The organism is Phocaeicola coprophilus DSM 18228 = JCM 13818 (assembly GCF_000157915.1).
Lineage (GTDB): Bacteria > Bacteroidota > Bacteroidia > Bacteroidales > Bacteroidaceae > Phocaeicola > Phocaeicola coprophilus.
In genome coordinates this window covers 208587-258108 of the sequence record NZ_EQ973631.1, presented here as the reverse complement: position 1 = coordinate 258108, position 49522 = coordinate 208587, and the positions used below count along the sequence as shown (strand labels likewise).

Annotated in this window: 49 protein-coding genes, 2 tRNA genes and 3 pseudogenes; 1 reads left to right on the top strand and 53 read right to left on the bottom strand. The window is 43.5% G+C overall.

Translation table 11 applies throughout. The annotated features are described in order from the left end of the window. Positions 1-176: 176 nt before the first annotated feature. From rplQ to BACCOPRO_RS01355, 42 genes and pseudogenes are all read right to left on the bottom strand, one after another. A complete protein-coding gene (gene rplQ, locus BACCOPRO_RS01555; protein WP_008140257.1) occupies positions 177-665 on the bottom strand; it encodes a 50S ribosomal protein L17 in 489 nt (162 codons plus the stop codon). A 3-nt stretch (positions 666-668) separates the two neighbouring features. Then, on the bottom strand, positions 669-1661 hold the full coding sequence (locus tag BACCOPRO_RS01550) for a DNA-directed RNA polymerase subunit alpha (protein WP_008140256.1): 993 nt from the start codon (positions 1659-1661) through the stop codon (positions 669-671). A gap of 11 nt (positions 1662-1672) precedes the next feature. Beyond that, positions 1673-2278: a 30S ribosomal protein S4 gene (rpsD, locus tag BACCOPRO_RS01545; protein WP_008140255.1), complete on the bottom strand. Its 606-nt coding sequence runs from the start codon at positions 2276-2278 to the stop codon at positions 1673-1675. 115 nt (positions 2279-2393) lie between these two features. After that, positions 2394-2783, bottom strand: coding sequence for a 30S ribosomal protein S11 (gene rpsK / locus BACCOPRO_RS01540; RefSeq protein WP_007567382.1), 390 nt, complete (start codon positions 2781-2783; stop codon positions 2394-2396). Between the two features lie 11 nt (positions 2784-2794). Next, a complete protein-coding gene (gene rpsM, locus BACCOPRO_RS01535; RefSeq protein ID WP_008140252.1) occupies positions 2795-3175 on the bottom strand; it encodes a 30S ribosomal protein S13 in 381 nt (126 codons plus the stop codon). 33 nt (positions 3176-3208) lie between these two features. Beyond that, a pseudogene (gene ykgO / locus BACCOPRO_RS17355) lies at positions 3209-3326 on the bottom strand (type B 50S ribosomal protein L36). A 14-nt stretch (positions 3327-3340) separates the two neighbouring features. Continuing rightward, on the bottom strand, positions 3341-3559 hold the full coding sequence (gene infA / locus BACCOPRO_RS01530; protein ID WP_002558052.1) for a translation initiation factor IF-1: 219 nt from the start codon (positions 3557-3559) through the stop codon (positions 3341-3343). A 1-nt stretch (position 3560) separates the two neighbouring features. Further along, positions 3561-4361 carry a type I methionyl aminopeptidase gene (gene map, locus BACCOPRO_RS01525; RefSeq protein WP_008140249.1) on the bottom strand — a complete coding sequence of 267 codons (801 nt, stop codon included), beginning with the start codon at positions 4359-4361 and terminating at the stop codon, positions 3561-3563. An 11-nt stretch (positions 4362-4372) separates the two neighbouring features. Next, a pseudogene (gene secY, locus BACCOPRO_RS01520) lies at positions 4373-5720 on the bottom strand (preprotein translocase subunit SecY). 4 nt (positions 5721-5724) lie between these two features. Then, on the bottom strand, positions 5725-6171 hold the full coding sequence (rplO, locus tag BACCOPRO_RS01515; protein ID WP_008140244.1) for a 50S ribosomal protein L15: 447 nt from the start codon (positions 6169-6171) through the stop codon (positions 5725-5727). 30 nt (positions 6172-6201) lie between these two features. Next, positions 6202-6378, bottom strand: a complete 177-nt coding sequence (gene rpmD, locus BACCOPRO_RS01510) for a 50S ribosomal protein L30 (protein WP_008140242.1) — start codon at positions 6376-6378, stop codon at positions 6202-6204. A gap of 11 nt (positions 6379-6389) precedes the next feature. Further along, a complete protein-coding gene (gene rpsE, locus BACCOPRO_RS01505; RefSeq protein ID WP_008140239.1) occupies positions 6390-6905 on the bottom strand; it encodes a 30S ribosomal protein S5 in 516 nt (171 codons plus the stop codon). 6 nt (positions 6906-6911) lie between these two features. Beyond that, the gene (gene rplR, locus BACCOPRO_RS01500) at positions 6912-7253 is read right to left on the bottom strand and encodes a 50S ribosomal protein L18 (protein ID WP_008140238.1); all 342 of its coding nucleotides are present in this window, start codon (positions 7251-7253) and stop codon (positions 6912-6914) included. A gap of 21 nt (positions 7254-7274) precedes the next feature. Beyond that, positions 7275-7844: a 50S ribosomal protein L6 gene (gene rplF, locus BACCOPRO_RS01495; RefSeq protein WP_008140236.1), complete on the bottom strand. Its 570-nt coding sequence runs from the start codon at positions 7842-7844 to the stop codon at positions 7275-7277. Between the two features lie 17 nt (positions 7845-7861). Continuing rightward, entirely contained in the window at positions 7862-8257 is a 396-nt protein-coding gene (rpsH, locus tag BACCOPRO_RS01490) for a 30S ribosomal protein S8 (RefSeq protein ID WP_008140234.1), read from the bottom strand. Between the two features lie 55 nt (positions 8258-8312). Next, the gene (gene rpsN, locus BACCOPRO_RS01485; RefSeq protein WP_008140232.1) at positions 8313-8612 is read right to left on the bottom strand and encodes a 30S ribosomal protein S14; all 300 of its coding nucleotides are present in this window, start codon (positions 8610-8612) and stop codon (positions 8313-8315) included. A 6-nt stretch (positions 8613-8618) separates the two neighbouring features. Continuing rightward, the gene (rplE, locus tag BACCOPRO_RS01480) at positions 8619-9176 is read right to left on the bottom strand and encodes a 50S ribosomal protein L5 (RefSeq protein WP_040311051.1); all 558 of its coding nucleotides are present in this window, start codon (positions 9174-9176) and stop codon (positions 8619-8621) included. Positions 9177-9178: 2 nt separating this feature from the next. Further along, complete coding sequence (rplX, locus tag BACCOPRO_RS01475; protein ID WP_008140227.1) at positions 9179-9499, bottom strand: 50S ribosomal protein L24; 321 nt, start codon at positions 9497-9499, stop codon at positions 9179-9181. A gap of 20 nt (positions 9500-9519) precedes the next feature. Next, a complete protein-coding gene (rplN, locus tag BACCOPRO_RS01470) occupies positions 9520-9885 on the bottom strand; it encodes a 50S ribosomal protein L14 (RefSeq protein WP_007559377.1) in 366 nt (121 codons plus the stop codon). A 2-nt stretch (positions 9886-9887) separates the two neighbouring features. Beyond that, positions 9888-10145 (bottom strand): 30S ribosomal protein S17, encoded by a 258-nt coding sequence (rpsQ, locus tag BACCOPRO_RS01465; protein ID WP_022276647.1) that lies wholly within the window; start codon positions 10143-10145, stop codon positions 9888-9890. Between the two features lie 11 nt (positions 10146-10156). Then, positions 10157-10351, bottom strand: coding sequence for a 50S ribosomal protein L29 (rpmC, locus tag BACCOPRO_RS01460; RefSeq protein WP_008140221.1), 195 nt, complete (start codon positions 10349-10351; stop codon positions 10157-10159). Between the two features lie 6 nt (positions 10352-10357). Further along, the gene (gene rplP / locus BACCOPRO_RS01455) at positions 10358-10789 is read right to left on the bottom strand and encodes a 50S ribosomal protein L16 (protein WP_008140219.1); all 432 of its coding nucleotides are present in this window, start codon (positions 10787-10789) and stop codon (positions 10358-10360) included. Positions 10790-10810: 21 nt separating this feature from the next. After that, positions 10811-11545, bottom strand: a complete 735-nt coding sequence (gene rpsC, locus BACCOPRO_RS01450; RefSeq protein ID WP_008140217.1) for a 30S ribosomal protein S3 — start codon at positions 11543-11545, stop codon at positions 10811-10813. 6 nt (positions 11546-11551) lie between these two features. Beyond that, positions 11552-11959 (bottom strand): 50S ribosomal protein L22, encoded by a 408-nt coding sequence (gene rplV, locus BACCOPRO_RS01445; RefSeq protein WP_007559383.1) that lies wholly within the window; start codon positions 11957-11959, stop codon positions 11552-11554. 38 nt (positions 11960-11997) lie between these two features. Next, complete coding sequence (gene rpsS, locus BACCOPRO_RS01440; RefSeq protein WP_007559385.1) at positions 11998-12267, bottom strand: 30S ribosomal protein S19; 270 nt, start codon at positions 12265-12267, stop codon at positions 11998-12000. A gap of 24 nt (positions 12268-12291) precedes the next feature. Beyond that, complete coding sequence (gene rplB / locus BACCOPRO_RS01435) at positions 12292-13113, bottom strand: 50S ribosomal protein L2 (RefSeq protein WP_008140212.1); 822 nt, start codon at positions 13111-13113, stop codon at positions 12292-12294. 7 nt (positions 13114-13120) lie between these two features. Continuing rightward, complete coding sequence (gene rplW, locus BACCOPRO_RS01430) at positions 13121-13411, bottom strand: 50S ribosomal protein L23 (protein ID WP_008140211.1); 291 nt, start codon at positions 13409-13411, stop codon at positions 13121-13123. A gap of 20 nt (positions 13412-13431) precedes the next feature. Next, on the bottom strand, positions 13432-14061 hold the full coding sequence (gene rplD, locus BACCOPRO_RS01425) for a 50S ribosomal protein L4 (protein ID WP_008140209.1): 630 nt from the start codon (positions 14059-14061) through the stop codon (positions 13432-13434). Beyond that, on the bottom strand, positions 14061-14678 hold the full coding sequence (gene rplC / locus BACCOPRO_RS01420) for a 50S ribosomal protein L3 (protein WP_008140206.1): 618 nt from the start codon (positions 14676-14678) through the stop codon (positions 14061-14063). Before rplC ends, rplD begins: the two co-directional genes overlap by 1 nt. A 20-nt stretch (positions 14679-14698) precedes the next feature. Continuing rightward, complete coding sequence (rpsJ, locus tag BACCOPRO_RS01415) at positions 14699-15004, bottom strand: 30S ribosomal protein S10 (RefSeq protein WP_007567343.1); 306 nt, start codon at positions 15002-15004, stop codon at positions 14699-14701. Between the two features lie 94 nt (positions 15005-15098). Beyond that, complete coding sequence (gene fusA / locus BACCOPRO_RS01410) at positions 15099-17216, bottom strand: elongation factor G (protein ID WP_008140203.1); 2118 nt, start codon at positions 17214-17216, stop codon at positions 15099-15101. A 36-nt stretch (positions 17217-17252) separates the two neighbouring features. Further along, positions 17253-17729, bottom strand: coding sequence for a 30S ribosomal protein S7 (gene rpsG, locus BACCOPRO_RS01405; protein WP_008140201.1), 477 nt, complete (start codon positions 17727-17729; stop codon positions 17253-17255). A 159-nt stretch (positions 17730-17888) separates the two neighbouring features. Then, positions 17889-18293: a 30S ribosomal protein S12 gene (rpsL, locus tag BACCOPRO_RS01400; protein WP_008140200.1), complete on the bottom strand. Its 405-nt coding sequence runs from the start codon at positions 18291-18293 to the stop codon at positions 17889-17891. A 196-nt stretch (positions 18294-18489) separates the two neighbouring features. Beyond that, a complete protein-coding gene (gene tatC, locus BACCOPRO_RS01395) occupies positions 18490-19320 on the bottom strand; it encodes a twin-arginine translocase subunit TatC (RefSeq protein WP_008140199.1) in 831 nt (276 codons plus the stop codon). A 260-nt stretch (positions 19321-19580) separates the two neighbouring features. After that, on the bottom strand, positions 19581-19913 hold the full coding sequence (locus tag BACCOPRO_RS01390; protein WP_008140197.1) for a DUF3467 domain-containing protein: 333 nt from the start codon (positions 19911-19913) through the stop codon (positions 19581-19583). A 109-nt stretch (positions 19914-20022) separates the two neighbouring features. Continuing rightward, positions 20023-21492: a TolB family protein gene (locus BACCOPRO_RS01385; RefSeq protein ID WP_008140194.1), complete on the bottom strand. Its 1470-nt coding sequence runs from the start codon at positions 21490-21492 to the stop codon at positions 20023-20025. Beyond that, positions 21492-23258 carry a DUF6057 family protein gene (locus BACCOPRO_RS01380; RefSeq protein WP_008140193.1) on the bottom strand — a complete coding sequence of 589 codons (1767 nt, stop codon included), beginning with the start codon at positions 23256-23258 and terminating at the stop codon, positions 21492-21494. Before BACCOPRO_RS01380 ends, BACCOPRO_RS01385 begins: the two co-directional genes overlap by 1 nt. A gap of 143 nt (positions 23259-23401) precedes the next feature. Further along, positions 23402-26039: pseudogene (locus tag BACCOPRO_RS01375) on the bottom strand (beta-glucosidase). Positions 26040-26073: 34 nt separating this feature from the next. Next, positions 26074-27567, bottom strand: a complete 1494-nt coding sequence (locus tag BACCOPRO_RS01370) for a TolB family protein (protein ID WP_008140188.1) — start codon at positions 27565-27567, stop codon at positions 26074-26076. Further along, a complete protein-coding gene (locus BACCOPRO_RS01365) occupies positions 27542-29020 on the bottom strand; it encodes a DUF6057 family protein (protein WP_008140186.1) in 1479 nt (492 codons plus the stop codon). Before BACCOPRO_RS01365 ends, BACCOPRO_RS01370 begins: the two co-directional genes overlap by 26 nt. A 134-nt stretch (positions 29021-29154) precedes the next feature. Next, positions 29155-30786 (bottom strand): RagB/SusD family nutrient uptake outer membrane protein, encoded by a 1632-nt coding sequence (locus BACCOPRO_RS01360; RefSeq protein ID WP_008140184.1) that lies wholly within the window; start codon positions 30784-30786, stop codon positions 29155-29157. A 25-nt stretch (positions 30787-30811) separates the two neighbouring features. Beyond that, positions 30812-33880 (bottom strand): SusC/RagA family TonB-linked outer membrane protein, encoded by a 3069-nt coding sequence (locus BACCOPRO_RS01355; RefSeq protein WP_008140182.1) that lies wholly within the window; start codon positions 33878-33880, stop codon positions 30812-30814. Between the two features lie 641 nt (positions 33881-34521). Here BACCOPRO_RS01355 and BACCOPRO_RS01350 point away from each other — a divergent pair. After that, positions 34522-36651: a right-handed parallel beta-helix repeat-containing protein gene (locus BACCOPRO_RS01350; protein ID WP_008140178.1), complete on the top strand. Its 2130-nt coding sequence runs from the start codon at positions 34522-34524 to the stop codon at positions 36649-36651. Between the two features lie 105 nt (positions 36652-36756). Here the strand turns inward: BACCOPRO_RS01350 and rpoC are convergent, their stop codons facing one another. The 11 genes from rpoC to BACCOPRO_RS01295 form a co-directional block, all read right to left on the bottom strand. Then, positions 36757-41043 (bottom strand): DNA-directed RNA polymerase subunit beta', encoded by a 4287-nt coding sequence (rpoC, locus tag BACCOPRO_RS01345; RefSeq protein ID WP_008140176.1) that lies wholly within the window; start codon positions 41041-41043, stop codon positions 36757-36759. Between the two features lie 93 nt (positions 41044-41136). After that, a complete protein-coding gene (rpoB, locus tag BACCOPRO_RS01340; RefSeq protein WP_008140175.1) occupies positions 41137-44949 on the bottom strand; it encodes a DNA-directed RNA polymerase subunit beta in 3813 nt (1270 codons plus the stop codon). A 139-nt stretch (positions 44950-45088) separates the two neighbouring features. Then, positions 45089-45466, bottom strand: coding sequence for a 50S ribosomal protein L7/L12 (gene rplL / locus BACCOPRO_RS01335; RefSeq protein WP_008140174.1), 378 nt, complete (start codon positions 45464-45466; stop codon positions 45089-45091). 79 nt (positions 45467-45545) lie between these two features. Beyond that, entirely contained in the window at positions 45546-46061 is a 516-nt protein-coding gene (gene rplJ / locus BACCOPRO_RS01330) for a 50S ribosomal protein L10 (protein ID WP_008140172.1), read from the bottom strand. 14 nt (positions 46062-46075) lie between these two features. Continuing rightward, positions 46076-46774 (bottom strand): 50S ribosomal protein L1, encoded by a 699-nt coding sequence (gene rplA / locus BACCOPRO_RS01325; RefSeq protein WP_008140171.1) that lies wholly within the window; start codon positions 46772-46774, stop codon positions 46076-46078. Positions 46775-46790: 16 nt separating this feature from the next. Continuing rightward, positions 46791-47234, bottom strand: a complete 444-nt coding sequence (gene rplK, locus BACCOPRO_RS01320; protein WP_008140170.1) for a 50S ribosomal protein L11 — start codon at positions 47232-47234, stop codon at positions 46791-46793. Between the two features lie 62 nt (positions 47235-47296). Continuing rightward, the gene (nusG, locus tag BACCOPRO_RS01315) at positions 47297-47839 is read right to left on the bottom strand and encodes a transcription termination/antitermination protein NusG (protein ID WP_008140169.1); all 543 of its coding nucleotides are present in this window, start codon (positions 47837-47839) and stop codon (positions 47297-47299) included. 12 nt (positions 47840-47851) lie between these two features. Next, positions 47852-48046: a preprotein translocase subunit SecE gene (gene secE / locus BACCOPRO_RS01310; RefSeq protein WP_008140168.1), complete on the bottom strand. Its 195-nt coding sequence runs from the start codon at positions 48044-48046 to the stop codon at positions 47852-47854. A gap of 16 nt (positions 48047-48062) precedes the next feature. Beyond that, a tRNA-Trp gene (locus BACCOPRO_RS01305) sits at positions 48063-48135 on the bottom strand. Positions 48136-48193: 58 nt separating this feature from the next. After that, the gene (gene tuf, locus BACCOPRO_RS01300; protein ID WP_008140167.1) at positions 48194-49378 is read right to left on the bottom strand and encodes an elongation factor Tu; all 1185 of its coding nucleotides are present in this window, start codon (positions 49376-49378) and stop codon (positions 48194-48196) included. A gap of 50 nt (positions 49379-49428) precedes the next feature. Next, a tRNA-Thr gene (locus BACCOPRO_RS01295) sits at positions 49429-49500 on the bottom strand. Positions 49501-49522: the final 22 nt, after the last annotated feature.

Below are 49522 nucleotides of genomic sequence, written 5' to 3'. Positions count from 1 at the left end.
AGTACTATACGATAGTCCCGAATCGTGCGGTCGTTGGAGCCTCAATGTACTACTCGATGAAGCCCAATCGTGCGGTCGATGAAGCCTCAATGTATACTCGATGAGATCCCATCGTACAGTCAACAAAAAAGGGTGCACCTCGCGGCACACCCTTTTCCTATATGGCGTATACAGAATTATTCAGCTTTAGGGGCTTCCTCTGTAGTAGTTTCAGCTGTAGCTTCAGCAGGAGCTTCAGTTGCAGCAGCAGACTTCTTAGAACGACGAGTACGAGTAGCTTTCTTAGCAGCTGTCTTAGCCATGTTCTCATCGTAGTCAACGAGTTCGATGAAACACATTTCAGCGTTGTCACCCAAACGATGACCAGTCTTGATGATACGAGTGTATCCACCCGGACGGTCAGCAACCTTTACAGAGATTTCTTTGAAAAGTTCAGTTACAGCGAACTTGTCCTGCAAATTGCTAAATACAACACGACGTGAGTTAGTTGTGTCATCTTTAGATCTTGTAATCAGAGGCTCAACGAACTTCTTCAAAGCTTTAGCCTTCGCAACAGTCGTAGTGATTCTTTTGTGCTTGATCAAAGAACATGCCATGTTTGACAACATTGCATTTCTATGAGAAGCAGTACGACCCAAATGGTTAAATTTCTTATTATGTCTCATTGTTTATTCTTTATCTAATTTATACTTAGAAATATCTGTTCCAAACGACAGATTCAGACTCTCGAGCAAATCATCAAGCTCAGTGAGCGATTTCTTACCGAAGTTACGGAACTTAAGCAGATCGGTCTTGTTGAACTGAACCAGATCACCGAGTGTTTCCACATCAGCAGCCTTCAAGCAGTTCAATGCACGAACTGACAAGTCCATATCAACCAACTTGGTCTTCAGCAATTGACGCATGTGGAGAACTTCTTCATCGAATTCTTCATTGCCGTCAACATCTGATGTTTCAAGAGTGATCTTTTCATCAGAGAAGAGCATGAAGTGATAAATCAGGATCTTCGCAGCTTCTTTCAATGCTTCCTTCGGGTGAATGGAACCATCCGTCGTAATCTCAAGCACCAACTTTTCGTAGTCAGTCTTCTGTTCAACACGATAGTTTTCAACAGCATACTTGACATTGCGAATCGGAGTGTAAATTGAATCGATAGGAATTACGTTCACATCGGTGCAATATTCACGGTTTTCGTCAGCCGGAACATATCCACGACCTTTGTTGATCGTAATATCCATCTGCATAGTTGTCTTTGAATCTAAATGGCAAATAACTAATTCTGGATTTAACACTTCAAATCCGGTCAAATACTTACCAATATCACCTGCCTTAAATTCAGTTGAATTCTCAACGGTAATGCTTACCTTTTCATTTTCGAATTCCTCAACTACTTGCTTAAAGCGAACCTGCTTTAAGTTCAAGATAATGTTAGTGACATCTTCCTTTACACCGGGTATTGTTGCAAACTCATGCTCCACACCATCGATGTGAATCGTGTTAATTGCATAACCTTCCAGTGAAGAGAGAAGAATACGGCGTAAAGCATTACCTACGGTAATACCGAAACCGGGCTCAAGCGGACGGAACTCGAATTTTCCGAATTTGGAATCCGCTTCCAACATTAATACTTTATCAGGTTTTTGAAATGCTAATATCGCCATGAAATTAATTATTATTTAGAGTACAATTCAACGATCAAGTGTTCTTTAATGTTTTCAGGAATGTCTGCTCTTTCCGGAATGTGCAACATTTTACCAGTCTTAGAGTTTTCATCCCATTCCAACCAAGGATATTTGCTGTGATTGAATCCAGCCAAAGCGCTACCGATAACTTCCAGTGACTTTGATCTTTCACGAACACCTACCAGCTGACCCGGTTTTACAGAGTAAGAAGGAATGTTAACCACCTTACCGTCTACGGTAATGTGCTTGTGTCCAACCAACTGACGAGCAGCAGCACGAGTAGGAGCGATACCCAAACGGAACACTACGTTGTCCAAACGACATTCAAGGCTCTGCAACAGGATTTCACCGGTAATACCGTTAGCGCTTGCAGCCTTTTCAAACAAGTTACGGAACTGTTTTTCCAACACACCGTATGTATATTTAGCTTTCTGCTTTTCAGCCAACATGACACCGTACTCAGAAGTTTTTTTGCGACGGTTGTTTCCATGCTGTCCGGGAGGATAGTTTTTCTTAGACAGAACTTTATCTGCTCCGAAGATTGCTTCACCGAATTTACGTGCAATTCTAGTTTTTGGTCCAGTATATCTAGCCATTTCTTTTCTAATTTAATTGTTATTAATGAACTCAATTTGTTGCAGCCGCGATTACAGAAAGGAATGCAATCCATTATTTAACAAAATCAAGTTACATCTGAATAGGTTATCTTTATTATACTCTTCTTCTTTTCGGAGGACGACAACCGTTGTGAGGCAATGGAGTAACATCAATAATTTCTGTAACTTCAATACCTGCTCCGTGTACCGTTCTGATAGCAGACTCACGTCCGTTACCCGGACCCTTTACGTAAGCTTTTACCTTTCTCAGGCCAAGATCATACGCTACTTTAGCGCAATCCTGAGCAGCCATCTGAGCTGCGTAAGGAGTGTTCTTCTTAGAACCTCTAAATCCCATCTTTCCTGCTGAAGACCATGAGATAATCTGACCTTCACTGTTTGCCAAAGAAACGATGATGTTGTTGAATGAAGAATGAACATGCAATTGTCCATTTGCATCAACTTTCACATTTCTTTTCTTAGCTGCGACTGTTTTCTTTGCCATATCAACAATTATTATTTAGTAGCTTTTTTCTTATTTGCAACTGTTTTCTTTCTTCCCTTACGTGTACGGGCATTATTCTTAGTGCTCTGTCCTCTAACCGGCAGGCCCAGACGATGACGAACACCACGATAGCAACCAATATCCATTAATCGCTTAATGTTCAACTGTACTTCTGAACGAAGATCACCTTCAACCTTGTATTCAGCACCGATAATTTCACGGATCTTAGCAGCCTGATCATCAGTCCAATCCTTTACTTTCAGGTCACGATCAACACCTGCCTTGTCCAAAATCTTTGCTGAACTACTGCGTCCGATACCATATACGTATGTCAACGCAATCTCACCTCTCTTGTTCTGAGGCAAATCTACACCAACTATTCTTATAGCCATATACTAAATTATTTTTTTTGCAAAAATAATAAATTATCCTTGACGTTGTTTATACTTAGGATTTTTCTTGTTAATAACATACAAACGGCCATTACGTCTGACGATCTTACATTCCGGCGTACGTTTTTTTAATTGATGCTCTTACTTTCATATCTTATATTTCTTTTATTTATATCTAAAAACAATTCTTCCTTTAGATAAGTCATAAGGAGACATCTCTACTCTGACCTTATCTCCAGGCAGTATTTTAATGTAATGCATTCTCATCTTACCAGAAATATGAGCGGTAATCTCATGTCCGTTTTCCAGTTCAACGCGAAACATTGCATTAGACAATGCTTCAACGATTACTCCATCTTGTTCTATTGCAGATTGCTTTGCCATATTAAATTGCTTTATCTCCTAATACTTGTTCTATAAATTCAAATGATGATAAAATATCAGCCTTTCCCAGACCTACAGCTACCGTATGTTCAAAATGTGCTGCGCACTTGCGATCTCGCGTCCGGACTGTCCAGTCATCACTCTCCATCACAACGTGCCTGTCACCCAAAGTGATCATCGGCTCGATAGCGATACACATCCCTTTTTTCAGAAGTGTCCCGCTTCCCCGGGATCCATAATTGGGAACTTGAGGATCTTCATGCATCTTATGTCCAATTCCATGTCCGACGAATTCACGGACAACTCCGTAAGATTCCGCTTCGCAATGGGTTTGAACTGCATATCCGATATCACCGATACGCTTGCCGTGAATGGCATTTTCAATTCCTTTATAAAGAGCTTCTTTTGTCGTCTTTAAAAGTTTCCGTATCTCTGGATCAACCTCCCCTACACAAAATGTATAAGCAGAATCACCACAGAAACCATTCATACACGTACCACAATCCACAGAAACAATATCGCCTTCCTTCAAAGGTATATCATTCGGGATACCATGGACGACCTGTTCATTTACAGAAGTACAGAGTGTACCAGGAAAAGGTTCGCGTCCAAAAGGATTCGGAAACCCCTTGAATGTCGGAATCGCTCCATGGTCTCTGATAAACTCCTCTGCAACTTTATCCAGCTGACGGGTTGTAACTCCCGGCTGTATCATTTTTGCTACTTCAGCCAGAGCCATCCCCACTAGGAGATTGCTCTGACGAAGGAGCTCTATTTCATCATCTGTCTTAAGAAAAATCATCCGAGATCAGTTTAATAAGCAGCAACACTTCCTGAACGTCCCTTGATTCTTCCAGAGCTCAAAAGTCCATCGTAGTGGCGCATCAACAAATGGCTCTCAACCTGTTGCAATGTGTCGAGAACAACACCAACCAAGATCAACAATGAAGTTCCACCGAAGAACTGGGCAAATTCAGCCTGTACTCCAAAAATACCGGCAAATGCTGGCAATATTGCAATAATGGCAAGGAAGATTGATCCAGGGAGAGTAATTCGAGACATTACTGTATCGATATAATCAGCAGTGCTCTTACCTGGTTTTGATGCCCGGAATAAATCCGTTGTTTCTCTTCATATCTTCAGCCATCTGGTTCGGATTAATCGTAATTGCTGTATAGAAATAAGTAAAGACTATGATCAATACTGCAAATACCAGATTATACCAAAATCCAGTATGATCAATCAATGCACGGGCAATACCACTGGCACTCTCAACATTGGAATACCCAACGATCGTAATCGGAATAAACATAATGGCCTGTGCGAAAATGATAGGCATTACGTTTGCTGCATTAACCTTTAACGGGATATACTGTCTGGCTCCACCATATTGTTTATTGCCGACAATACGTTTTGCATATTGTACAGGAACCTTACGAACACCCTGCACCAGCATAATAGCTGCAGCGATGACTGCCAGCAGGCAGACAAGTTCGATCAGGAACATGATAATACCACCTGCGCCCGGAGAAGCCAAACGGGAAACAAATTCACCGGAGAAGGCCTGGGGCAAACGAGCAATGATACCCACCATAATGATCAATGAAATACCATTACCAATACCCTTGTCTGTGATTCTCTCACCAAGCCACAGGACAAACATACTACCCGCCGCCAATATAATGGTAGAAGTAGCAATAAAGAAAGTCCAATCTAATGAAGCATTAAGAGCAGGACCAGCTTGCATCTTCAGGTTAATCAAATATGACGGTGCCTGGAAGATCAAGATGATGATTGTCAAAATACGGGTATACTGATTGATCTTTCGACGTCCACTTTCGCCTTCACGCTGCAGTTTCTGGAAATAAGGAACTGCAATCGCCAGCAACTGAATCACGATGGATGCAGAGATATAAGGCATGATTCCCAACGCGAAAATAGATGCATTAGAAAATGCACCACCAGAAAACATATTCAACAAAGCAAGAAGACCCTCACTCGTTTGTTCATGCAACTTAGACAGCATGTTCGGATCAATACCCGGCAAAACGACGTATGAACCAAATCTATAGATTGCAACAAACAATATAGTAATGAGGATCCGTTTTCTCAGATCCTCAATATTCCATATATTTTTTAATGTTTCAATAGATTTTCTCATTGAATCAGAGTTTTACTGCATTACCACCAACGGCTTCGATTGCAGCTACTGCGCTCTTTGAGAAAGCATTTGCTTCAACATCAAGCTTAGTAGTTAAACTACCGTTACCAAGAACTTTCACTAATTGGTTAGAAGAAATGAAACCAGCTTCAATCAAATCGTTAATACCTACCTTAGTCAGATTCTTAGCATCAGCCAATGCCTGAATGGTATCGAGATTAACTGCTTTATATTCAACTCGGTTAATATTCTTAAAGCCAAATTTCGGAAGACGACGCTGAAGAGGCATCTGACCACCTTCAAAACCGATTTTTCTAGAATAACCAGATCTTGACTTTGCGCCTTTATGTCCTCTCGTAGAAGTACCTCCCAGACCTGAACCAGCACCACGGCCAACTCTTTTTCTAGTTTTTACTGAACCTTCTGCAGGACGTAAAATATTTAATTTCATATTGTAAAATCCTTTAACGTTAACAATATATTACTTAACAACTGTAACCAGGTGTTTTACTTTCTCAATCATACCCAGAATGGAAGGAGTCTCTTCGTGTTCAACCACACGATTCAATTTACGAAGACCCAGTGCATCCAAAGTTTTCTTCTGATCTGCAGGAGCACCAATTCTACTCTTTACTTGTTTAATCTTAATAGTTGACATGTTTATCCTCCTTATCCTCTAAATACTTTTTCCAAACTTACACCTCTGTTCTGAGCAACCATACGAGCATCGCGCATTTCACTCAAAGCCAAGATAGTAGCTTTTACCAGATTGTGGGGGTTAGATGAACCCTTTGACTTAGCCAAAACGTCAGTAACACCAACACTTTCCAATACAGCACGCATAGCACCACCAGCTACCACTCCAGTACCGGTTGAAGCCGGCTTGATGAATACCTCAGCACCACCAAACTTAGCTGACTGTTCGTGAGGTACAGTACCTTTCAATACAGGTACACGAGTCAGGTTCTTCTTTGCTGACTCTACACCTTTTGCAATAGCTGCAGTTACTTCACCAGCTTTACCAAGTCCCCAACCGATGATACCATCTTCATTACCAACTACAACGATAGCTGAGAATGTAAAGGTTCTACCACCTTTGGTAACTTTAGTTACACGATTGATTGCAACCAGTCTATCTTTTAATTCTATATCGTTAGTGATCTTAACTCTGTTATTAACTGCCATAATTCATTAAAATTTAAGTCCACCGTTACGAGCAGCATCAGCTACTTCTTTTACTCTCCCATGATACAAGTAACCATTACGGTCGAATACGACAGTCGTAATACCAGCTTCCTGAGCTTTCTTAGCAATCAGTTCACCAACCTTAGCAGCCTGTTCCTTTTTCGGCATTGTAGCCATGCCCAATGAAGAAGCAGCAGCCAGTGTCTTACCGCTCAAATCGTCGATAACCTGAACATAGATCTGCTTGTTACTTCTGAATACACTCATACGCGGACGTTCAGCGGTACCTGAAATCTTGTTGCGTACTCTATATTTGATCTTGATTCGTCTTTCTATTTTTGTTGTCATAATTGTACGATTTTATGTGAATTATTTAGCGCCAGCTGACTTACCAGACTTTCTACGAATTTCTTCACCAACAAACTTAATACCTTTTCCTTTGTAAGGTTCAGGCTTACGGAAAGAACGTATTTTTGAACAAACCTGACCGAGCAGCTGTTTGTCACAAGATTCCAATATAATAAGAGGGTTCTTATTTCTTTCTGATTTAGTTTCTACCTTAATTTCGGGAGGCAACTGCATAAAGATGTTATGAGTATAACCCAAAGCGAAATCAATGATATTACCATTGTTTGAAGCACGGTAACCAACACCGACAAGTTCCAGCTCTTTCTTGTAACCTTCAGAAACACCAACCACCATGTTGTGGATCAAAGCACGATACAAACCATGGAAAGCGTGACGCTGTTTCAGGTTATCCAGCATGGCACCTTCGTCTTCTTTCAACACCACGTGTCCGTCTGCAATTTCTACATTGATTGCAGGATTTACAAACTGACTCAATTCACCTTTCGGTCCTTTTACATTCACTACGTTATCCTTAAGAGTAACTGTTACTCCTGCAGGAATACTAATAGGCAATTTACCAATTCTTGACATAGCTTACCCTCCTACAATTAATATACATAGCAAAGAACTTCACCACCAATCTTCAGAGCGGCAGCTTCCTTGTCTGTCATCACACCTTTGGAAGTAGATATAATAGCAATACCTAATCCATTAATAACTCTCGGCATGTCCTTGTAGCCAGTATACTTACGCATACCCGGAGTAGATACTCTTTCCAGCTTCTTGATAGCGTTAACCTTGTTAACTGCATCATACTTCAAAGCTACTTTAATAGTACCTTGAGGACCATCTTCAACGAACTTGTAGTTCAAAATGTAACCTTTATCAAACAGGATTTTAGTAATCTCCTTTTTCAAGTTTGAAGCAGGTACTTCTACAACTCTGTGCTTTGCACTAATTGCATTTCTCAATCTAGTGAGAAAATCTGCGATTGGATCTGTCATATAAATTAATTGTTAAATTAATCAGGACTACCCTGACAATATTTAATAATAAAAATTACCAGCTTGCTTTCTTAACGCCCGGGATCAAACCGTTAGAAGCCATTTCACGGAACTGAATACGTGAGATACCGAACTGACGGATATAACCTTTAGGACGTCCAGTTAATTTGCAACGGTTATGCAAACGGATCGGATTTGCATTTTTAGGCAGAGCCTGCAATTTCTGAGCAGCTTCGAAAGCTTCTACAGGATCACCAGTGTTTACAATTTTCTTCAACGCTGCACGCTTCTCAGCATATTTAGCAACCAGTTTAGCTCTTTTTACTTCGCGAGCCTTCATTGATTCTTTTGCCATAACTTATCAATCTTTTTTAGCGTTCTTAAATGGTAAACCAAATTCCTTCAGCAGAGCATAACCTTCTTCATCAGACTGAGCAGAAGTTACAAAAGTAATGTTCATACCCAAAATCTTTGTGATGCTATCGATGTTGATTTCAGGGAAGATGATCTGCTCCTGAATACCCAAAGTGTAGTTACCTCTTCCGTCAAACTTGCTTTCAATACCTTTGAAGTCACGGATACGGGGCAATGCAACCTTCACGAGCTTTTCAAGGAATTCGTACATTCTTTCACGACGCAAAGTTACCATCACACCGATAGGCATTTTTTTACGCAACTTGAAGTTAGCGATATCTTTACGTGATACTGTTGCAACAGCTTTCTGACCAGTAATAGCAGTCAGCTCGTTAATTGCGACATCAATAATCTTCTTATCAGCAACAGCCATTCCCAAACCCTGATTGATAACGATCTTCTTCAGCTTAGGAATCTGCATTGTTGAAGTATACTGGAACTGATTCTTCAACGCAGGAGCAATGCGCTCTGCATATTCTTTCTTAAGGCTTGCAGTATTACTCATCATTAAATCTCCTCTCCTGATTTTTTAGCATAACGAACAAATGTTCTTCCATCAGCACTCTCTCTTCTACCAACACGTGTCGGTTTACCTGTCTTAGGATCAACCGGATTCAGGTTAGAGATGTGAATAGGAGCTTCCATCTTCACAATACCACCCTGAGGATTCTTTGCGTTAGGTTTGGTACTCTTAGATACCATATTGATACCTTCTACCAATGCACGTCCTTCTTTAACAAGAACCTTCAATACGCGGCCAGTTTTACCCTTGTCTTCACCAGAGTTTACGTAAACTGTATCGCCTTTCTTAATATGTAATTTACTCATTACTTAAATCTTTTACAAAATTAAAGTACTTCAGGTGCCAGTGAAACCACTTTCATATTTGCATTACGCAACTCTCTTGCAACCGGTCCAAAGATACGACTTCCTCTAATTTCACCTGCATTGTTCAACAAAACGCAAGCATTATCATCAAAACGAATGTAAGAACCATCAGCACGACGGATTTCTTTCTTAGTACGTACGATCAGAGCCTTAGACACTGCACCTTTTTTAATATCACTTGAGGGGATAACACTCTTTATTGAAACAACAATAACATCCCCAACAGAGGCATAACGTCTCTTTGTTCCGCCTAAAACGCGGATACAAAGAGCTTCTTTAGCACCACTGTTGTCACATACTGTAAGTCTGGATTCTGCTTGTATCATAATTACTTAACTCTTTCTACAATTTCAACCAATCTCCATCTCTTAGTTTTGCTCAAAGGACGAGTTTCCATGATACGAACAGTATCGCCGATCTGGCATTCGTTCTTTTCATCGTGAGCATGGTATTTCTTCGTTTTAGAAACGAACTTACCATAAATAGGGTGTTTCTCCTTAAACTTAGCAGCAACAGTAATGGTCTTATCCATTTTATTGCTAACTACAACACCAGTTCTTTCTTTTCTTAAATTTCTAGCTTCCATGAGGACCATTATTATTTGTTAAGTTCTCTCTGACGCAATTCTGCTTTCATACGTGCAATCGTTCTGCGCAAGCTCTTGATTTGTGCAGGATTTGCAAGCGGAGAGATAGAATGATTCAAAACCATCTGATTATAATTGGCAACTTCAGTCTGAATTCTTTCTGCCAATTCGTTGGTAGCTATTTCTCTAATTTCTGCGATCTTCATAACTTATTAAGCATTTTGACTTGCGTCGTAATCACGTCTAACAATAAACTTTGTTGTAACAGGAAGTTTTTGAGCTGCAAGACGCAAAGCCTCTTTAGCTACATCAAAAGGTACTCCCTCTACTTCAATCAGAATACGTCCCGGAGTTACAGGAGCTACGAAACCTTCTGGAGAACCCTTACCTTTACCCATACGTACATCAGCAGGTTTACGAGTGATTGGTTTATCCGGGAAGATACGGATCCAAATCTGACCCTGACGTTGCATATATCTTGTTACAGCGATACGAGCTGCTTCAATCTGACGACCAGTAATCCATTTAGTCTGCAGTGACTTGATACCAAAAGTACCAAAAGCCAACTGATGTCCTCTCTGGGCGTTGCCTTTAGCGCTACCTTTCTGCTGTCTTCTGAATTTTGTCTTTTTCGGTTGTAACATAATTCCTAAAATTCAAACTCGTTAGCGATTGTTGTTTTTCTTTCTACGGAAATTCTTTCCTGCATTACCGCCGTTGTTTCCACCACGGCTGGTTTCCTTGCTCTGAGTAAAGTTAGGAGCCAAATCACGCTTTCCATAAACTTCACCACGGCAAATCCAAACTTTAATACCCAGCAGACCAACCTTAGTCAAAGCTTCAGCATGACAGTAGTCAATATCTGCACGGAAAGTATGCAACGGCGTACGTCCTTCCTTATACATTTCAGAACGTGCCATTTCAGCACCATTCAGACGACCAGAGATCAAAATCTTGATACCTTCAGCGCCCATACGCATCGTGTTAGCGATAGCCATCTTGATAGCGCGACGATATGCAATCTTACCTTCTACCTGGCGAGCGATGTTATTAGCAACAATAACAGCGTCAAGTTCCGGTCTCTTCACTTCAAAGATATTAATCTGAATGTCCTTATCAGTGATCTTCTTCAACTCCTCTTTCAACTTGTCAACTTCCTGACCACCTTTACCAATGATAATACCCGGACGAGCTGTACAAACAGTAATTGTCACCAATTTCAGCGTACGTTCGATAACAATTCTTGAAACGCTGGCTTTTGCAAGTCTGGCATTCAGATATTTACGGATTTTGCTGTCTTCCAGCAAAGCATCACCATAGTTCTTGCCACCGTACCAATTAGAATCCCATCCTCTGATAATTCCTAAACGGTTGCTTATCGGATTAACTTTTTGTCCCATCTAGTCTTAATTTTTATCATTAGTATTCTTAGAATCAACGAACAAAGTCACATGATTTGAGCGCTTACGAATTCTGTAACCTCTACCCTGCGGAGCCGGTCTCATTCTTTTCAAGGTTGCTCCCCCGTCAACATAAATTTTGGTTACAAACAATTCGCCATCTTCAGCTTTCCGTTCGTTTTTCTGTTCCCAGTTAGCAATAGCAGAGCGTAACAACTTTTCCACTCTGGCAGAAGCTTCTTTAGAAGAAAACTTCAATACACCAAGTGCTCTGTTTACTTCCATGCCACGAATCATGTCAGCCACGAGACGCATTTTACGCGGAGAAGTAGGCACATTTTGCAACTTGGCAAAATACATGGTTTTAAGGGCTTCTTTTCTCTTTTCAGCCGATATTTTTTTTCTTGCTCCCATTATTTATTACTTTATTATTTTCAAAAAGCGTCCTGTTGTTATTTTTTCTTATTACCAGCATGACCACGGAAAGTACGTGTAGGAGCAAATTCTCCCAACTTATGACCTACCATGTTTTCGGTAACGTAAACAGGAATAAACTTGTTTCCGTTATGAACTGCAATTGTATGCCCTACGAAATCAGGCGAAATCATTGAAGCTCTAGCCCATGTCTTAACAACTGATTTCTTGCCGCTTTCATTCATAGCCAGCACCTTGTTTTCCAGTTTTACATTAATATATGGACCTTTTTTTAATGAACGACTCATAAATACTCAATTAATCAGTTGTTATTACTTTCTTCTTTCAATAATATACTTAGAAGACTGTTTCTTCGGTGCTCTAGTCTTCAAGCCCTTAGCATACAAGCCTGTACGTGATCTCGGGTGACCTCCAGACTGACGTCCTTCACCACCACCCATCGGGTGATCAACAGGGTTCATAACAACACCACGGTTGTGAGGACGACGACCTAACCAACGAGAACGTCCTGCCTTACCAGAGCTTTCCAACGCATGATCAGAATTACCTACACTACCGATAGTAGCCTTACAAGCACTCAAGATCTGTCTAACTTCACCTGAAGGCAATTTGATAACACAATACTTACCTTCGCGAGAAGTCAACTGAGCAAAGTTACCAGCCGATCTTACCAAAGCAGCTCCCTGACCCGGACGCAATTCAATATTGTGAATTACAGTACCGACCGGAATGTTTTCAAGCGGAAGTGCGTTACCAATCTCAGGCGTCGCATTCGCTCCAGACATCAGTGTGCTGCCAACTTGCAGTCCATTAGGAGCAATAATGTATCTCTTTTCACCATCAGCGTAAAACAACAAAGCAATACGAGCCGAACGGTTCGGATCGTATTCAATAGTCTTAACGACTGCTGGAACACCGTCTTTATTTCTCTTGAAGTCAATCAAACGATATTTTCTCTTATGACCGCCACCGATATAGCGCATAGTCATCTTTCCTACGTGGTTACGGCCACCAGTAGAACGCTTTCCACATACAAGAGATTTTTCTGGTACCGATGCAGTAATTTCTTCAAAAGTACCAATAATTTTGTGTCTCTGCCCCGGTGTTGTGGGCTTAAATTTACGTACTGCCATCTTTTATTTAAATATTGCTATAAAAATCAATAGTATCACCTTCTTTCAATGTCACAATTGCTTTCTTATAAGCATTTGTACGACCATTGATAAGTCCAGATTTAGTATAACGGCTCTTGTTCTTTCCTGCATACTTGATAGTATTAACAGAAATAACAGTTACATTATACAAAGCTTCGATTTCACGCTTAATTTCCAATTTGTTAGCATCGGGACGAACAATAAATCCAAAGCGGTTGAACTTTTCTGATATTGCCGTCATCTTTTCCGTAACCAACGGTTTAATTATCATTCCCATATTACTTCAGCCTCCTCTAATTATTTAACTAAGGTTTCCTCGATAGCTTTCAATGCGCTCTCAGTCACAACAAGTGTTTCTGCGTCCAACACCTTGTAGGTATTCAGCGCAGAAGCAACCATAACATTTGTACGCTCTAAGTTTCGAGCAGACAAATATACGTTTTTATCTGCACCTGACAAAACCATAAGAAGCTTTTTACCAGATACTTTAAGATTATTCACAACATTTACGAAATCTTTGGTCTTGGGAGCTTCAAAAGTGAAGTCTTCAACAACTACAATGTTGTTAGCCTGAGCTTTGTAAGACAAAGCAGACTTACGAGCCAAAGCCTTTACTTTCTTGTTCAATTTGAACCAGTAATCACGCGGTTTCGGACCGAATACACGCGCACCACCTACCAACAGCGGAGAGTTGATATCACCACGACGTGCACCGCCTCCACCTTTCTGACGGCCCAACTTACGAGTAGAACCACTGATTTCGCTTCTTTCTTTTGATTTGTGAGTTCCCTGGCGCTGGCTAGCCATGTACTGCTTTACATCCAGATAGATAGCGTGATCATTCGGAGTGATTCCAAAGATAGACTCGTTCAGAGTCACCTTTCTTCCGGTTTCTTCACCCTTAATATTTAAAACGTTAACTTCCATTATTTCTCAATTATTACGATTGAACCTTTGTAACCCGGAACAGAACCTTTGATCAAAAGCAGGTTGTGCTCAGGAATAACCTTTAATACTTGCAAGTTGTGAGTAGTTACTCTGTCACCACCCATCTGTCCGCCCATGCGCATTCCTTTGAATACTTTTGCAGGGTAAGAACAAGCACCGATAGAACCCGGTTTACGAGCACGGTTATGCTGACCGTGAGTTGTCTGGCCCACACCACCGAACCCATGACGCTTAACAACACCTTGGAAACCTTTACCTTTAGAGGTACCGATTACGTCTACATAGTTAGCATCATTGAACAGTTCTACAGTGATAGTATCACCTAAATTCAATTCTTCTGAGAAATCTTTGAACTCGGCCAAGTGTCTCTTCGGAGTTACTCCAGCTTTTTTAAAGTGACCCATCAACGGTTTAGTAGTGTGTTTTTCCTTCATGTCCTGGAAACCTACCTGAACAGCTGCATAGCCATCTTTTTCTACACTCTTAATCTGAGTAACTACACAAGGACCAGCTTCGATAACAGTGCATGGTACATTCTTACCATCAGCACTGAAAACGGATGTCATTCCGATTTTCTTTCCTAATAATCCTGGCATTTCAGTTAAATTTTAATGCATTAAACTTTAATTTCTACTTCTACCCCACTCGGTAATTCCAATTTCATCAACGCGTCTACAGTCTTAGCTGTTGAGCTGTAGATGTCGATCAGTCGCTTATAAGAAGACAATTCAAACTGTTCACGTGACTTCTTGTTTACGAAAGTCGAACGGTTTACAGTAAACACACGCTTGTGAGTAGGCAATGGAATAGGACCGCTCACGATAGCGCCTGTAGCTTTCACAGTTCTTACAATCTTCTCAGCAGACTTATCTACCAGATTGTGATCGTAAGATTTCAGTTTAATTCTGATTTTCTGACTCATTAATTTAAATTTTAAAGTTATATAATATAAGGAGAAGCACGAGGGCTAAGAGTCATTCGCTAGCCCTCATCTGCTTCTGGTTATTTTTGTTTTATTAGATCAAATCTACGCGACCTTTAACTTCTTCAAGAACGGCCTTAGCAATAGAGTTAGATACCTGAGCGTGGTGATCGTAAGTCATAGAAGAAGTTGCACGACCTGAAGTGATAGTACGCAAAGCTGTTACATAACCGAACATTTCTGCCAGCGGAACCATTGCTTTTACGATACGAGCACCAGAACGGCTTGTTTCCATACCTTCAACCTGTCCACGACGCTTGTTCAAGTCACCGATAACGTCACCCATGTTTTCTTCCGGAGTTACAACTTCCAGTTTCATGATCGGTTCAGTCAAAACGGGTCCTGCCTTAGCACAAGCATTCTTGTAAGCCTGAATTGCACAGATTTCAAATGACAACTGGTCAGAGTCTACCGGGTGGAATGAACCATCCTTCAGAACAACCTTCAAAGAGTCAAGCGGATAACCAGCCAACACACCATTCTTCATAGCAGTCTGGAAACCTTTCTGTACAGAAGGAATGAATTCCTTAGGCACGTTACCACCCTTCACTTCGTCGATGAACTGCAGACCGCCCTGCTTCCAATCTTCGTCAACCGGACCTACAGAAACGATGATATCTGCAAACTTACCGCGACCACCAGACTGTTTCTTGTAAACTTCACGCAATTCAACAGTCTTAGTAATAGCTTCCTTGTAGTTAACCTGAGGTTTACCCTGATTACATTCAACCTTGAACTCACGTTTCAGACGGTCGATAATGATATCCAAGTGAAGCTCACCCATACCAGAAATAATAGTCTGACCAGACTGTTCGTCAGTCTTAACAGTAAATGTCGGGTCTTCTTCAGCCAACTTAGCCAAACCGTTAGACAGTTTATCCAAGTCTTTCTGAGTCTTAGGCTCTACAGCGATACCGATAACCGGTTCCGGGAATTCCATAGATTCCAATACGATCGGAGCTGTTTCATCACACAGAGTATCACCAGTACGGATATCTTTGAAACCTACACCTGCACCGATATCACCAGCGCTGATCAGGTCAACAGGATTCTGTTTATTTGAATGCATCTGGAACAGACGAGAAACACGTTCTTTCTTACCAGAGCGAGAGTTGTAGATATAAGAACCAGCTTCAACTTTTCCTGAATAAACACGGAAGAAAGTCAAACGACCTACATACGGGTCAGTTGCAATCTTGAAGGCCAAAGCAGAAGTCTTTTCGCTTTCATCCGGCTTACGGTCTTCTTCAGCACCTGTTTCAGGATTCTTACCAACGATATTCGGAGTATCCATCGGAGAAGGCAAGAATGCACAAACGTAGTCCAACAGAGTCTGTACACCTTTATTCTTAAATGAAGAACCGCAGAACATCGGTACGATTTCCATCTTCAAAGTACCTGCACGCAGTGCACGCAAAATTTCTTCTTCAGTAATAGTAGAAGGATCGTCAAAGAATTTTTCCATCAAAGCATCGTCGAATTCAGCTACTTTTTCGAGCATTTTTTCTCTCCACTCGTTAGCTTCATCAACCAAATTTGCAGGAATCTCTTCAACATCGTAATCGGCACCCATTGTTTCGTCATGCCACAAGATAGCTTTCATCTTGATCAGGTCAACCAGACCCTTGAAATTTTCTTCAGCGCCAATAGGAATAACAACAGGGCACGGATTTGCGCCCAAAACATCCTTCATCTGACGAACAACTTCAAAAAAGTCAGCACCTGAACGGTCCATCTTGTTTACATAACCAATACGAGGTACGTTGTACTTGTCAGCCTGACGCCATACAGTTTCTGACTGAGGTTCAACACCACCAACAGCACAGTAAGCAGCAACAGCGCCATCAAGAACACGCAAAGAACGTTCTACCTCAGCAGTAAAGTCCACGTGTCCCGGAGTGTCAATCAAGTTGATCTTATATTTGTTACCTGCATAGTTCCAGTATGTAGTAGTGGCAGCTGAAGTAATTGTAATACCACGTTCCTGCTCCTGCTCCATCCAGTCCATCGTAGCAGCGCCATCATGTACTTCACCGATCTTATGAGTCAAACCAGTATAGAACAAGATACGTTCAGAAGTGGTAGTTTTACCAGCATCGATGTGCGCCATGATACCGATGTTACGGGTCAAATGCAAATCATGTTTAGCCATTTTAATTCCTTCTTTATTAAATTATTACTTGATTGATTAGAATCTGAAATGTGCAAAAGCGCGGTTAGCTTCAGCCATACGGTGCATATCTTCCTTACGTTTGAAAGCACCACCCTGCTCATTGTATGCATCCAGAATTTCAGCAGCCAATTTATCAGCCATTGATTTTCCGCCACGTTTACGAGCGAAAGCAATCAAGTTCTTCATAGAAATTGACTCTTTACGGTCAGGACGAATTTCAGTAGGAACCTGGAATGTAGCACCACCGATACGGCGAGACTTAACTTCCAACTGAGGAGTTACATTATCCAAAGCTTTTTTCCAAACTTCCAATGCTGATTTTTCTTCACCCGGAAGTTTAGTTTCGATAGACTTCAATGCGTTGTAGAAGATTTCGTAAGAAGTATTCTTCTTTCCATCATACATCAGATGGTTTACAAATTTAGAAACCTTCTGATCGTTAAATACTGGATCCGGAAGGATCACACGTTTTTTAGGTTTTGCTTTTCTCATTTTGTTTGATAATAATGTTTAGTTTGGGGCTGCATTTCTCGTCTTCTTCAACGCCTCCTCTGAGGCATTTACTCAACCTTAAAGCTTTTCCAACAAACCAAAACGAATTAATAAAAGTCTTTCCTTGTTAAAAAAGATTGCGTACGGTCAAGAAATCAATTACTTCTTACCTTTTGCTGCGGGAGCCTGTCCTGGTTTCGGGCGCTTAGCACCGTATTTAGAACGTCTCTGTGTACGGCCAGCAACACCTGCAGTATCCAAAGTACCACGAACGATGTGATAACGTACACCCGGAAGGTCTTTCACACGACCACCACGTACCAATACGATTGAGTGTTCCTGCAAGTTGTGTCCTTCTCCCGGAATATAAGAGTTAACTTCCTTAGAGTTTGTCAGGCGCACACGAGCAACCTTACGCATTGCTGAGTTCGGCTTTTTCGGAGTTGTAGTGTACACACGAACGCAAACGCCACGTCTCTGAGGACATGAATCCAGCGCCGGAGACTTACTCTTATCTGCCAGAACTGCTCTTCCTTTTCTTACTAATTGTTGAATAGTAGGCATCTTGTTTGATTTTTAATTATTATTATATTGTTTATTGTTTTCCGTACCTTTCACGAAACTATACATTTCGGGCTGCAAAATTACAAATAACTTTTTAATAAACAAACGGTTTCCAAATAAAATACTTTCTTTCGACTAAAAAAAAAAGAAAAGGCCCCGAATCAAGCTCTCAAAATTATTTCATTTTCCCCTTTTCTCAGGAGGAAAATGATTCAGGATCTCTGGCTGAGTCTGCAACATCGGATGCCGGACGCACCAGCAAAGCACTTAATTCCCATAACACATAGATAGGCATAAACACCAGCATCAGCGTAAAAGGATCGGATGAAGGAGTAATGACAGCTGAAACAATCAGCAGAACTAAGATTGCATGTCTCCGGTATTTATGAAAAAAACTCCGGTTCAGAATACCCAGCTTCGACAAAAGAGCCGACAATAAAGGAAGTTCAAAAATAATTCCCATCAGAAATATCAATGTCAGGAAATTATCCATATAAGAATCAAGCGACAGCTGGTTGGTTATCGACGGGCTCAATTCATACGTATAAAGAAAGCGCAGTGTCATGGGAAACACCAGACCATAACCGACAAAACAACCCAGAAAGAACATAAGTGTTCCAAACAAAAAGGCAGCTCCTACCCCTCTTTTCTCACGTTCATACAGAGCCGGACAAACAAAACGCCAGATTTCATACACGAGATAAGGGAATGTAACCAACAAAGCCAGCCAGCAGGACAGAGTCATGTGAATAAAAAACTGTGAGGCCAGACGGATATTGACGACCTCCACATGGAAAGAAGTTTCCATAAAATCCGGAACAATCCATGAACGGGCCGCAGTCTGTTTAATCAGCTGATAAAGGAAAAAATCATCCCGGCATGGTGCCATCACAACCTGTTCGAACAAATATGGAACAAAGACAAATCCCAGTAGCATGCAAACCGTCCACACGGCCAGCACACGGATCAACATCCAGCGTAGAACCTCAAGATGATCCCAAAAAGACATTTCTGATTTTGTTGACATATTCGCCAGTCACGGATTTTCTAGAATTACTACATCAAATCGGCCTTCCCAATAGCCGTTCAAACTGTCACAGGCTGCCCGAAAAAAACGCTTCGGGCTTTTTAAAAAACGTTTCGGTCTTTTCAGTAAAACGCTTCGGCGTATAAGACAAAACGTCCCGACGTTTTCCGGATGAAAGGAAGCAAGGCTGCTTATAGCCAATAAAAAACTGAGAACCAGCAGAATAGGTTCTGTCGGTTCTCAGCTATATCTTTCAAGAATTAAGCTTCACCCTTGAAATCGCTCAAAGGGGGAACGAAAGTCTTGCTACCAGCATTCTGCTGCTGTTCTTCCGGCATACGGATCGGACCGAAGTTCTGTTCATACTTGTTCACGTTATCCTGCAAAGCATACATCAGACGTTTTGCATGTTCCGGAGTCATAACGATACGTGACTGCACACCAGCCTTCGGCAATCCCGGCATAATACGAACAAAGTCTACAATAAACTCTGAAGTAGAATGAGTGATGATAGCAAGATTGGCATAAGTACCTTGAGCTACTTCTTCCTTCAGCTCTATCTGGAGCTGGTTATTTTTGTTTTCGTTTTCCATAATGGTTAATCTTTGATTTAATTATTTATTCTTAATTGCACCGGCAAAAATAAGGAAAAAGTTGAATCTACCGGCATAAATAAAAGAAAAAAATATTTCCTCCGGTATATCACTCCGGCTTTTTCTCCGATGCTTTTCTGATCAGAGCCCGCTTGTCAAGCTTCACCTCGCCTTTCACCAGTTCCGGTATATTGAAGGAATACATAAAGTTACGATAGAACTGAGGATCGGACTGTGGTACGGCAAATGGTTTGCTCCAATGCCCTTCTCCATCCACATGCACCAGATAAGGGTGAGTATAAAGCCCGTCTACCCGACGACTGCTGAACACCAGCCAATGTCCGTTACTGCTCCAGGAATGATAACTTTCCACATCATTACTGTTCACACCTTCCAGTTCCGAAACCTGTCCGGTCTTCAGATCAACCATCATCAGATCTGCATCTTTATGCCAGATTGAAAAATTCCCATACGAAGACAAGGTAAAGACCAGAAAACGGCCATCCGGAGAAACCCTCGGGAAGGACACACTTTTATTCTTCAGACGTCCATTATATAAGGTATCCACCTGCGTTCCGAAACTTCGGCTTTCAGCATCAAAATCAATCGAGCACAAACTATATTTCACCTGATCAAACTCGTAAGGCAATGTTTTTGCTTCAGCTGAACAGAAATAAAGTTTCTTCCCGTCAGGCGAGAAGGTTGGGAATGTTTCAAAAGCTGTCTGTTTCATCAGTAACGAATCGGTCAGAACGGCATCACGTTCCAAGTCATAGACGACCACATCGGAGGAGAAATCAAACACCTCAATCCGGTTCCGGTCGTTCTGATGAAAAGCCTGCTTCGTCTGGTTCATGGAGAAAGCAATAAATCTTCCAGAGGAATGCCATGAAGGATAAACCAACGACTGTACTTTGCCATTGATCTTAGCCTCCAGCCGTTTCACTCCATCCGGTTCGCTCAGATATGTTCCGCCCAGTTGGGCACGCATGTGAAACACCATACGATCCGGCTCCCGGTTATTGAAGGAATGACAATTCATACAGTTATGCTGCGTCTTCTCATTGGTCAATATTGATTTCTGTTCGAAAGAAGTCAGGTCACGCTGGTATATTCCCATCCGGTTCCAGAGTTCATACCCCGGCTCAATCAGGCGATATACCAGAAAAGCATCCAGTTCGTCCGGAGAGATATGCCAGGAGAAGGGTTCATACATACACCATCGGCCGTCTTTGCGAACGTACACTTTCACCTGCAGAGAGTCACCTACTGAAGACTCCAGCAGTTCATGCCATTTCTTTTCCGGGATCAGAAAAGAACCGTCTTCAGCGTCTACTATCAGTTTATCCTTACGACCCGAAATAACAGCAACGGCTTTCTCTGCTTCCTCCTCCAATGCAAAGCGCAAAGGAGCTATGTTCGAAGGAATTGTTACCCCGGTATAATCCGGGAGAATGGCCGGACAACCCTTCAATGTCTGTTCCGATACAGGTTCCTGCGGTGAACAGGACATCAACAGACCCAGGAGCATGGACAGACAACCTGTGCGCCCCACATATTTCATAACAGTCTTTTTCATCAGCGTCTAAACATATAATAATACCAATAAGTGTTTCCATACGAGCCTTGCAAGCCATACATCTGTCCTGATCTCCGTGCCGACAGAACAGCCTGCCGGTAAGCCTTGAAGCGTTGCGCCACCTGCGGAGTCACTCCATAATCTGCCCACACCTCTTCTTCTCCTTCATGCACCTGAATAACGGCTTCCTGAAACAGACGAGGCATCGGCTTCATGCCTGGCATTCCCTTGGTGTGTTCAATAAAGTCACGAATCGCCTTCATATCCTTGCTCAGCAGGCACATAACACCATAATACTGAAAAGCCGGACGCCAGGAAGTATTCGAATGGATAATCTGTTCCAGATTTGGAATCAGCTGAGTTTCATTGGTCAATCCGGAAAGATGCTGCACACATGCATACCGTCCTCCCAGTTCCGGATCTGCTTTCATCTTCTCCGGATGTCCGAGGAACTGTCTATACCGACTCGCTTTGTCGGCATAAGCCAGTGTCTGTTCCAAGAGGCGAATGTATTTCTCAGCCACATTATCATAACCGTAAATCAGATTAGTCTGAATCAGACGCAAAAGCAAGCGGGGATTCACCGCCCGTTCGGAAGCGATCATTCCCTCAAAAGCCATCTCCTGTGCCAAAGCCACGTTTCCCATCTGATAATAAATGTCACTCAACAACGTAGAAGCATTGACCGAACGGTTAGAAGGAAGCACCAGCCCCTGCGGGCCGCATTGCTTATAGTCAAACAGACGGTCTCCTAATTGATCCAGATGCGACAACGCCAGGTTCTGATAACAGGCATGCATCATATTTCGATCAGACCGCAGGCCGGGGAAATCCAGGACTTCCTGCCATTGTCCAGTCCGACAGTAATAATCGAGAGTTTTGGCCTCATAGTTTTTCACGGAATTATAGCGGAGACTTCCCGAATGCATCAGCCAGGCAAGCAGAACAATCTGAGCAACGGGCAGGCATATCCTTCCCCACCGTCCCGCAGAAAAAGTTTTCCGGCTCAACAGACAGGCGGCTGTCAGATTCAACAAGCAGGCCCATCCGGCATAGGCAAGCATAGCCGGAGGATTTAAGCGAGAATGATAATAGGCATCAGACGTCAACAGGAAACGCCATTCCAGCACAATATCCTTATAATATAAGGTAAGAGGAACAATTCCTGCAAGAAGTAACAGGCATAAGGCCCACCACTTCTGCGAGGTTTGTCTTGTAAACAGATCAGCCATAACCACACCTGCTACTGTCAACAAACCGTAAGGACCGACGAAATAATAGCCGAAAATTGCCCATACTCCTGTAATTACCCAACGGAACAAATTCTTCCGGACAGCCAGACAAACATCCAGCATCAACAAAGAAATCCACAAAGCCAGTGTTCCTTCCCAATGGTAATTGAAATCTGTCTGTATCCACAGCAAGGCAACCGACGGCAGAAAGTAGAACAACGGAGCAAGGATATTCGGAGCTATGCGTTTCCAATATCTGGACATCTGCCAGGCAATCATTGTAAACAGCAAAGCAGACAAAACTGCTCCTGCATAAGAATAAAAAAAGAACTGAGTCAGAAAAGCGGCCAGATAGATCACTACTCCCCCCGGCTGCGAAAGAGTTTGCCAGGCGTAATCACTGTCAAAGCGAAAGAGGTAAAACTGTTCCGCATAAAAATAATTGTAAGCAAAATAATGCTGACAGTACCCAGTCATCAGGATAAAAACCAAAAGCCATCCTGCTACCTGTCCTGCCCGATTTAATTTGATCATAGTAAAAATTTTTAGAAGGTTTAAAGAAGAAACCCTTTCTCCGGTCTTCTGTTTTGCCGACAAAAGTACCGATAAGAAAGGGTTTCTCAAAAAAAATCAGGTTATAAAATAAAACAGGCAGGCCTGACAAATTCTGTTTATCCTTACAGACGGATGGTCTCCTCCAGACGGATATCCTGAGAGGATGCACCAACCCGGATTACGAAATCTCCTTTTTCGAAGACCCATTTCCGCTTCTTACTGCTGAAATAAGAGAAATCATCCTGAGTCAGTTTCAAAGTTACAGTCTGTGTCTCTCCGGGTTTCAGGTTTACTTTTTCAAATCCTTTCAGCTCCTTCACCGGACGGGGCTCACCTGATTTCGGATCGCTCACGTACAGCTGTACGACTTCTGCTCCTTCACGTTTACCATCGTTACGGACAGAGAAACGTACCGTTACATCTCCCTTCTTCCGGTCGTCAACTTTCACTTCCAGTCCGGAATAAGAGAAGGTTGTATAAGACAGTCCATATCCGAACGGGAAAAGCGGCTGCACCTGATTATGTTCATATCCCCGGTAACCGGTAAAGATTCCTTCCCGATAATATACCTTTTTCTCGCGACGGGTTTCATCATAGTTTCCGCACGCCGGTGAATCTTCCCAACGCTTTTCAATGGTAAAAGGCAACTTAGCCGAAGGATTTACCTTTCCCGACAAGATATGTGCCAAAGCATTTCCTCCTTCCTGTCCCGGATAGAAAGCATGAAGCACAGCCGGAACACGGTCAATCCAACGAGTCATTCCAACTCCTCCGCCGGCATGAAGCACTACTACAACATTCGGATTCACCTGAAGCAGTTCATCCACCAGACGGTCCTGACCAAAAGGAAGGTCAAACGGACGGTCACGGCCTTCCAACTCAATGCTTCCGTCAAGACCAAGACAACAGATCACGACGTCTGCCTGTTTGGCCACCTGCTTGGCTTCACTGAAATCAATGTCAGAATCATAAGCATATCCCATACGGATCTCCGAAGGAAGACTGCGCTGGTTATAATAAGTCAGACGGACATGAACACTGGAACCTTTTTCTACAGCTACTGCCACATTCCGGACATCGAACGACTGTGACTTCGAAGCATCCAGCATCAGCTGATCATCCAGCCAAAGCTTATATCCTCCCTGTGCATCCACAAAGAAACGAAGGCTGTCTGTCTGATGAACATCTACATAACCGTCCCACTCAACCTGGTATTCTTCACCCAGATTCTTTTCGTTATGCGGATATCCCCACCATTCGTTATCTATCCGAGGTTCTACCATTGACAAGATCAGATTACCATCAGCCTGCTGACGCGATACGGATGAAGTCTGACCGGCAGAAGAACGTCCGGCTGCTTTTGCCTGCTGTTCCAGCAAACGGGAAGACAACGTTCCGGTATCGGAAGAACAGGTATAGTATTTAGCTTCCAGTCCTTTCTTTCCATCCCGGGTACGGAATACACTAGTCCGGAACAGGCGTCTCTTAAACTGGTTGGAAACTCCCTCAGCATAATAGATCTCTGCATCAGGGAACTCATTACGGATTCCATCCAGATCACTGATAACATACCAGGGATGCACACGCGAACTTCCACCGCCTCCGTAAACAATGCCATTCGTATTGTAGACACGATCGGATATAACATACGGATTCGCAGTCGGTCCGATAACAGCAATCTTCTTCGGAGACTTCAAGGGAAGTACACCGTCTGCATTCTTCAACAGGATAATTCCTTTTTCTGCTTCTTCCAGAGCCAGTCTGTTGGCATCCGGATTAAACAATGGAATGTCCTTACACAACTGCGGACGGTCAAAGAATCCCATCTCGATGCAAGGACCATATATTCTTCTGACCTTTTCATTAATCAGTTCTTCTGTAATTGTGCCGTCCTGTATCAATGGCAAAAGTTTTTCACGGACAAACCAGTCGTTACTTCCCATTTCCAGATCCAGACCATTCTTGGCTGCCTTGTCTGCCGAATAAGTACAAGCCCAGTCCGACATCAGCATTCCCTTGAATCCCCATTCTTTTTTTCAGGATGTCAATCACGAAACTGTTCTCTGTACAATAGGTTCCCTGGAAAGGATTGTATCCGGTCATCACTGCTTTAATATCTGCACGCTGCACAGCTGCCTTGAAAGGAGGAAGATAAATTTCGCGCAAGGTACGTTCATCCATTTCCGTGCTGACAGTATAACGGTCGAACTCCTGATCATTTCCGATATAATGTTTGATCGTAGGAATGACTCCCCCAGCCTGAACGGCCTTTACAAAAGGAACCAGCATTTCAGAAGACAAATAAGGATCTTCACCGAAATACTCAAAGTTTCTTGCTCCTTTTGAAGCACGGTAAATGTTTGCCCCGGGAGCCAGCATGAAATGAATGCCACGCGCACGCCATTCCTGAGCATACATGCGGCCGGTCTTTTCTGCCAGTTCTTTATCCCACGATGCAGCCAGGGCTAAAGCAGCCGGAAAAGCTGTTGCTCTTCCCCAGATTCCCCATGACGAAACCCCCAACGGACCGTCTGCCATTTTAAAGGCCGGAATGCCCAGACGTTCACACGGATGAAGATAAAAATCCTCATAACCGGCGAGAAGGTCTATTTTCTCTTCCAGCGTCATTCGTTCAACCAGGTCATTCAAACGGGCTTCCACCGTCAAGGTAGAATCCTGAAATGGATAAGAAGGCTGAGCTTCCGCTCCCCGAACGGACAAAAACATACACACCCTCAACAATACTAAAATGTGCCTCATAATACTTTACAAAATAGATGAATAAAAAAATTTCTTATTGCTTTTTCAACGTCGTTACGACATTCGTACTGAAAACAGTCTGAAGCAATGCTTTCTGGTCTGATACCGGTGCCTTCACTAGTTCCGGCAAATTATAAGTACGCGTAAACGTTTCATAAAAATGCGGATCTTTCTGAGGAAGCAGGAAAGGTTTGCTTGCCTGTCCGGTCGTTGGGTCAAAATGAGCAAAGAACGGACGGGCCCACAGTCCATCCAGCCTTTTACTGCTGAAGACAAACCATTTTCCGGAAGAAGACCAGGTGTGGAAACTATCTACATCCTTACTGTTTACAGAAGGAAGTTCATGAATTTTTCCGTTGGCCAGTTCCAACAGATAAAGATCACTCTCCGGATGCCAGATTGAAAAGTTTCCATAATCCGACTGCGTAAACAGCAGATAACAGCCATCCGGCGAAACACGGGGGAAAGATACACTTTTCCCTTTTGCAGAAGCTTCATACAGACAATTTATCCGATCTCCAAAGCGGCCGGTCTCCGGATCGAAATCAATTGAACACAAATCATAGCGCAGACTGTCCAAAGCTGCTCCCTGGTGATAGGCATTTCCCCGACAGAAATAAAGTGTCCGCCCATCCGGTGACCAGGCAGGGAATGTCTCCATGGCTCCGTCTCCATAAATTAAAGAATCTGTCAGCATCTCATGACGTACCACATCATACACACCCAGATCCGCTGCCAGGTCAGATACTTCAATCGGCTTTTGTCCGTTCGCATGAAAGAACTGCTGAATCTCATTCATGGAATAAGCAATGTATTTTCCACTGGGATGCCAGGCCGGATACGTACTTCCGTGAGCAGCTCCCTGAGGAGATGCACTCACCTTTTCAAGGGTACCGTTCCGCCGTATCAACGTTCCTCCATCCTTTCCTCTCACATGAATCATCATTTCATCCGGAGAATTGTGGTTGAATGTATGGCAGTTCAGACATTGTTTTCCAAAATCTTTATTTTCAAGAACCGGGAATTCCTCATATCCGGTCAGGTCCCGCTGATAGATTCCCATTTCATTCCATAACTCATAACCCGGATAAAGCAAACGATAAACCAGATAAGGATCAATCGGATCCTGGCTGACCGTATCCTTGATATCCGTAAATCCCGTCCAGCTTCCATTTTGCCGGACAGCAATGCGTATAAAGATTTCCTGACCCGCAGCCTGTTCCGTCAGTTCTTTCCATTTATCTTCCGGAATAATAATTTCCGGATCGCTTCCTCCACAAACAAAATCCACTTTCCCGTCATGTCCGAAAGCTGCCTGGAAACGGTCACCTTCTTCCTGAATCACGAAATTAGGAGGAGCAATATTCAGTGGAAACACTACACCACTATAATCCGGATAAATCCGGGGAGCCTTTCCCGACATCCGGTCCACTTCCTGCCAGGTATATCCACATCCGGACAGGACAACTCCACATATTAATATCCAAAGACAAAGTGCAGCATTAACGCGCAATGATTTTATTCCCATAAGGACTGACAAAGTTTAAATAATACCAATATGAATTTCCGAACTCCAGTCTCAGCTTCCGCATATCCTTCTGCTGATAAAGCTGATAATAATGTTTAAAACGTTCCTCTGTCTCCGGACTGACCGAATAACCGGTCTTCGAAAATTCTTCTTCACCGACTCCTGAACGGTACATGAACAAAGCTTCTTCAAACAGTCTCGGCATCCGGGGATAATCAAAATGACGCATATACTTCAGATTATCCACAAAGCGTACCACCTGATTACTCAGCAACAAGTCACACATCAGATACTCAAAAGCCATCCGGTTGGTCGAGTCCTTCTCACAAAGATACTGCAGCTCCGGACCGATATTGAGGACATTGGCAAAGCGGGCCGGTGATTCTTTCACATCAGCCAGCGGTGCCCGCAGACCAGGAACCTTTCCGGTATGCAAAGCAGCTTCCAGTTGTTCAGCTTCTTTCCGATAGAAAAGCGACTGCTTGAGCAGGTTGATGAAGCGGCGCGCCACTTCCGGACGTTTGTTGACCACATTGTATCTGGCCAGATTCAGCAAATGAGGAGCAGTTTCTCCCCAAACCACCATCGCTTCGAATTCCCAACGCTGTGCTTCATTGATGTATCCAAGATCCTCATACAGGAAATGCCCGTATTCACTTTCCCGACTGTCACTGTTCCAGGGGAAATAAAGAGCCTTTACTCCCATGTTCAGGGGATAGTCCAGCAGATGATCCAGCAATTGTCCCGTATGATAAAGAGCCATGTTGCGAAAATAGAAAATAAGCTGGTTATTCGCCTGACGCTTCAGATATTTTTCTGTCTGCATCAGCACATCATCCCAATTTCGCTCCTTGACAGCCTGTTCCGCTTTCAGCATCCGATACTCCCGGATATCATACTTCTGAAGGAATTTGTAGAAAGTACCACCTCCGTACATCAGCAGAACAATGACAGTGACCGCCCAGTACACTGCCGGTTTCAAGCTAATATCCGGAATCAGCCGGTGCAGCTTTCTTAACCAGGGAGACAACAGCCAGCAATATACAGCCACGACCAACAGACTTACCCAGACTGAAACTACCGGCACCAATGACGCATCTGCCGACACAGTCTGAAGAAACAAATATAAGGAAGGAAGCAAAGCCAGCTGGAGCAAATCTCTTTTCCCCGTTATCCGATAAATAATGAAACGGACCAGCAAATAAACAGAGGACAAGATACCTGCCATCAGACAGCTTCCCAGCAAAGGCAAGTGGAAAAACTGAATCAGAAAATCCGTCAGCCAGCTCATCCATCCTTCCGTATGAAGGCTATGCGTGAAATACGCTGTTGAAAACAGAAACAGATGATGTTGTTCCTGATAAAATATAATATGCGACAGGACATCCTGGTAACAAGCCGCATAAATAATAAAGAGAACTATAAACAGAATATAATGTAGTTGTTTCCGCATTTCGTTCTATAAGAAGTTAAACCAATATAAACAATACCGCAAACCTGACTGAAAAAAACATGCGGATAGCAGTACTACCCTATTCAGGAAAGTCCACTATCCGCACGGTTTATGCTATCATGTAACGATCAGAATCAATAACCCGGATTCTGTTCCAGTTTCGGATTCAAATCGATTTCAGTCTGAGGAATCGGCAACAAATAGTTGTGATCTTCATAGTGACTTCCGGCCAGTTTAAGCGGTTCACCTACATAAAGGATACATTTCTTTCCATTATCACCTTTCGGCGCATTCGGATCATCAACCAAAGTATATCTCAAACCTTCAAACGGTGCGTTCAATACATCCTTGGCAATACCCCAGCGACGGATATCCCACTGACGTTTTCCACCTTCCAGTGCAAATTCTACACGCCATTCATTCCAGATACGTTTACGCAGATCGTCCTGAGTACCGCAATAAGTCGGTTTAGTCGGATCGGTATTCTGCAGGTCAGGCATACCTACACGACGACGAACTTGATTGACTGCATCGAATGCAGAAGGATCCAGCGGAGACAATTCGTTCTTGGCTTCAGCATAAGTCAACAGCACTTCGGCGTAACGGATAACGACCCAGTCTTTACCCATATCCCATCCGGTTGACTGCGGATCGATAGACGGATCCAGCCATTTCTGCTGGTAGTAACCGGTAGCTGTTGCATCACCATGCTGACCGATACCTGTATTACCACTTGAACTCAACGGAGCTACCTTGATCGTTACGCCATACATTGTTTCACCGTCATGCAGAACGTTTACTTCCAGACGCGGGTCACGGTTAGCAAACGGATTTGTCGGATCATAAACAGAAGCCTCGCTTGTAATAGGAGCACCATTGATATCTTCAAATGCATCTACCAGGCTCTGAGTCGGGTTCAAACCACCCCATCCCAGTGTCGGGAAGCATTCCCAACCGATCAGATAGTGTGTTCTGGTAGGAGCATTGAACTGTACAGACAGAATAAATTCGTCACATCCGTCAGCCACTTCCCAGAACAATTCTTTGTAACGGCCTGTATTGTCCTTGTCATACAATTCATACTGACCCAGATCCATTACATTCTTGGCTTCAGTCATGGCAGTTTCCCAGTTGTTGTAGTACAAAGCTGCTCTGGCTTTCATAGCCATGGCTGCACCTTTAGTGATACGTCCGGAATTTGTTTCATCCCACTGAACCGGAAGATTTGCAATAGCTATATCAAAGTCTTCCATCACCTTGGCATATACTTCGTCCTTCGGAGTACGGGTAATGTTCTCCACATCAGTCAGTTCCAGCGGATTGTCGATATAAGGAACTGCACCAAAGCTACGGATCAAGGTGAAGTAAGTATAAGCACGGAAGAAACGAGCCTGTCCTTCCAGTTTCTTATAGGCATCTTCGCTCAAATCCATTTCCTGAATCTTTTCCAGAATCAGGTTTGCCTGACGGATATAACCATATTCTCCGCTCCATCCGTAGTCAGACGGGTCATAAACACCCTTAGACTGGTTACCGGCCGCCCATTTGATACCATGAACGGCATCGTCAGAGTTAATAGCTTCATCCGTATCCCAGGTCGGGAGGACATTGTAAAGATTAGAGACCGCCATTTCTGCATCCTTTTCGGTTTTCCAGAAACTTTCATCTGAAAGTTCTTCCAAAGGATAGCGATCCAAGAAGTCACTACATGATGAGAAACTTCCCATCAGCAGGGCTGCTGCTATAATAGATAAATATTTTTTCATAAACTGTATTATATGTTTTTATAGGTTAGAATGAAAGTCTTACTCCGAGAGAAATTTTCTTAACGTTACCGTATGACCAACCACGTTCAGCTCCTTCTTCCGGATCGATACCTCCATCCAGACCAGAGAAAGTAAGCAAGTTTTCACCTGAAAGGAACAATTTCGCATTGGTTACACCCAGTTTAGTCATCCAGTCTTTCGGCAAAGTATAGCCCAAAGTCAGGTTCTTCAGACGAACGTAAGAAGCATCCTGCAACCAGAATGAAGAAGTTACAAAATTTGTCTGGTCTGACTTGGTAATACGCGGATAAGTTGCATCGTGATTTTCCGGAGTCCAGCGATCCAGATGTCTCTTCAAGGCTGTTGCGCCATTAAAGAATGCATAAGCCGCTTCTGAAGTAAAGTAACCATCCACGTCAAAGGCGCCCTGGAACAAACCGCTCAGGTCAAAGTTCTTATAGCGAACACTGAAGCTCAAACCACCTGTCCAGCTCGGGAAGTTCTTACCGATAATCTGACGGTCACCATCGTTTGTAATCTTGCCGTCACCGTTCAGGTCCTTATACTTGATATCTCCCAGTTTTTCCTGACCTGTACGTTTCGGACAGTTCTTCAGATCATCTTCCGTATTGAAGAATCCGTCAGCAACCAGTCCATAATAAGAACCGATAGGATAGCCTTCCAGATTCCAGATCTTATCATTGCTAGTCGGACCTTCTGTTCCATTCATGTTTGTAATTTCGTTCTTCACATAGCTTACATTCAAAGCAATGTTATAACTCCAGTCCTTACCGATATTCTTGTTGTGGAACAGATTCAAGTCAAAACCAGTATTTTCCACATTACCGGCATTCTGTGCAGGAGCACTCATACCGATAACACCCTGAATCGGCATATACAGCAACATGTCATTGGTTTTCTTCTTGTACACAGCCAGTTCAAAGCCCAGCATGTTGTTCAGGAAACCACCTTCCAACGCAACTTCATAGTTGGTTACGGTTGCCCACTGCAAGTTATAGTTTACATAACGGCTTTCATATGCTGTTGAATACAACGTATTTCCAAACATGTAACTTCCGTATGCATAAGTCGGGACAGCCGGATAAATATCGCTGCTTGACAACTCTTCGTTACCGGTCTTACCCCAACCCAGACGCAACTTCAGGTTGCTCAGCCAGTCAATGTTATCCTTCACGAAGGATTCTTCTGAGATACGCCATCCGGCAGAGAAAGCAGGGAATACACCCCAACGATTGTCTTTCGGGAAGCGGGAAGAAGCATCACTACGAAGATTGGCTTCGAACAGGTACTTACCCAAATAGTCATACTGGATACGGCCGAAATAAGACAGACGGGCCATTTCATAGCCACCGTCGCTATTCTTCTGTGAAGATTCATCCAAAGTATTTAAGGATTCTCCCAGTTCATCATTACCTCCACCCTTACGAGTTGCCTCTGTATATTTATAGATGTGCTCATAAGACTCAAATCCGGCCAATGCACCGATGGTGTGTTTGCCAAATGTCTTATTGTAGTTGATCAGGACCTGTCCGGTATAGTAATTGTTGGTATAATATTTATCATATCCTTCACGCAAACCAGAATCGAAAGAAGATGCTTCATTTCCATAAGAGAAATGACGTTTGAATCCATCCTGATTGCTTGTATAATTACGAACAGAATAAACACCCTTCACACTCAGTTCCGGCAAGATGTGGATGGTAGCGAAAGTGGTCAGATTTAACTCCTGCTGAGTATTACGGGTAAAACCAGACTTTCCTCCCTGTACAGCCACCGGATTATCTTTACCAGAATAGTAGAATGTACCATCCTCATTGTAGATCGGATCTGTCGGATACTGACGGGAAACTCCCTGGAATACATTGATAAATCCATTCCAAGCATCTTGAGATACGCCACGATAACCAGAAGCATTCATACCTACTGTCAGGTATTTATTGATATCAGAAGTCAGGTTCATACGGGCATTGAAACGAGAATAGTCAATTTCATCCGTCAAACCGTTCTGCTTGGTATATCCTAGAGATCCGTTGTAAGTTGTCTTTTCAGAGCCACCGCTGATAGATACATTGTGCATCTGTTCGAAAGCATTCTTCTTGAATGCTGCATCATACCAGTCTGTACTGGGCAGAGCACCGGTACGATACTGTTCGATCTGTTCTTCAGTGAAAGGCAACGGAGCATTAGGGTTCTCATTGTAAGTAGCCTCATTATATAAGGTTGCAAATTCGTAAGCATTTACATATTCACGCTTGGCAACCGGAGAAGCCCATGAGAAAGTACCTGAATAATTGATGCGTGTCTTGTCACCCTTCTTACCCTGTTTCGTAGTGATCAGGATGACACCATTCGCAGCCTGCACACCATAGATTGCAGCCGAAGCAGCATCTTTCAATACGGTCAATGACTCGATATCAGCCGGGTCGATAGTATTCATGCTACCCGGAACACCGTCTACGATTACCAGCGGAGAAGCTGCATTAATAGAGTTCTTACCACGGATAGTGATCGAGCTGGCCTGAGAACCCGGAGCACCAGAGGTCTGAATAGCGGTTACACCCGGCATCTGTCCTGCCAAGGCAGCAGATACGCTGGAAACCGGACGGGTATCCAGTACCTTAGAATCTACCGAAGCAACAGAACCTGTCAAGTTACTCTTCTTCTGAACGCCATAACCGACAACCACTACTTCATCCAGCATTTCCGTATCTTCGTGAAGAACAACATTGTATTCACGAACACCGGCTTTCAGATTAATAGTCTGGGTTTTGTAACCTACATAACTAATATCCACTGCATTTCCGGAAAGGCTCAAAGAGAAACGTCCGTCCAGGTCAGTAATGACACCGTTCATCGCATTTCCCTTTTCAATTACAGAAGCTCCGATGATCGGTTCACCAGCTTCATCCTTTACTATACCACTAATGGTAACCTTTTGTTGATTTACTGTAGCTACAGCATCAGCATGCGGAGCTTCAGTCTCTGCCAGAGCGGGAATAGGAGCAGCAATCAGTCCTAAAGCCAGCACGAATGGCAGATGTGCTTTTCTTTCATGTAGATAATTTTTCTTCATAATATATTAATAAAGTAGTCTCTTCCTGCGGTAGATCTCAACATACGAAGTGTTTTCAATAGTCATAGTAGAAGTCCCGTAAGAACTTTATTTCACATTCACGCCGCAAATATACAACAATTTATGTCACTTTAGCAAAAATTACAAGAAAATTTCAAATTGATGAAAAAAATGATAGAAAATAAAAGTTTTAGACAAATTTCAATAAGATAGTCTATATTTCCGATAAAATTATCCATCTATTCGATCTGAGAATAAAAATACTTGATTATCTCCATTGACTTCAAATATTTGTACTCAACAATACATTAGTTTCATAAAAAAGCCCGAAGCCTGCAGAAGAACGGGTCGAATCATCCATACCATACAGCCGCATTGTCCGGTCAATACAAGAGTTCCACTAAGTCGATACAAAAGTTTCATCAGGTCGATACAAAAGTTTCACCTAGTCGATACTAAAGTTTCACCTGGTCGATACGGCTGCATCGACTAGTCAATCCGGGAGAAGTGTCTGCACGATACAGCCGGATCAACTGGTCGCATAAGCTGAAACGAAAGGTCGTTTCCGGAATTGATTTGGATATTTACGGGAAAAAGCATTACTTTGCAAAGTAACTACTATTCTTGAAAAACAACAGACTATGAAACATTCCTTACTTATGTTACTGACCTTCTGGGGATGCACTACTCTATCTGCATGGGCTGAAAAACAAATTTTCGTATCCCCCAAAGGCAATGACCGCGCAGCGGGAACTTTTACACACCCGCTGAAAAGTATTCAGGCTGCTTTGGAGAAAGCCGGAACACTGGAAAATGAAGACGTACAGATCATCTTACGCAAAGGCATCTACGAACAGTCCCAAACACTGGAGATAGGCAGCAGCGGGAAATATGCTTCCCTGACCATCTGCCCGTACCAGAATGAAAAGGTAAGCATTTCCGGAGGAAAAGAGATTCCCCTTTCGGCCATGAAGAAAGTATCCGATAAGAAAATTATCGCACGACTCCCCGAAAGCGCCCGTAAACAAATACGGGAAATAGATTTCAACCGGCTTAACATTCCCATGACCGACCTGCGTCCGTCCGGTTTCGGGCGTCCCAGCAGCCCCGCATGGAGCGAACTTTTTGCCAATGATGCACCTCTCAGCCTGTCACGCTGGCCCAACGATTCTACGGTACTGATAGGCAAAGTTCTGGAAGCCGGAACTGGAGAGAAAGTCAAAGAAGCCAAACTACCCGTATTCCAATACAACGAAGACCGCCCGTCGGCCTGGACTCAGGCAGGATCCTTCTGGATAGGCGGTTATTTTGCACACGGCTATGCCAGCGACATGATACGCGTAGATCATCTGGATCCCGAAACAAAGACCATTCATACCGCACAGCAGACCGTCTACGGATTTATGACAGGAGCTGACTGGAGACGCTGGTATGCCCTGAATCTGCTCGAAGAACTGGATCTCCCGGGCGAATATGTCATTGATAAGGAAAACGGAAAGATGTATGTCTATCTGCCTGAAAATACCCGTACCTTGAATGTCTCTGTCATGAACGACCCGCTGGTTGCCATAGAAAACTGCCGGAACATCACCCTCAGCAAACTAACCTTCGAATACGGACGGTCCATCGGGATTTATCTTGAAAACACACAGCATGTACGCATCACCGGATGTACGGTCCGTAATGTCGGCGGTGTAGGTATTTCCATAGGAAAAGGAACAGAAACGCCCGACAAGAAGACACTGAAACCACATGCCGCAGAAGCCGGAGGAACGCCTAAATCACGTGTCGTGGGCGATCTTATGGGAAGACTATATCAGGATATCCTTTTCAACCGCAACGGCGGAACCGATAACGGAATCACCGACTGCTACATCTACAACACAGGAAGCGGAGGTATCAGTCTGGGTGGAGGTGACCGTGCCACACTTACTCCGGCCGGAAACTTTGTGGAAAACTGCCGCATCCATGATTTTAACCGCGTAGAAAAGTCATACAGGCCCGGTATCTGGATCGATGGTGTTGGCAACCGGGTAAGCAAATGCGACATCTACAACGCTCCCAGCATGGCTATTCTCTTTCACGGGAACAATCACACGATTGAATTCTGTAAGATCACGAATGTATGCAGTGAGGTTGATGACCAGGGAGCTATCTATTATGGACGGGATCCGTCGGAACTGGGCAACGTAATCCGTTACTGTTACTTCCACAAACTCAGCCCGCGCCACCGTGTCACAGCTACCTATCATGACGACGGAGCCTGTGGAGGTGAAGTGTACGGAAACATCTACCACAATGCCGGCTCACTCCCCGTACTGATCGGAGGCGGACATTACAACCACTATCATCACAACATTTTCATTGATTCACCTGTAGCCATCCACCTGGACAACCGCATGCAGAACTGGGGAACAGGAATGGTTGCACCTGATGGAATCATTGACCAGCGCCTGAAAACAGTAAAATACAAGGAGGCACCTTACAGCACGACTTATCCGTTTCTGGCACATTACTGGGAAGAAGATCCCTCCTACCCTCATGGCAATGTAATAGAAGGAAACCTGTTCTACCGCATCAAAAACATCGTGAACGGACAGACTCAATGGGGAGAATTCCGGAACAACTGGTCTACCAACAACGATCCGGGATTTATAGATCCGGAAAATCCGCTGAAAGGATTCAAGGAAGATGCTCCCATATATAAGTATATACAGGGATTCCCGCAGTTGCCATTCGACCAGATAGGATGTTCACTGGAAGAGCAGTAATACATCACAGGACACATCCAATAATCGATGAAATAAAAATGGGCATCCACCATCCGGTGGGTGCCCATTTATTATATTTCAGGAATTGCTTCCGTATCCGAAAGCTTATTCTACTTCGCTATAGTCCAATACATTCTTGCGGTTGGCCAGAATACGGTCGTATTCTTCTTTCGAACCTACCACAATCTTTTCGAACTCACGCTGACCGGTACCGGCAGGAATCAGGTGACCACAGATAACGTTCTCCTTCATACCTTCCAGACGGTCTACCTTTCCGTTGATAGCAGCCTCGTTGAGGACCTTCGTCGTTTCCTGGAAGGAAGCAGCTGACATGAAGCTTGAAGTCTGCAAAGCAGCACGGGTGATACCCTGCAGAATCTGAGTAGAAGTAGCAGGAACTGCATCACGCACTTCAACCAGTTTCATATCACGACGCTTCAACATACTGTTCTCATCACGCAACTTGCGGGCAGTTACAATCTGACCCGGCTGGAGGTTCTGAGAGTCTCCGGCGTCTACAACCACTTTCTTACCCCAGATACGGTCGTTCTCTTCATTGAATTCCAGACGGTCAACAACCTGCTGTTCCAGGAAGCGGGTATCGCCCGGTTCGTCGATCTGAACCTTACGCATCATCTGACGTACGATGATTTCAAAGTGCTTGTCGTTAATCTTCACACCCTGCAGACGGTATACGTCCTGGATTTCATTAACGATGTATTCCTGTACAGCCGTAGGACCCTTGATGGCCAGGATGTCAGCAGGAGTAATAGCACCATCCGACAACGGAGTTCCGGCACGTACATAGTCGTTCTCCTGTACCAGAATCTGCTTGGACAGAGCAACCAGGTATTTCTTCACATCGCCAGTCTTGGAAGTTACGATGATCTCACGGTTACCACGCTTGATCTTACCCATAGTCACTTCACCGTCGATTTCCGATACAACTGCCGGGTTAGACGGATTTCTGGCTTCGAACAGCTCAGTAACACGAGGAAGACCACCGGTGATATCGCCCGCCTTACCTACGGCACGCGGAATCTTAACCAGAATATCACCAGCCTTAACAGTCTGCTTGTCTTCTACCACTACGTGACCTCCTACCGGAAGGTTGTAAGTACGGATAATACCGCCGTTCTCGTCAACAATGTGAAGTGACGGGATCTTGTTCTTATCCTTAGATTCCGTAATGATGATTTCACGCAAACCGGTTGCTTCATCGGATTCAACCTTATAAGTAACGTTCTCAATTACAGATTCGAAGTCGATCTTACCGGCAGCTTCAGTAACGATAACAGCGTTGAACGGATCCCACTTGGCAATCAGCTTACCCTTTTCAACTACATCACCGTCGGATGCATACAGTTTAGAACCATAAGGAACGTTGTGAGTAGAAAGGATAATACCTGTGTTGACGTCAACGAAACGAACTTCAGCCAGACGTCCTACAACAATCTTAACCGGTTCGCCTGTTTCTTCAACAGCATCTACCGTACGCAATTCCTCGAATTCCAGACGAGCATCGTTCTTGGCAACGATACTTGCATTGGCAGCCATGTTACCTGCGATACCTCCGGCGTGGAATGTACGCAGAGTCAACTGAGTACCCGGTTCACCGATAGACTGGGCAGCGATTACGCCGACAGCTTCACCTTTCTGAACCATACGGCTCGTTGCCAGGTTACGTCCGTAACATTTAGCACATACACCCTTCTTGGATTCACAAGTCAATACTGAACGGATTTCTACGCTCTCGATCGGAGATTTTTCGATTTCTTCAGCAATGGCTTCTGTAATCTCTTCACCGGAAGCAACAATCAGCTTACCAGTTGTGGGGTGAATAATATCGTGTACAGACACACGGCCCAGAATACGTTCGTACAAAGTCGCGATGACTTCATCGTTATTCTTCAAGGCTGTGCAGACAAGTCCGCGCAGCGTACCGCAGTCTTCTTCATTAATGATCACGTCATGAGATACATCGACAAGACGACGAGTCAGATATCCGGCATCGGCAGTCTTCAATGCAGTATCGGCAAGACCCTTACGAGCACCGTGAGTAGAAATAAAGTATTCCAACACGGACAAACCTTCCTTAAAGTTAGAAAGAATCGGGTTCTCAATGATCTGTGCACCTTCTGCACCGGCTTTCTGGGGTTTCGCCATCAAACCACGCATACCAGACAACTGACGGATCTGTTCCTTAGAACCACGGGCTCCGGAATCCAGCATCATAAATACAGAGTTGAATCCCTGGTCGTCGTTCTTGATAGTCTTGTACAGAATATCGGACAGGTCGCTGTTGACATGAGTCCAGGTATCGATCACCTGATTGTAACGTTCGTTGTCGGTGATGAAACCCATGTTATAGTTCATCATGATCTGTTCGATTTCCTCGTTACCGCGTTTAACCAGCTCTTCCTTTTCCTTCGGGATGATGATATCACCCAAGTTGAAGGACAGACCGCCTTCGAAGGCCATCTTGTAACCCAGGTTCTTGATTCCATCCAGGAATTCGCAGGCACGGGCTACACCGACAGTCTTGATAACATCGCTGATGATGTCACGCAGAGACTTCTTGGAAATGATCGTATTGATATATCCACATTCTGCCGGCACGATTTCGTTAACGATCACACGACCAACAGAAGTTTCCTTAATCATCTTATCAACAATATTGCCGTTTTCATCCAGGTCTTTTGCAACAACGCTGACGATAGCATGGATATCTACCTTACCTTCGTTGTAAGCAATCAATGCTTCTTCCGGACCGTAGAAGATCAGGCCTTCACCTTTAGCACCCTTACGCAGCTTGGTGATGTAATACAGACCCAATACCATATCCTGAGCAGGCACTGTGATCGGCGCACCATTCGCAGGGTTCAGAATATTATGAGCCTGGAGCATCAGCATCTGTGCTTCCAGAACTGCTTCGTTGCTCAAAGGCAAGTGAACAGCCATCTGGTCACCGTCGAAGTCGGCATTGAACGCCGTACATGCCAACGGGTGCAGCTGAATAGCTTTTCCTTCGATCATCTTCGGCTGGAAAGCCTGAATACCCAGACGGTGAAGTGTCGGCGCACGGTTCAACAATACCGGATGACCCTTCATTACGTGTTCCAGGATATCCCAGATAACAGGTTCCTTACGGTCAACGATCTTCTTGGCAGACTTCACTGTCTTTACGATACCGCGTTCAATCAATTTACGGATGATAAACGGTTTGTAAAGTTCAGCAGCCATCAGTTTCGGAATACCGCATTCACCCATCTTCAGTTCCGGACCTACGACGATAACCGAACGGGCAGAATAGTCAACACGCTTACCCAGCAAGTTCTGACGGAAACGTCCCTGCTTACCTTTCAAGCTGTCAGAAAGAGATTTCAACGGACGGTTGGCATCAGTCTTCACTGCACTTGACTTACGTGAGTTATCGAACAGTGAATCGACAGCTTCCTGCAACATACGTTTTTCGTTACGCAGAATCACTTCAGGAGCCTTGATTTCGATAAGTCTCTTCAGACGGTTGTTACGGATAATCACACGACGGTAAAGATCGTTCAAGTCAGAAGTAGCGAAACGTCCACCATCCAGCGGAACCAGCGGACGGAGTTCAGGCGGGATAACCGGTACGATACGTACGATCATCCATTCCGGTTTGTTGCGTCCGCGTGAAGCACGGAACGATTCAACAACCTGCAAACGCTTCAAAGCTTCATTCTTACGCTGCTGAGAAGAGTCGTTGTTTGCCTTGTGACGCAGTTCATAAGAAAGAGCATCCAGGTCAAGACCTACCAGCAGGTCATAGATAGCTTCCGCACCCATCTTGGCGATGAACTTATTCGGATCGCTGTCTTCCAGATATTGGTTGTCTTTCGGAAGAGTATCCAGAATATCCAGATATTCTTCTTCAGAAAGAAGATCATATTTGCTGATGCCGTCTTCAGCCTTCACACCCGGCTGGATAACAACATAGCGTTCGTAGTAAATAATTGCATCAAGTTTCTTTGTCGGCAAGCCCAGCAGATAACCGATCTTGTTCGGCAAAGAACGGAAATACCAGATATGTGCAACCGGTACAACCAGCTGGATGTGACCACTACGTTCACGACGAACTTTCTTTTCAGTCACTTCCACACCGCATCGGTCGCAGACAATACCTTTATAACGGATACGTTTGTACTTACCGCAATGGCACTCATAGTCCTTAACCGGTCCGAAGATACGTTCGCAGAACAAACCGTCACGTTCCGGCTTATAAGTACGGTAGTTGATGGTCTCCGGTTTCAGCACTTCACCGTAAGAGTTCTCCAGAATTTCTTCAGGCGATGCCAGTCCGATTGTAATCTTCGAGAAATTACTCTTTATCTTAGTATCTTTTCTAAAAGCCATACTTTATATTTATATCTATTGATTGAATGTTGATGATCGGAAACCGGATCTCAGTTCACCGGGAACGGTTTTCCGGCTTCCGATAATATAATTTTATTCCAGCGTAATGCTCAGGCAGAGACCTCTCAGTTCATGCAGCAATACGTTCAGAGATTCGGGGATTCCCGGTGTAGGCATCGGTTCACCCTTCACAATGGCTTCATATGCCTTAGAACGTCCTACTACATCATCGGACTTGATAGTCAGGATTTCCTGGAGCACATGAGCGGCACCAAAGGCTTCAATAGCCCAAACCTCCATTTCTCCGAAACGCTGACCACCGAACTGAGCCTTACCACCAAGCGGCTGCTGAGTAATCAAAGAGTACGGACCGATAGAACGGGCATGCATCTTGTCTTCAACCATGTGACCCAGTTTCAACATATAGGTAACACCTACCGTTGCGGGCTGGTCGAACTGCTCACCGGTACCACCATCATACAAGTATGTCTTGCAATAACGCGGCAGACCAGCTTTGTCCGTCCACTTATCCAAATCTTCCAATGTAGCGCCATCAAAGATAGGAGTAGCAAACTTAACTCCCAGTTCTTTTCCGGCACGACCAAGAACGGCCTCGAAGATCTGACCGATGTTCATACGTGAAGGCACACCCAACGGGTTCAATACGATATCTACCGGAGTACCGTCTGCCAGGAACGGCATATCTTCCTGACGAACCACGCGGGATACGATACCCTTGTTACCGTGACGACCGGCCATCTTGTCACCAACACCAATCTTACGTTTCTTAGCGATATAAACCTTAGCCATCTGAATGATACCTGAAGGCAGCTCATCACCGATTGTCAGAGCGAACTTCTTACGCTTCAGCTCTGCATCCAGTTCTTTATACTTCTTCAGATAGTTTACAATCAGGTCACGGATCATATCATTCTTGTGTGCATCAGCTGTCCACTTGCTCAACTGGATGATGGTATAATCCAATGATTCCAGATCACGTTTAGTAAACTTGGCACCCTTGGCAATCACTTCGGTTCCCAAATAGTCTTTTACACCCTGAGAAACCTTGTCGTTGGTAAGTACCAGCAACTTGTTGACCATTACTTCCTTCAAAGCTGCTGCCTTTTCTTCGAACTCTTCATTCAGTTTCGGCAGAATAGCCTTGTCAGCGTTCTTTTCGCTGCGGGTCTTGATCACACGTGAGTACAGCTTCTTATCAATAACAACACCACGGAGTGAAGGAGATGCTTTCAGAGAAGCGTCTTTTACATCACCGGCCTTGTCACCGAAAATCGCACGCAACAGTTTTTCTTCCGGAGAAGGATCTGATTCACCCTTCGGTGTAATCTTACCGATCAGGATATCTCCCGGTTCAATACGGGCACCGATACGGACGATACCGTTTTCATCCAGATCCTTGGTAGCTTCTTCGCTGACGTTCGGAATATCTGAAGTCAGTTCTTCCATTCCGCGCTTCGTCTCGCGAACTTCCAGAATATATTCATCAACGTGGACTGAAGTCAGAATGTCTTCACGAACCACGCGTTCATTCAATACAATAGCATCCTCGTAGTTGTAACCTTTCCACGGCATGTAAGCTACCAGCAGGTTCTTACCCAAAGCCAGCTCACCGTTAGCTGTAGAATAACCTTCAGTCAGGATATCACCTTTCTTGACGCGCTGACCTTTTTCACAAATCGGACGCAGGTCAATAGTCATGCTCTGGTTGGTCTTACGGAATTTCGGAATACGATATTCTTTCAGAGCCGGTTCAAAGCTTACAAACTCTTCGTCTTCTGTACGGTCATACAAAATACGAATTGTAGTAGCATCTACGAAATCGATTACACCATCGCCCTCAGCAGCAATCTGAGTACGTGAATCTTCACACAGCTGTCTTTCGATACCAGTACCAACAATCGGAGCTTCGGTCTTCAGCAAAGGAACGGCCTGTCTCATCATGTTTGATCCCATCAACGCACGGTTCGCGTCATCATGTTCCAGGAACGGAATCAAAGAAGCGGCAATAGAAGCAATCTGCTGCGGAGAAACGTCCATCAGCTCAACCTGATCCGGAGTTACAACCGGATAATCGGCATCACGACGAGCTTTTACTTTCTCACGGATGAAAGTACCGTCATCGTTCAACGGAGCATTACCCTGAGCGATGATCTTGTCTTCTTCTTCTTCTGCAGACAGGTATTCGATACCTTCCGGAGACAAATCAACTACTCCATCCTTTACCTTACGATAAGGAGTTACGATAAAGCCCAGATCGTTGATCTTTGCATAGACACACAAAGAAGAGATCAAACCGATGTTCGGACCTTCCGGTGTTTCGATCGGACACAGACGACCATAATGAGTATAGTGTACGTCTCGCACCTCAAAACCTGCACGGTCACGTGACAAACCACCAGGACCCAAAGCTGACAAACGACGCTTATGTGTAATTTCAGCCAACGGGTTAGTCTGGTCCATGAACTGTGACAAAGCATTGGTTCCGAAGAATGAGTTGATCACAGAAGAGATTGTCTTCGCATTGATCAGATCAATCGGAGTAAATACTTCGTTGTCGCGTACATTCATACGTTCACGGATCGTACGGGACATACGTGCCAAACCGATAGCGAACTGATTAGACAACTGTTCACCTACGGTACGTACACGACGGTTGCTCAAGTGGTCAATATCATCAACATCTGCTTTAGAGTTAATCAGCTCAATCAGATACTTGATGATTTCAATAATATCATGTTTGGTCAGTACCCGGACATCCATGCTGGTGTCCAAAGACAATTTCTTGTTGATACGGTAACGACCAACTTCACCTAAATCATAACGCTTTTCAGAGAAGAACAAGTTGTTGATAACTTCACGTGCACTGGCATCATCAGCAGGATCTGCATTACGCAACTGACGATAGATGTAAAGTACAGCTTCCTTCTCAGAGTTACTCGGGTCTTTCTGAAGAGTATTGAAAATAATAGAATAATCAGATGTATTGGCTTCCTCATTATGAACCAGAATATTCTGAACACCTGATTCGATAATCAGATCAATGTGTTCGGGTTCGATAATGGTTTCACGGTCAATAACAACCTCATTACGTTCAATAGATACAACTTCACCGGTATCTTCGTCAACGAAGTCTTCAGTCCATGTTTTCAACACACGGGCAGCCAGTTTACGACCGACAATCTTTTTCAGATTGGCCTTATTCACCTTGATGTCTTCAGCCAAGTTAAAAATCTCAAGAATATCCTTGTCATTCTCGAAACCAACAGCTCTCAACAATGTGGTGACAGGCAATTTCTTCTTACGGTCAATGTAGGCGTACATCACATTGTTGATGTCTGTAGCGAACTCAATCCATGAGCCTTTGAAAGGAATAATACGGGCTGAATAGAGTTTTGTACCATTAGCATGGATACTCTGTCCAAAGAATACACCCGGAGAACGGTGAAGCTGTGAAACGACAACTCGCTCTGCACCATTAATTACGAATGTTCCTTTCGGAGTCATGTAAGGAATAGGACCCAGATATACGTCTTGGATGACAGTGTCAAAATCTTCGTGATCGGGGTCTGTACAATAAAGCTTTAATTTAGCTTTCAAGGGAACACTATAAGTCAAGCCACGCTCCAGACAGTCATCAATACTGTAGTGAGGCGGATCGATATAGTAGTCAAGGAACTCGAGCACGAAATTATTACGGGTATCTGCTATCGGGAAATTCTCAGCAAATACTTTATACAAACCGTCATTCTTTCGCTTTTCGGGTGGGGTATCCAATTGAAGGAAGTCCTGGAATGACTTCAATTGCACTTCCAGAAAATCCGGATACTGCATCGGATTCTTAATGGAAGCAAAGTTAATTCGTTGATTTTGAGTATTTGAAGACATCTATCTAGAATTGAAAATTAGAAATCGACAATTGACAATTGAGGGAATCCGAGCTTGCCAACTTAATATAGACGCAAAAAGGTTAAGAATCCCCTTGTAAGAGGATTCCTAACCGAACTACCTGATTTACAGGATAATCTTATTTAAGTTCAACTTCAGCTCCAGCTTCTTCCAAAGTTTTCTTCAGAGATTCAGCTTCGTCTTTAGCCAAACCTTCTTTAACTACGCTAGGAGCACCGTCAACCAAGTCTTTTGCTTCTTTCAAGCCAAGACCACAAGATTCCTTAACGGCCTTAACTACCTGCAATTTAGCAGCACCTGCGCTCTTCAAAACTACATCGAATGAAGTTTTTTCTTCAGCAGCAGCTGCACCAGCAGCAGCAGGACCAGCAGCAACAGCTACAGCTGCAGCAGCAGGTTCAATACCATATTCTTCTTTAAGGATAGTTGCAAGTTCATTAACTTCTTTTACTGTCAAGTTAACTAATTGTTCTGCAAAAGCTTTCAAATCTGCCATTTTTGTATGATTTTAATTGTTTGTTACTAATTGATTATTAAAGTTGTTATTTCTAAAACTTGAGTCAAATGCTTTATAATTATTCAGCACGTTCACCCAAAGTCTTAAGCACACCATGAATAGTGTTTCCACCTGATTGAAGAGCAGAGATAACGTTCTTCGCAGGAGACTGCAGCAATGCCACGATATCTGCGATAACTTCGTTCTTGCTCTTGATTGTTGCGAGAGCTTCCAGTTGATCTGCACCTACATAGAAACCTTCTTCTGCATAAGCAGCTTTCAATGCAGGAACACCATCTTTGTATTCTTTCAGCAATTTAGCAGGAGCATTAGCTACTTCGCTAAACATAACTGAGGTTGTACCTTTCAAAGAATCGAACAATGGTGAGAAATCAACATCCAAGTTCATCAGAGCCTTGTGAAGCAAAGAGTTCTTCACAACTACCAGCTTGATACCAGCCTTAAAACATTTTCTACGCAATTCGCTGGTTGAAGCAGCATCCATTGCAGTAGTATCAACCAAATAAAAATGTCCGTACTGCTTTACGGTATCAGCCAACTGACTTATAATTACGCCTTTATCTTCCTTTCTCATGATTCCTCCTAATTTTAGATTTCGTCTACTGATTTAGGGTCTATCTTGATACCCTTACTCATAGTACTTGAAAGATAAATACTCTTAATATAAGTACCCTTAGCTGTAGTAGGTTTCAGTTTAATGATAGTTGCGATAAATTCCTTCGCATTGTCACGGATCTGATCAGCAGTGAAAGACACCTTACCAATTGATGTGTGAACGATACCGCTCTTATCAACTTTAAAGTCAATCTTACCTTGCTTAACTTCCTTAACAGCTTTAGCTACATCCATCGTTACAGTTCCACTCTTTGGATTAGGCATCAATCCACGAGGACCGAGCACACGACCCAGAGCACCGATCTTACCCATGATAGACGGCATAGTGATGATCACATCAATATCAGTCCATCCACCTTTGATCTTTTCGATATATTCATCAAGACCAACATAGTCAGCACCAGCTTCTTTTGCAGCAGCTTCAACATCCGGTGTACACAGAACAAGCACGCGAACCTGCTTACCTGTACCATGAGGCAGAGATACGACACCTCTTACCATCTGGTTTGCCTTACGAGGGTCTACACCTAAACGTACGTCAATATCTAATGAAGCATCGAATTTAGTAAAAGTAATATCCTTTACCAACTGAGATGCTTCTTTCAGTGAGTATGCTTTCCCTGCTTCAATTTTACCTGCAGCCAACTTTTGATTTTTTGTCAGTTTACCCATTGTCAATTGAAGTTAATTAATTATTACCCGGGAAGTCACCTTTTACAGCGATACCCATACTTCTAGCTGTTCCTGCCACCATAGTCATCGCTGACTCAATAGTAAAGCAGTTCAAGTCAACCAATTTGTCCTGAGCAATTGCACGAATCTGATCCCAAGTAAGTTCAGCAACTTTCTTACGATTAGGTTCTGCAGAACCGCTCTTAATCTTGGCTGCCTCAAGCAACTGAATAGCAACAGGAGGAGTCTTGATTACAAAATCGAAAGACTTATCTGTGTAGTAGGTAATGATTACAGGTAATACTTTACCTGCCTTGTCCTGGGTTCTGGCGTTGAATTGCTTGCAAAATTCCATGATATTAATACCCTTAGAACCCAAAGCAGGTCCAACGGGAGGTGATGGATTTGCAGCGCCTCCTTTAATCTGTAATTTGATTAGTCCAGCAACTTCTTTAGCCATTTCTTTAGTAAATTTTTATATAAACATTTAACGAACAGAACTCTTGCACGTAACAAAATGCATCATTCTTTTTCCACATCCGTAAAGCCTAATTCAAGCGGTGTTTTACGCCCAAATATTTTGACCATTACTTTCAGTTTACGTTTTTCCGCACTCACTTCTTCAATGACACCACTGAATCCGCTAAACGGTCCAACTGAAACTTTCACTGTTTCTCCTACAGCATAAGGGATATTCAAATCTTCCCCGATCTCTTGAAGTTCATCTACCGTTCCCAGTATACGATTCACTTCCGATTGTCTCAAAGGCACAGGATGATCCTGTCCTCCCAGAAAGCCTATTACGTTTGTGATGTTTCTCAACTGGTGAGCAACTTCACCAACCAAAGCAGCTTCCACCAAAACATAACCAGGAAGATAAGTACGCTCTTTTACGATCTTCTTACCATTACGAACCTGATAAGTCTTTTCGGTCGGAATCAACACCTGAGATACATACTCTCCTAGATCGCTGTGTCTCATTTCAGCTTCAAGGTATTCTTTTACCTTAGCTTCTTTTCCACTTACAGCACGTAGTACGTACCATTTTTTTTCAATCTCAGACATCTTTATACTGTTTTAATGCGGATAGATAACGTCCTCCATTATAAACTGGAAGGCAGAGTCCATAAGAAAAACAACGAGTGCAATGAGCAGGGAAGCAGTTAAAACAGCCACTGCACTACCAGAAAGTTCTGAACGAGTAGGCCACGAAACTTTATGGACTAGTTCGTCGTAAGATTCCTTACAATAATTCGTTATCGTTTTAAACATATTCTTTTAATTTTAGCACGGGAAGAGAGGCTCGAACTCCCGACACTCGGTTTTGGAGACCGATGCTCTACCAACTGAGCTATTCCCGTAAAAATAGTTCCCGAAAAGCTTCCGGGAACTATATTCTATATTCAATGACTATTGGTATTAGTCAAGAAGTTCAGTAATCTGACCAGCACCTACTGTACGACCACCTTCACGGATAGCGAAGCGCAGACCTACGTTCAATGCTACCGGGTAGATCAATTCTACATTGATAGTTACGTTATCACCCGGCATTACCATATCAGTTCCTTCCGGCAAAGAGATTTCACCTGTACAGTCCATTGTACGCAGATAGAACTGAGGACGGTATTTATTGTGGAACGGAGTGTGACGACCACCTTCTTCTTTCTTCAAGATATAAACCTCAGCTTTGAACTTAGAGTGAGCCTTAACCTGACCCGGGTGGCAAAGAATCATACCACGTTTGATTTCATTCTTATCGATACCACGGAGCAACAGACCTACATTATCACCAGCTTCACCCTGATCCAGCAACTTACGGAACATTTCAACACCAGTTACAACTGATTTCTTATCTTCGCCCAGACCCAAGATTTCAACTTCATCACCAACTTTGATCACACCAGCTTCGATACGACCAGTAGCAACAGTACCACGACCAGTGATTGAGAATACGTCTTCAACCGGCATCAAGAACGGTTTATCAACATCACGCGGAGGCAGAGGAATCCAAGTATCAACAGCATCCATCAGTTCCATGATCTTATCTTCCCACTGAGGAACGCCATTCAAAGCACCCAGAGCAGAACCACGGATGATAGGAGTATTGTCACCGTCGAAATCATAGAATGACAGCAGTTCGCGCATTTCCATTTCAACCAGTTCCAACATTTCTTCATCGTCAACCATATCACACTTGTTCAAGAATACAACCAAGCGCGGTACGTTTACCTGACGAGCCAACAGGATGTGTTCACGAGTCTGAGGCATCGGACCATCAGTAGCAGCAACTACGATGATAGCACCATCCATCTGAGCAGCACCAGTTACCATGTTCTTAACGTAGTCAGCGTGTCCCGGACAGTCTACGTGAGCATAGTGACGATTTGCAGTCTGATATTCTACGTGAGAAGTGTTAATAGTAATACCTCTTTCCTTTTCTTCCGGAGCGTTATCGATAGAATCGAATGAGCGCATTTCAGAAAGACCTTTCTTTGCCAATACAGTTGTGATGGCAGCAGTCAAAGTGGTTTTACCGTGGTCAACGTGACCAATAGTACCAATGTTAACGTGCGGTTTCGAACGTTCAAATTTCTCTTTAGCCATAGCTTTACTTGTTATTTATTTTGATTAATAATCAGCTTTACAATTTCACGAGCTGTTACCGGGACTTGAACCCGGGACCTCTTCCTTACCAAGGAAGTGCTCTACCGCTGAGCTATAACAGCAAAAGAAGAAGAAAAAGAAGAG

What these genes read in the sequence shown, in the direction of transcription:
- BACCOPRO_RS01365 (WP_008140186.1), bottom strand. Translation starts at nt 29,020, where the DNA reads ATGCGGAAACAACTACATTATATTCTGTTTATAGTTCTCTTTATTATT.
- tuf (WP_008140167.1), bottom strand. Translation starts at nt 49,378, where the DNA reads ATGGCTAAAGAGAAATTTGAACGTTCGAAACCGCACGTTAACATTGGT.
- BACCOPRO_RS01370 (WP_008140188.1), bottom strand. Translation starts at nt 27,567, where the DNA reads ATGGGAATAAAATCATTGCGCGTTAATGCTGCACTTTGTCTTTGGATA.
- rplO (WP_008140244.1), bottom strand. Translation starts at nt 6,171, where the DNA reads ATGAAATTAAATATTTTACGTCCTGCAGAAGGTTCAGTAAAAACTAGA.
- secE (WP_008140168.1), bottom strand. Translation starts at nt 48,046, where the DNA reads ATGTTTAAAACGATAACGAATTATTGTAAGGAATCTTACGACGAACTA.
- rpsQ (WP_022276647.1), bottom strand. Translation starts at nt 10,145, where the DNA reads ATGGAAGCTAGAAATTTAAGAAAAGAAAGAACTGGTGTTGTAGTTAGC.
- BACCOPRO_RS01360 (WP_008140184.1), bottom strand. Translation starts at nt 30,786, where the DNA reads ATGAAAAAATATTTATCTATTATAGCAGCAGCCCTGCTGATGGGAAGT.
- rplL (WP_008140174.1), bottom strand. Translation starts at nt 45,466, where the DNA reads ATGGCAGATTTGAAAGCTTTTGCAGAACAATTAGTTAACTTGACAGTA.
- rplE (WP_040311051.1), bottom strand. Translation starts at nt 9,176, where the DNA reads ATGAGTAATACTGCAAGCCTTAAGAAAGAATATGCAGAGCGCATTGCT.
- nusG (WP_008140169.1), bottom strand. Translation starts at nt 47,839, where the DNA reads ATGTCTGAGATTGAAAAAAAATGGTACGTACTACGTGCTGTAAGTGGA.
- rpsE (WP_008140239.1), bottom strand. Translation starts at nt 6,905, where the DNA reads ATGGCAGTTAATAACAGAGTTAAGATCACTAACGATATAGAATTAAAA.
- rpsL (WP_008140200.1), bottom strand. Translation starts at nt 18,293, where the DNA reads ATGCCTACTATTCAACAATTAGTAAGAAAAGGAAGAGCAGTTCTGGCA.
- rpsJ (WP_007567343.1), bottom strand. Translation starts at nt 15,004, where the DNA reads ATGAGTCAGAAAATCAGAATTAAACTGAAATCTTACGATCACAATCTG.
- rplD (WP_008140209.1), bottom strand. Translation starts at nt 14,061, where the DNA reads ATGGAAGTTAACGTTTTAAATATTAAGGGTGAAGAAACCGGAAGAAAG.
- BACCOPRO_RS01380 (WP_008140193.1), bottom strand. Translation starts at nt 23,258, where the DNA reads ATGATCAAATTAAATCGGGCAGGACAGGTAGCAGGATGGCTTTTGGTT.
- rplA (WP_008140171.1), bottom strand. Translation starts at nt 46,774, where the DNA reads ATGGGTAAACTGACAAAAAATCAAAAGTTGGCTGCAGGTAAAATTGAA.
- rpmD (WP_008140242.1), bottom strand. Translation starts at nt 6,378, where the DNA reads ATGTCAACTATTAAGATTAAACAAGTAAAGAGTAGAATTGGTGCTCCT.
- rplB (WP_008140212.1), bottom strand. Translation starts at nt 13,113, where the DNA reads ATGGCAGTACGTAAATTTAAGCCCACAACACCGGGGCAGAGACACAAA.
- rplR (WP_008140238.1), bottom strand. Translation starts at nt 7,253, where the DNA reads ATGACAACAAAAATAGAAAGACGAATCAAGATCAAATATAGAGTACGC.
- BACCOPRO_RS01355 (WP_008140182.1), bottom strand. Translation starts at nt 33,880, where the DNA reads ATGAAGAAAAATTATCTACATGAAAGAAAAGCACATCTGCCATTCGTG.
- rpsC (WP_008140217.1), bottom strand. Translation starts at nt 11,545, where the DNA reads ATGGGACAAAAAGTTAATCCGATAAGCAACCGTTTAGGAATTATCAGA.
- map (WP_008140249.1), bottom strand. Translation starts at nt 4,361, where the DNA reads ATGATTTTTCTTAAGACAGATGATGAAATAGAGCTCCTTCGTCAGAGC.
- rpsN (WP_008140232.1), bottom strand. Translation starts at nt 8,612, where the DNA reads ATGGCAAAAGAATCAATGAAGGCTCGCGAAGTAAAAAGAGCTAAACTG.
- rplX (WP_008140227.1), bottom strand. Translation starts at nt 9,499, where the DNA reads ATGAGTAAATTACATATTAAGAAAGGCGATACAGTTTACGTAAACTCT.
- rplJ (WP_008140172.1), bottom strand. Translation starts at nt 46,061, where the DNA reads ATGAGAAAGGAAGATAAAGGCGTAATTATAAGTCAGTTGGCTGATACC.
- rplP (WP_008140219.1), bottom strand. Translation starts at nt 10,789, where the DNA reads ATGTTACAACCGAAAAAGACAAAATTCAGAAGACAGCAGAAAGGTAGC.
- BACCOPRO_RS01390 (WP_008140197.1), bottom strand. Translation starts at nt 19,913, where the DNA reads ATGGAAAACGAAAACAAAAATAACCAGCTCCAGATAGAGCTGAAGGAA.
- tatC (WP_008140199.1), bottom strand. Translation starts at nt 19,320, where the DNA reads ATGTCAACAAAATCAGAAATGTCTTTTTGGGATCATCTTGAGGTTCTA.
- rplW (WP_008140211.1), bottom strand. Translation starts at nt 13,411, where the DNA reads ATGGGAATGATAATTAAACCGTTGGTTACGGAAAAGATGACGGCAATA.
- rplN (WP_007559377.1), bottom strand. Translation starts at nt 9,885, where the DNA reads ATGATACAAGCAGAATCCAGACTTACAGTATGTGACAACAGTGGTGCT.
- rpsS (WP_007559385.1), bottom strand. Translation starts at nt 12,267, where the DNA reads ATGAGTCGTTCATTAAAAAAAGGTCCATATATTAATGTAAAACTGGAA.
- BACCOPRO_RS01385 (WP_008140194.1), bottom strand. Translation starts at nt 21,492, where the DNA reads ATGAAAAAGACTGTTATGAAATATGTGGGGCGCACAGGTTGTCTGTCC.
- rpsH (WP_008140234.1), bottom strand. Translation starts at nt 8,257, where the DNA reads ATGACAGATCCAATCGCAGATTTTCTCACTAGATTGAGAAATGCAATT.
- rpsK (WP_007567382.1), bottom strand. Translation starts at nt 2,783, where the DNA reads ATGGCAAAGAAAACAGTCGCAGCTAAGAAAAGAAATGTGAAAGTTGAT.
- BACCOPRO_RS01550 (WP_008140256.1), bottom strand. Translation starts at nt 1,661, where the DNA reads ATGGCGATATTAGCATTTCAAAAACCTGATAAAGTATTAATGTTGGAA.
- rpmC (WP_008140221.1), bottom strand. Translation starts at nt 10,351, where the DNA reads ATGAAGATCGCAGAAATTAGAGAAATAGCTACCAACGAATTGGCAGAA.
- rplC (WP_008140206.1), bottom strand. Translation starts at nt 14,678, where the DNA reads ATGCCAGGATTATTAGGAAAGAAAATCGGAATGACATCCGTTTTCAGT.
- infA (WP_002558052.1), bottom strand. Translation starts at nt 3,559, where the DNA reads ATGGCAAAGCAATCTGCAATAGAACAAGATGGAGTAATCGTTGAAGCA.
- fusA (WP_008140203.1), bottom strand. Translation starts at nt 17,216, where the DNA reads ATGGCTAAACATGATTTGCATTTGACCCGTAACATCGGTATCATGGCG.
- rplF (WP_008140236.1), bottom strand. Translation starts at nt 7,844, where the DNA reads ATGTCAAGAATTGGTAAATTGCCTATTAGTATTCCTGCAGGAGTAACA.
- rpsM (WP_008140252.1), bottom strand. Translation starts at nt 3,175, where the DNA reads ATGGCTATAAGAATAGTTGGTGTAGATTTGCCTCAGAACAAGAGAGGT.
- rplV (WP_007559383.1), bottom strand. Translation starts at nt 11,959, where the DNA reads ATGGGAGCAAGAAAAAAAATATCGGCTGAAAAGAGAAAAGAAGCCCTT.
- rpoB (WP_008140175.1), bottom strand. Translation starts at nt 44,949, where the DNA reads ATGTCTTCAAATACTCAAAATCAACGAATTAACTTTGCTTCCATTAAG.
- rplK (WP_008140170.1), bottom strand. Translation starts at nt 47,234, where the DNA reads ATGGCTAAAGAAGTTGCTGGACTAATCAAATTACAGATTAAAGGAGGC.
- rpsD (WP_008140255.1), bottom strand. Translation starts at nt 2,278, where the DNA reads ATGGCTAGATATACTGGACCAAAAACTAGAATTGCACGTAAATTCGGT.
- BACCOPRO_RS01350 (WP_008140178.1), top strand. Translation starts at nt 34,522, where the DNA reads ATGAAACATTCCTTACTTATGTTACTGACCTTCTGGGGATGCACTACT.
- rpoC (WP_008140176.1), bottom strand. Translation starts at nt 41,043, where the DNA reads ATGGCTTTTAGAAAAGATACTAAGATAAAGAGTAATTTCTCGAAGATT.
- rplQ (WP_008140257.1), bottom strand. Translation starts at nt 665, where the DNA reads ATGAGACATAATAAGAAATTTAACCATTTGGGTCGTACTGCTTCTCAT.
- rpsG (WP_008140201.1), bottom strand. Translation starts at nt 17,729, where the DNA reads ATGAGAAAAGCAAAACCTAAAAAACGTGTGATCCTTCCGGATCCAGTA.